Origin of the sequence: Synechococcus sp. UW179B, assembly GCF_900474245.1 — a bacterium.
GTDB lineage: Bacteria > Cyanobacteriota > Cyanobacteriia > PCC-6307 > Cyanobiaceae > Synechococcus_C.
In genome coordinates, this window is record NZ_UCNZ01000002.1 from 1 (window position 1) to 51,545 (window position 51,545).

Consider the following 51,545-nt stretch of genomic DNA (forward strand, 5'->3'; position numbering starts at 1 on the left):
GTTCAGATCAACTGAACTAGAAAGCCCCCTCTCACGAGGGGGCTTTTTTGTGCCTGGTTTTTTAAGGAATGAGCTCAGCGCAAATCAAAGCGATCGAGCTCCATAACTTTCACCCAAGCGGCTACAAAATCTCCAATAAATCGCTTCTCACCATCGTTTTGGGCGTAAACCTCTGCAATGGCGCGCAGTTGACTGTGCGATCCAAACACCAAATCAACACGGCTTGCCGTCCAGCGTTGCTCACCAGTGCTGCGATCACAACCGATGTAGCTGTCTTGTTGGTGATTGGTTGGCGTCCAAACCGTACTCATGTCGAGCAGATTGGTGAAGAAATCTGTGCTCAAAACTCCAGGTCTGTCTGTGAAGACACCTTGCTGGTTGCCGGCTGTGTTGGCGCCAAGCACGCGCAGGCCTGCCACCAGCACGGTCATCTCTGGGGCGCTGAGTGAGAGAAGTTGGGCTTTGTCTACCAGCAGCTCCTCATCGCGCATTGGTAAGTCGGCCCGTTTCCAATTTCTGAAGCCGTCAGCAAGAGGTTTCAGGGCATTAAACGATGCGTTGTCGGTTTGCTCTGGCCCAGCATCGCTTCGGCCTGGGTGAAATGGAACGGTGACCGGATGACCGCCCAAGGCAGCTGCTTTCTCGATTGCTGTGCCCCCCGCAAGCACGATCAGATCGGCGATGGATACTTGCTTGCCTGTAAGAGACAAGCGATTGAAGGACTCCTGAATGCTCTCAAGTTTTGTGATCACCCGATTGAGTGTTTCTGGGTCGTTGACCTCCCAGCTTTTTTGTGGCGAAAGCCGGATTCGACCACCATTCGCGCCGCCCCGTCGATCTGACCTACGGAAGCTAGAGGCTGAACCCCACGCCGTGGTGACCAAGTCTTGAATGCTGAGCTGCGACTTAAGGATTTGTTGCTTAAGTGAAGCGATATCAGTTGCGTCGATGAGTGGGTGACTCACTGCTGGGATTGGGTCTTGCCAAATCAGCACCTCGTTTGGCACGTCCGGTCCTAGATACAAGGAGCGAGGACCTAGATCTCGATGGGTGAGTTTGAACCAGGCTCGAGAGAACGCTTCAGCAAAAGCTGCTTGATCGTGGTGAAAGCGCCGAGCAATCGGCTCCATGATCGGGTCGTGCCGCAATGAGAGATCAGCTGTGGTCATGATCGGAGCGGAAAATTTCCCGGGCACGTGTGCATCTGGAATCATGTGTTCTGGTTTCACGTCTTTTGGCCCCCATTGCCAAGCGCCTCCAGGGCTTTTAGTGAGTTCCCATTCGTAGCCAAACATCATTTCGAAGTAGCCCTGATCCCATCGCGTGGGGTTGGGTTTCCAAGCGCCTTCGATGCCTGTTGTGATCGTGTGTTCTCCTTTACCGCTTTCGAATGGATTACTCCAACCAAGTCCTTGTGCGTTGAGATCGGCAGCTTCAGGTTCGGCACCAAGTTGATCTGCAGAGGATGCTCCGTGGCATTTCCCGAAGGTATGTCCACCGGCAACAAGCGCTACGGTTTCTTCGGGTGTCATTCCCATGCGTGAAAAGGTGTCCCGCACCTCTCTGCCTGATGCAACGGGATCTGGATTGCCATGAGGCCCTTCGGGATTCACATAGATCAGACCCATTTCCACCGCTGCAAGTGGCTGGTCGAGTGCTCCGGAGTCGTCGTGACGTTTATCCGTGAGCCACTGGGTTTCTTTACCCCAGAAAATATCTTCTTCTGGTTGCCAAATATCTGTACGTCCTCCTGCAAACCCAAAGGTACGGAACCCCATGCTCTCCAGGGCGATGTTCCCCGTGAGAATGATGAGGTCGGCCCATGAGATTTGGTTGCCGTGCTTGCGTTTGATCGGCCAAAGCAAGCGACGGGCTTTGTCAAGGTTGGTGTTGTCAGGCCAGCTGTTGAGGGGAGCAAAGCGTTGATTGCCATGACCGGCCCCGCCACGGCCATCACCAATGCGGTAAGTGCCAGCGCTGTGCCACGCCATACGGATGAACAAAGCGCCGTAATGCCCCCAGTCGGCTGGCCACCACTCTTGCGAGTCAGTCATCAGCTGGCGTAAGTCAGCTTTTAAACCATCAAAGTTGAGTTCTGAAAATTCCTGTCTGTAGTCGAAAGTATCGCCAAGCGGATTTGACGCTGGGTGGTGTTGATGCAAGATCCCGAGATCAATTTGATCGGGCCACCAATCCTGATTACTTGTGTTTCCAGCTGGAGTTGTAGCTCCTGTATGGCCGCTAAAGGGGCACTTGAGATCAGACATGGTGATTTTCTTCGCTGAGTTCCTGTTTTCTTGAGATTATGCATAAACAGGAGCTTCGCCCACACCGCTCTGACGCAGCGTTTTGGGCTCAGGAGTAAGGCCCGAAGTGTGTTGCGCAGGTCGCCCCGCACTGGGCCCCAAGCTTGACGGCGTCAGTCGTTGACCATCCTGCGGCGAGTCCTGCGGTGACTCCAGCCGCAAAGCTATCGCCGCATCCGTAGGTTTCCGAAAGGGGGCCAGGCAGAGGTTCGGCTTCAAATCGTCCTCCTGGGAAAAGGAGCCCCCCCCTCTCTCCCTCCGTGGCGATCCGCAAGCATGGCGCTGGGGCAAGGGCACCCTCTTCGATGCACTCGCCTGGATCCAGATGGCTGCCGATCAAGGCATCGAGACTGACTCCCGCCTCTTGAAGAACCGGCAAGCGAAGGCGAGGGGTTGCCGTTAAAACCTTGGCGGTTCGTGCCAGCTTCAGCCCCTGCGGATCGGTTGCAGAAACGAACACGCCAGCGCAATCGGCGAGATGCTCCCACGGCAGTGGATCAGCAGCGATCGGCGTCAGCCGCTCTCCAATCACCGTGATCGCCCGATCGCTGCTGCGATCGACCAAGCTGATGCCTCGGCGGGTGGGTTGGTCACGCCAGGCAATGATTGGGGTGACACCCAACTCGCGCAGGCGTGCTTCGCTTCGCTCGCCGATTTCATCCTTGCCAAGGGCTGTAAAGAAGGCCACTTTTTGGCCCGTTAGCCTGGCCAATTGAACAGCGACGACAGCGCCAGCACCCGCTGGCTCCTCGAGAGAGCGATGGGCACGACTGATCTGTCCAGGCGAAGGGAGCTCATTGACGGCAAGAAAGGTGACCCATTCGAGGTGCCCAACAACAGCAAGCTTGAGATCAGCTGGCAGTGATCTCATTTAGGGAATCGGCAGGACTGATTTGGCTGCATCTCGGAGGCGCACATTGATTCGACCGCCCACCTGGGTGACGTCTACCGCTCCACCGATGGTCAATTGATCTTCATCGGATGTCCCTACGAGGACAGGGCCTTCATCTACACCTTGCACTTTGACCGGGGCGGTGACTTCGTCAACAGACACTTGTCCTTGCACCTCAAGTGATCGATTTGAGTCAATCAGGACGGGTTTGGTGACGGCAACTTGGCCTTGAACGGGAAGGGCTTCAGGAGCCTCAATAGGAAGATTTTTCGAAGCTTCAATGGCGATCGAACCTTCACTTTTCACGCTTACAGGTGCTTTGAGCTCGTCAACCGTGACTCCACCGACCAGGCGGACTGGAAACGGCTGTCCTAGGGGCAGTCCGATGGGGATGGGTTGCCGGAGAATCTGAGTCGCAGCAAGAGCGACGGACCATGCCGCAATCACAACAGCGAGGGGCCATCGGCTCGCCATCGCTAGCGTGAACCAGCGCGGATCGTTGTTGTCTGGCATGCCAATCAATCTAAAAACCCATCTGGTTGTACCGGGTTTTTAAAAAAAAATTAGTGCTTGAGGTCCAGATTTTGAAAATGTCCTCGAGGTTCTACAGCTCGTAATCTTCTTCAAATTGATTGAGAAGACCTTTGTAGAGAACGAGAGTTCCTTCACTTTCTTCTGTGATGCCTTCGGCGTCGTACAGCTGGGCGAGATGGGTGCATGCGGCATGTACTTGCACAAAAGCTTCCGCGTATTCGTTTTGGATGTCTTCTTCGCGAATGTCTCGAATGAGGGCGGAAATAAACTCGACTTTCTTATGGGCCGCTTTGATTTCGGCTTCCATGTCTTTGCTGAGTTTGCGCCGCTTCCGAGCCATTGGCCTGAACTGTCAGCTCTGGATCTTAGGGCCAGGGGCTGACAGACATTGGCCGATTTGATCAGAAACAGAAGGGAAGCATTTGAGCGCTACAAGTCGCGTAGCCATCCACGAGAGGGCCGAGGCCGATCTGATGGAGGATTCCCTGACCTGTAAGTCCTTCCGTGATCACTCCGATGACGAAACCGATCATGGCGGCGCGACCATTGAAGAGCTCAACCTTCTTGAGTTGATCTTCGTGAATGGAACGAGCTGCTTTTCCTTGGAACCAGGTGTCGTTTGCAGGGGTGCGATCCATGGTGATGCGTCAATTGAAACGAACTGTAACAGAGGTTTGACGTAGGTCTGCGTAAGGGCTATGGCCTTTTCCAAATCACCGGCTTTCGTCGCTTCGGATAGAGCTCGCGGCACATCGGGCAAACAGTGCCATCGCATCCACGCGCCGTGCAGTGTTCTCGCCCATAAAAAATGATTTGCAGGTGAAGCTTGTTCCAGTGTTCAGGGGGGAAGAGGGATTTCAAATCTTTTTCGGTGCGCTCCACGCTCTCTCCACTGCTGAGTCCCCAGCGCTGCGCCAAGCGATGAATGTGAGTATCCACAGGGAAAGCCGGTACTCCGAAGGCTTGGGCCATCACCACGCTGGCGGTTTTGTGGCCGACTCCCGGTAGGGCCTCCAGTTCCTCAAAACTGCTGGGCACGGTCCCCCCGTGCACGGTGATCAAGAGCTGAGCGAGTTTGTGCACGTTGCGGGCCTTCGTTTTGGCGAGCCCGAGCTGGCGGATGTGTCCATAAATCTCTTCTTCGGTTAAAGCCGCCATGGCAGTGGGGGTGGGTCCAGCAGCAAACAGGGCTGGAGTCACTTCATTGACCTTTTTGTCAGTGCACTGTGCACTCAGGAGCACAGCGATCAACAGGCTGAAAGGGTCGCTGTGATCAAGAGGAATGGGTGGATTTGGATAGTGCTCATCCAGGCGGCAGAGCAGATGGGAAGCACGCTCTTTTCTGAGCAATGGTCATCGAGTTGGAGGACTGCCATCATGGCCGCACTGCTTTTGCGGCCATGACATCGGTTCGTCACGACGGTTCATCAGACGTCACGTCGGCCTATCAGCGTGCGATCGCTCGAGAAGAAAACGCCGTGATCCCCACTCAGCGCATCGCAGCGGTTGAGCCCCGCGTGAGCCAAGCGATCGCTGAGTCCGAAGCTGATGGAGATTCCGATCTCTACCGCCATCACAGTCGGCAGCAAACGCTCGAGGGAGCCTGAAGGCTGGGATCGTGGCCTCCATGCTGCCTGCTCAAGACAAGAGGGATTGGCTAGTCGGCAACCGGTTGAATCGCTTTTTTAAGGGTGTCCACTCCCTTCTGAATCGCTTCTTTGGGAGCTTCGATCATTCTTTTCTGTGTGTTTGACCAAATGGTGACGGCATACACAAGCGCACCTCCAAGAATTAAGGCCGCTAAAACCAAGCCAATGCCCGTGCCGCCGCCTCCTTGCTTGATCACAACAGGTTGCTGCTGATTGCCTTCAGACATAGGAGGACCTTGCTGCTTCTATCAAAGTGATCACCCCAAGGTCTTAGCGAGGTGCAGGCTCAATGTCAGGTTGCTTCAAGAAGCTTTGAAAGAAACTCCTTGGCTGAATGAATTGAATGAACGGTTGGCCTAGCGTCGAATTGAACAAGCATTTTCATAAGGAGCTGCCGTGAACACCGCCGTGAGGGGGATTCTCTACGTTTCGGTTTGGGTTGTTGTGTGGGGTGTCGCCTCATCACTCGTGGATTGGGTGTTGTTAAGCGGAGAGGTCTACGAGATGGGGTCTTTCGGTCAAGTGGCCACATTTATTGGCTACGGCGCCGCTTGTTCTGTTTTGGCAGTTCGTCTGTCTGGACGCTTTCTCAAATCAGCTGAGGATCAGGCTGACGGCTGATGGGGCTCGCGCGAAACAGCGCCTGCTGCCAAAAGGCCAGCAATGAATCCACTCGCGTGGCCAATCCAGCTCACTCCCGCGGGTGAGGCCCAGGGCAGCAATCCAGGGAGGGCGCTTCCGTAAAAAGCAACGGCAATAACGGTTAATGCAATGGCCAGCGGTCGTCGTTCGAGAAATCCGATGAGAACGAGGTAGCCAAGAAGTCCGTAGACGACTCCAGATAATCCGTGGCTGCCAACCGGCCAAAACATCCAGAGCGGAATTTCGAGAAGAATCACAGCAATCCAAACCGCCACGTAACCGCGCAGGCTTTTCAACAGCACCAGATAGCTGAGAGGCAAAAAAACGATGCTGTTGCCAATCAGGTGGCCAAGATCTCCATGGCTGAAGGGAGCGGTGAGCAGGGTCCACCAAGGCGTGCCAGGCCCCATCGCCAAATTCCAGCGTCCACCCAGCAGGAGTTGGTCGATGCCTTCCTGTAGCCAGGACAGGCCTAACAGGATCAAGGGAAGAGCAATCACTGCACTCTGAATGTCACTCCCATCACCGCCGTGATGTCTTTGTCGATCGTGCTCGTGTCATAGGAGCCATAGCTCCCCATTTTGGTGGAGTTCGGAACGGTGATTTGGAAGGTTCCTGTGTCGGCATTGGTGATGGCTCCAATGCCGGAGCCAGCCTCACCTGCGATCGCAATCGCGCGTTCTCGAGCATCGGCGGTGGCTTTGGCCAACATATCGACGCGTTTTTCAGCCAGTTTTGTGTAGGTGTAAGCCGGTGGTTGAATCGCCAACGAGACACCATCGCCAATCAAGTTGCTGATGTTGTTGGATGCCTTTCGGATTAAGGCCACATCTGAGCTGCCAACGTGAATGGACTGACGTGCCGTCCACTCTGTGTTGGTGAGCACGCCTGTCACACGGTTGCGAATGTCGTTGCGATCCATTCTTAAAACAGTGAGTTGGGTGCTGCTTTCTGGAATGCCCGCATCGCGAAGGAAGGAAAGCGTGCGCTTCAAATCAGGTTGAAGATTTTGATAGGCCTGCTGTTGGCTAAGACCGCCACCACTCACCGTTACGGTCCAATCCGCGTAGTCACTGCGCAGCCGTTCGGTGCTGGCACCGGTCACCGTCACGGTGTCTGTTGCGGTTCGAATCCCTTTAACGGCAACAGCTCCAGCCACAACAAGCCCGCAGCTCAGCACCAACATCGGCAACACCAGCGGAGGCGTTCGACGCCACAGCGAAAGCTGCTGCTGGCCTGGGGGGGATGGTTCTGGCACGGACGTTGGGCTTTCAACCATTTCAACCGATTTTTGGATTGGGACGTGTTTTTCGCAATCACAGCTGTGACTGGCTATGACCCGAGCTGAGATCCCTGATAGGTGATGGATGCCAAAAAGTGCTGAGGTGATCGTGATTGGCAGCGGGATCGGTGGCTTGTGCTGTGCTGGTCTTACCGCCCGTGCTGGAAAGGAGGTTCTGGTTCTCGAGGCCCATACTCAGCCGGGCGGCGCCGCCCATGGTTTTGAACGTCAGGGTTATCACTTCGAATCTGGTCCCTCCCTCTGGAGTGGCTTGTCACGTTGGCCAAGCAGCAACCCCCTCGCTCAGATCCTGCGTGCTTTGGATCAGCCCTTGGATGTTGTGAGTTACAAGGACTGGGATGTTTTGTTCCCGGAAGGACATCTCCGCGTTGGGGTTGGAGGGGATGGGTTTGAACGCGTGGTGGAGAGACTGCGCGGACCGGAGGCTGTGGCTGAGTGGCAGCGCTTCACCGCCGTCTTGCAGCCGATTGCAGCTGCTGCAGATGCCCTGCCATTGCTGGCGTTACCCGCATCTGTGGATGGGATTGGTCCTCTTTTGAGGCGTAGTGGGCGACTGGTTCAGCATTTGCCAGCCATCCGCCATCTCAGTGGTGCTTTTGGACCTCTCGTGGACCGTCATCTACAGGATCCATTTCTGCGTCACTGGGTGGATTTGCTCTGTTTTTTGATCAGTGGCATGCCGATGGCTGATACCAATGCAGCAGCGATGGCCACTCTGTTTGGTGAGTGGTTTGACCCAGATTCGTGCCTCGACTTTCCGCGGGGAGGGAGTGCGGCTGTGGTTGATGCACTCGTGCGTGGCTTGGAGTCTCACGGCGGCAGTTTGCGGCTCGGAGCCAACGTGCGCCAGCTGCTACTCGATGGTGATCGTGTCATTGGCGTGGAGCTCAGCAATGGCGAGACGCTTCACGCTGATGTTGTGGTGAGCAATGCGGATGCTTGGGGGACGGCGGCTCTGTTACCCGAGATGGCTGCAAAGGCTTGGGGGCAGGAACGTCTTTCGACTCCTGGTTGTCACTCTTTTCTGCACCTGCACTTGGGATTTGATGCGAGCGGTCTGGAGGATCTGCCGATCCATACCGTTTGGGTTGGTGACTGGGAACGGGGAATTAATGCTGAGCGCAATGCTGTGGTGGTGTCGATTCCATCGGTGCTTGATCCATCGATGGCGCCGGAGGGACATCACGTGCTGCATGCCTATACCCCGGCCAATGAACCCTGGTCAGAGTGGGCTGGTTTGCAGAGAGGAACAGCTGCCTATCAGGAGAAACGTGGACAACGCTGTCAGGTGTTTTGGGATGTGTTGGAACAACGTATTCCCGATCTGCGCAGTCGTTGCCAAGTGGTGATGGAGGGGACACCCCTTACCCACCGTCATTACTTATCCACACATCAAGGCAGTTATGGACCTGCGTTGTCAGCGGCGAAGGGTCTGTTCCCCGGGGTGACCACTCCCCTGCAGGGTCTGTTTCAGTGTGGTGCCAGTTGTTTCCCAGGAATTGGGATTCCACCTGTGGCTGCAAGTGGTGCGATGGCGGCCCACGCCATTACGGGACGCAAGGCTCAGAAGGAATTGCTTCGATCCCTCGAGCTGTAGGCGCTTCCGTTCTTTGATTTTGCTGAAGAGAGGTGGTTAGTCGATGCTTTTGCGCGCGACAACGGCAAAAAAGGGATCACCTTTTCCTCCTACCAGTCCCATCAAGCCACGGGCTTTGGTTTCCTCAGCAAAAACACGGATGTCGGTCCAGCCATTGGCTTGGAGCACCGTTCCGACATAGTCAAGGTGCTGCATGTCGTCGTTGTCGGTCCAAACCTGTGGCGCCTTCGTGAAAAACATCCGATTCGAGAACGCAACGATGGCTGTGCCATTGGGCCTGGTAACGCGAAGCATTTCCGCAGCAACATTTTCTGGTTGCGTCCAGTACTGCCAAGCAGCCACAGCTAGGCAGGCATCAACTGATCCATCCTTTAACGGGATGGTTGGGTCCAAGTTCATGTCTTGGACGTAGTGGCTGTCGAGCCTTGGGTTGGCGACGAGTTCCGCCTCATTCATACCGTGGCCAATCACGCGCTCGTAATGAATGTCCTCTGGCAAGTGACTCACCCATGATGAACCCAGATCAAGAACAACTGCCCCAGACGGAATGTGTTCTCGATAAAAACTGGTGAGGCGTGCTCTGAAGCCTTCGTCAAGGTGCTGGACGAAGCGTGGTTCAGAATAAAAGACCCGATCTGGCTCGCGGTCGAGCTTGAAACGCTGGTCTTCTGTTAAGACTTGAGTTGCCATTAACTCATTGTGGCGAAAGGAATGGCGTCGTTGCGAGTGCCGTTCATCGATACGAATATGTGAAGCGCACTGGCAACCAGCAAGCGGGGAGAGGGATCGTCTTGATCACTTATTCCGTCGGTGGAAGTTGTCTCCAACCGCTCGTCCAGATATCCTGATTTTTTAGCTCCGTCCAGGCGATGCGTCGTCGAATGCTTGCGTCGAGGACAGCTTCGAGTTCAACCCAGCGGTCCTGACCTTTTCCTCCCTGGAGAATCACCCGAAAGTGTCGATACCCTTCCTGAGGAAGCACGCTTGTCCAGGCTTTGGCTAGTTTCCAGGTCATCTTTTTGGAGCAAATTCGAGGGTTGATTCGTTGGCGGATGTGAAAATATTTTAGGTGTGTTTAGTGCACATTATGCTGAATAAAGTGGTTGCAATTTTTTTGTGAATTGTGGATCAAGGCCGTAGAAAATTTAATCGATTGAGGCGCCAGGCGAAGTTGGCAGGATTGGAAAGAAACGACATCGTTCGTTTGACATGGGGTTCATTATGCTTTCTTGTTTTATTCATTAGTCCCAAATGGACCAATTGGGGATGTTTAGACTGCCTCTTGATCAGATTTCGTGGCCTACACCTTAAAAGAATCCTTGCAGTCTTAGTAGTCGTTTGGCTTTGTTGTTGGTTTCGATAGGTCTGCAATGTGTTTAATAGTGCCCAGTTGATGCAGGCCTTTGAGCTTTTTGGGAATGAATCGTCTGGATATGTATTTTGCTTTTGTTAGTCGATAATTGTGAGTTTTCGGATTCCTGTTGCTTGGACCCAGTCCGCAAGGGTTTCAAGGTCTTTGCGATTGGGAAGACAGAGACATCCACTTCCTGGGTTGCAATTGTGAATTCCAAGGCCGCTTCGATCTGTTTCGAATTGGGGCTCTAAGTTAAGCCAAAGATCTGTTCCCCACGGTTCTGGTTGGCCCAGTGCATACGTGCCAATCGGTAGGGGTGCTCCGTTGCCTGGACTCCAGAGACGGTCGGCTGATTGCTTGCTGTTGTAACCGCTAACGGCTGGCCATTCAGCGAGCAGTTGTTCTCCTTTAAACAATTCAAGCGTCCAAGAGCCACTTGGCGTGAATCCTTTTGGGTCTATGCGCCTTGCCTTCAGTGAAAAGCTTTCTCCTTGTTTCACTTGAAGTAAAGCTGGAGAGGGGCCCTGTTGGCCTGGAGCTTGTGTTGGTGGTGTTTGGAATGCGACGGATTCAATTGTTTCTACGACTGGAATTTGTTTGGCTGATTGTCCAGCTTCACAGCTCAGCATCAGCAGGGGGACCGTGATGGCTAGAGCTTGAAGAGGACGAATCATGGTGGGTATTTGTACTTTTTAAGGATTGAACGGCTTGATTCATCGCCTCAAGCTGGATGCTGAATCCTTTTCCCTTTCTTACCCTTTCTTAGTGGGCAGACAAGAGTCTCTGGAATGGTTTTTGGGGATGTTTGCTGCGCTGGATGTCATCCCGTCATGATAGAAGTCTTCTCCTGAGCACTCGATTAGGAAGCCGGCAGTTGCTGATCTGAAGGACTCTATCGAGTCAGAATGGATGATTAGCCCATCCTGAGGGGCATGGGCAAGAGCGATGACGAGGCGTTTTGAAGCAGGTCGAGGTGGTGTTTTCGATCGACAGACCTTTTCGTCCGGCCCTTGCGATTGGCTGCCTTGCCTCCATGGGTTCAAGCTGTTTTTGTCTTTGTATCGGCACGAACGACGCCTGGGATGACGGTTGGCTAGGTTTATGGAGTAGCAACCGCTACCTATTGCATCGTTCACCTCGGTTTTCCGAGGCGCAGACCGACCCAGGCCAAGGAACGGGGACCTGGGTTTTCTCGGAGAACATCATGACTACTCTTCTTTACAGAGGTCAGGCCTACACAACGCCTAAGACGTCTGACGTCAAAGCATGCATTGAGCTGACTTATCGCCATGAGCACTACAACACGTGCCGTGAGCTTGTGAAGGCTGAGATGCAAGAGCATCCCACTTTGACCTATCGGGGAGTTTCTTACTCTAGATAAATTAGTTTTTATCGATTTTAGATTGTAAATTCAATCTCGCGCCCCAGCAACCAATGGTTGTTGGGGTTTTGTATGGATTGATCTCAATGGATAATTATTTGTCCCAGATGCTTTTGCAATTGGCTTTTTTATATTGTTCCTTTGCGTTTCTGTAGTTTTTAGTTTGTTCGGAGAGATCTTTGCTCGCTTGTTCGATTAGATCTTTGTCGTCTTTGCTCGAGATGACGTAGCGATTGATGCTCATTTTTGCTCCCAAATTATTCATGATTCGAGTGAGAAGTTCACACTCTGTCATCGCTTGGCTCTGCGGTGGATGCAAGCTGGAGATTGTCAGCAAGGCAATGGCTGTTAGGGATTTCATTGGTTGATCCGTTTGTCTCCCGAATGATGCTGTTTTTATGACCATTCATCTTAGTTCTCGTTTACGGTTGATTCATGCATTCTTGAGTTCTGCCCGGAGAGTTGGATGAGTGACCGAACGATTGCGATTACTGGAGCTTCTGGAAAAACAGGCTTTCGTATCGCTGAAGAGTTGATAGTGCATGGAGATCGTCCGCGTTTGTTAGTGCGATCTTCCTCGGTGATTCCCGATACCCTCATGAATGCTGATCAAGTTCGGCTCAGCTTGCAAGATCCAATCGCTTTGGACTCAGCCTTAAAGGGCGTAGATGCCCTTGTGATTGCAACGGGTGCGAGGCCTTCGATTGATTTGTTAGGGCCGATGCGGGTTGATGCATGGGGTGTGCGTGCTCAGGTGGAAAGCTGTCTGAGAGTTGGGGTGACCAGGGTGATTCTCGTGAGTTCTCTTTGTGCGGGGCGTTGGCGTCACCCCCTCAACCTGTTCGGTTTGATTCTTGTTTGGAAACGAATTGGGGAGCAGGCTCTGGAGAACAGCGGCTTGGATTGGACTGTGATCAGGCCAGGAGGTCTCAGTGAAAGAGAGGAAACCCTGGAGGAAGAAGGGGTGTATTGGTCAGTTCCCGATCAGCAGGAGAATGATTCCATCCCAAGGCGTCTGGTTGCTCGTTGTTGCTTAGAGGCCTTGAATACTCCTGCTTCGATCGGAAGGATCCTTGAGGTGACAAGCAGTGAGTCTCGACCAGTGATTAGTTTGCCCGATGCATTATTGAGTATTGATTCCTAGAGACCAGGTCTTGCTGATGTGCGATAAATCCACTATCAGGGTTTGATCTCTGGTCGTTGCAATCAAGTTAAAAAGATGGGCCGCCACCCATCTTTTTTAAAGGCCTTTGCTTTCAGCGGTAACTATTTTATGTCCAGCGAACAGGGTCTTTGGAGAAATGGTGGAGACATGAATCGGTTTCATTCCCCAGTAAGTCCCGGCTAATCGTGAGGCAGATCGCATTGAGGGGGAGTGCAAATGTGCTTCCATCTCCATCAAATGGACCTTCAACGTAGGCGCCAATCCGTTCGGCCATTAAGAAGCCTAGGAACAGCACAACCCCCGTGATGTTGCCAACTAAAGATGCCCCATCTGTCTTGAAATTCAGCAGCAGTTGAAAACCGAAGACCCAGCTAAGCATGCGAACAAAGACGTCGTAACTAGCGGGCAATGGGGTGTTTCTAATCCTTTCCAGCCCGCCGATTGCATCGACTGTGGCGTTGGCGATATTCATTAATTGTTCTCGGCCACGAGCATTGATGCTTTTGTTTTCATATAGGTTGCGAACAGCGATTGCCCTGGCCTGCCCTAATTGCCTTAATGTTGTAGTTGGCTTCATCTCCAGATTTTCCAGGAGGTAGTCTTGGAAACGCCTTAGATCTTGATGATAAAAGTTTCTCAACTGAAAATTCAGTTGCCAAACCATGGCCACTTGATAACGCACTAAGTTGCGTCCGTGTGCACTGACCAATTGTTCCTCTGGTAGGAGGCTTGTCAGGATGTCTGACCAATTGCGGCTGTGGTTAACAATGGCGCCCCATAGTTGCCGAGCTTCCCACCAGCGGCCAATCGCCTGCGTATTTCGAAAACCTATAAAGATGGAAACCGTGATTCCCATAATTGAAACGACGCTGCCACTTTGTTGCCAATTTGTAGGCACTGTGTCACTTAATATCAGAGCCCCAATAACCGCTAATAACAGCAGGTCGTAGCGCATACGCCACAGCAATAACAGCAAAACAACGAGATAGTCCCGTCGGGCTGTACGCGGTGGATCTCCGTAGGGCCCAGACTTAATTGACATGGCGTTCCCTAAGAATCGCTTTGACATAATCCCGCGGCCTTTGGCGCTTCACACGCATGATCTTATTTGGTGATTCTCAGCAATCAGACGTTGATCTTGCTGTGATTGGAGCCGGTCTTGCCGGCACTGGGTTTGCTGCCTCGCTTCGCCAACGCGGTTTTGAGGGCACAATTCTGCTGTTTGAGGCGGGTCGGGGTCCGGGTGGTCGCGCGGCGACGCGGCGCCGACGCGATGATTTGCAATGGCGGCTTGACCATGGAGCCCCTTGTTTCAGCTTTAGCCAAGCACCGCAGGGGCCTCTTGCTGACCTATGGAATCCCCTTCTGGAGCAGGGGATTGTCCAGCCCGATTGTGGGCTTGTTGTTGGGTTGAACGAGACGGGTTGTCTTGTTGATCCACCGGATCATCCCCTTCTCCAGGGCCCACGCTTTCGAGGTGTTCCAACGATGGCCTCCGTGCCAGAGGCTTTGCTGAAGCTCGCAGGTGCGAACACGCGAGGGGTGTTCGGAGAACGAATCAGCAGCCTGCGCAGAGAGAACGGTTGGTGGTGTTTTTCAGGTCAGCTGCGGGCGCGCTCTTTAGTGGTCACGGGCAATCTTTTGGCCCATCCCCGTTCCCTGGCGATGTTGGGTTGGCACGATGTCCCGTTGCGCTCAGCTGTTCCGTTAAATCTGGATCTCACCTTGGATGCTGCACTGGAGCGAATTCGTGAGATGCATGCATCGGTGCGTTGGAATTTAATGCTCGACTTCCCTTGCTTCCCTGAAGAACTTCCTAGGCAGATTTGGTTGACATCTGATGCTCAAGAAAAATTTGGGATTGAACGGATTGTTCTCCATCGTCAGCAGGACCGACGGCTGGGCTTAGTCGTGCACGGTTTAGACGACGGATCTCCCATCACGCCAGCCAGTCAGCCACGTTTGTTGTTGGAGCAGGAATCACGCCAACGGAAGGCTCTCGCTGAGCTCTTGCTGCCCTGGCCCGAGTTGGCTCAGGCACTCCCGATGGCCCGTTCTTTGGGGGTCATGCGCTGGGGAGCGTCTCAGCCCTTGGATGCTCCCCTGCCACCGTCCCTTCAATGGTGTCAACCCAGCGCTGTTGGTTTTTGTGGAGATTGGATCGCCGGCCCAGGTTTTGGGATGGCTGAAGGGGCTCTTCAAAGTGCGGTTGATCTGGCTGCTCAATGGATCTGAGTGAAGACGGATGGGACTGAGGGTGAGTCGCCGAGGAATTAATAACAACAGTTTCAGAACCGATCACCAGAGCTGGTGATCGGTTCGTTCATGCGTCAAAACAGTGCAAAGAGGATCACGCATGCGCTCGGATTATCGCCCTGTTCAGCTCCATGCCAGCGTGCATGATGACGAGCCTTGTATGTGTTTAAGTTGCACTGATCTACTCGGTCGTTTGACATTGAATGCCACACGATCTCAATCACTGTTGCTTCATCAACGCAGTCTCCAGGCTTCGAAGACGTTGTTCGTTGACCCCAAGATCTGATTCTCCCAGTCTTGACACGGAGCGTGCCTGGAGAAGAGATCTCTCCGTATCGGCATACAGCTCCAGATCGTCAACGAAGCCGAAGATCTCACTGCTGGCCGTTGCATGCAGGTAGTTCGTTCGCTGTTCAACGATTTCTGATCGTGGGGTTTGTTGGATGACGTCGGCGAGTTCGTTCAGGCTTGCGATCGGATCGTTACGCTCCCAATCGCTTCGAGCGCAGTGGGCGGGTGATTCGCAGGGACTGAGTTGACCTTGATGGATGCCGAGATCGGTGGGCATTGGCCCAACGAAATGAAATAGAGCCAGAAGAACGGAAAAAATGGTCAAGACCATAGGAAAGCTTTCTCAGCGTTGATCAAGGGTGTGTAGAAGCCGATGCTCCCGCACCTAACAGTCAATCTGCTCGGTACTGGGTGAATCCTCACGGTATGGATCCTGATCCGACGATCATGGCGTCAGTCGTGAAGCGTCCATGCACCCCAGCTGGAGTGAACAGTGGTGGCCAGTGGCCTATGTGCGCGATCTTGACCCAACCCGTCCCCAGCGATTCACCCTTCTCGAGCAAGATTTGGTGTTGTGGTGGGATGCTCCGGGTGAAAGCTGGAGGGCCTTTAAAGATGTGTGCCCTCATCGTTTAGTTCCTCTCAGTGAGGGGCGGATTAATAGCTCCGGTCAATTGGAATGCCCTTATCACGGTTGGAGTTTTGACGGGCAGGGCATCTGTCGGGCCATCCCTCAATTAGGGGCAGGAGCTCGCTCGGAATCCCAGCGAACGGCGTGTGGGAGCTTGCCCACTGCCATAGGCCAGGGATTGTTGTTTGTGTGGAGTGGGACCCCTTCAGCCGCTGACCCTGCAGCGCTTCCCTTGGTGCCTTTGCTCCAGGAGCAGGGAGATGGCTGGGCGGATGGCTGGATTGTGCAGGACACCTTCCGAGATCTGCCAATGGATGCGCTCACCCTCCTTGAGAACGTCTTGGATGTGAGTCATGTCCCTTTTACCCATCACCGCACCGTGGGTAAAAGGGAGAATGCATCACCCGTTGAGGCGGTGATCACCCGCGAGGACTCCCAAGGGTTTGAAGCGTTTTGGCAAGAAGGCCCTCGCAAGGGAAAGCTCGGTTCACAGAACACGCACTTCCGAGCTCCCCAGCTGATGTGGCATGACCTCACGGCGAAGGGTTTCGCGCGCATCTTGACGGTGGTTTACGCCGTCCCGATCAGCCGGGGAAAATGTCGATTGTTTGCTCGGTTCCCCTTTCAGTTCAAGGCTGCTCTTCCCCGAGTCTTGGTGGGCTTGCGGCCCCGCTGGTTGCAGCACATTGGCAACCACAAGGTGTTGGAAGACGATCAGGTGTTTCTGCATTGGCAAGAAAGGGTCCTTGAAACAGCAGGTGGTAGTGCTGCTGCTGAAAAAGCCTTCGTCCTCAAAACGTCTGCCGATGTGTATGTCAAGTCGCTGCATCGCTGGGTTAACGGCCAAGGAGGCGGCCCCTTCGCAGGCCGACCACTTCCGCCACGACAGGATGTGGAGGCCTTGATGGACCGATATCACAGTCATACCAAGCACTGTGCAAGTTGTTCGGTTGCTTTGCGGCGTATTCGCTCGCTACGGCCTTGGCTATGGGGTTCGCTGTGGTTGTCTGCGGTGTTGATTGGAGCGGGTCAGTTGAGTTGGCTGCTTTGGATGGGTGTAGGTCTCGCGGCCCTCAGCGGTCTTCTCCTCCGACAAACGTCGCGTTGGCAGCGTGGATTGCGCATCGGGGATGGTCAGCCGCCCCGAAATCAGCGAATCTGAAGGGGTCTGCTGGATTTGCATGATGATCAGCGTCACATCGCCTTGTCCTGAGAGCACGATCGTGGCGCTTGGGTTACGTGATTGGCCGATTTGGGGCTGCGACATCAGCACATTTCCTTGGACCTATGACCAGCGTGAAACCTGTTTGTTGTTAGAGGGGGATGTGACGGTGACGCCGGATGGTGGCGAGCCCGTCCGCTTTGGGGCAGGAGACCTCGTGGTGTTTCCAAGGGGGCTGAGCTGCACTTGGGAGGTTCACCAACCTGTCCGCAAGCATTATCAATTTGGCTAGGCGCTTCGAAAGAGAGATTCCGAAGCCAGCTTTGTTTGTTGTGGGACGACACTCAGATGTCTGAATCTGCACTCCACTGAGGGGCGCAAGGTCTCCAGCCAACCCGGACGAGTTCTCGCCAAAGTTGATCAGCCGTTTGCTGGCTCAAATGGACACGTGTCTTCAAAAGGGGAGGTTCACCTGAAAGAGGTCGCCCTGAATCCACGAAGACGTGTGGATCACGGCCCCCACTTTTTTCGTCGGGGTGGAAGCGTTTCGTGTCAGTGGAGTTTGGGTCCTGGATCCAGGCCTGGCGTGGCATGTCTTTCGAGGGCTGATGACAGAGTCATGCATCCACGCTTCAGCCTGGAAGGGGGCGTAGGGCGAACTCGGAGCCAAGATTCTATCGCTGGTACAGGTGTTCTAGTGGAGTTGTGTGTGGGCGTCAATGCCTTGCTGGTTTTTGCTGGCTACAGCTGAATCAGGCTTGCAGGATCAATCGTGGACATTTCGGTCTGGGAAGCGGGGAGTGCAACGGCATCTCTCCAAAAGGTCAAGCGAGTTCTGCTGGAGCCCGGTCCGGACGAACTGGTTTTAGAGGTCCTTCACTGCGGTCTTTGCCACAGCGACCTGTCGATGATCGACAACAGCTGGGGCATCAGCCAGTACCCGCTCGTTCCTGGCCATGAAGTTGTGGGCAGGGTCGTGTCTGTAGGACCGGGCGTGGACTCAGCCGTGATCGGGCAGATCCGTGGTTTGGGCTGGATCAGTGGCAGTTGTTTTCGCTGTCATCAATGTTTGGAGGGAACCAGCAATCTTTGTGGGTCGCTGGAGGCGACGATTGTTGGTCGCCAGGGCGGCTTTGCCAGCCACGTCAAAGCCCACCAGGATTGGACCGTGGTTCTCCCCGAAGGGTTGGATCCTGCGGTGGCAGGTCCGTTGTTTTGCGCTGGAATCACAGTTTTCGCACCGCTTGTGGATGAGCAGGTCTCGCCGATGGCCCATGTGGCGGTTGTTGGGATCGGTGGTCTCGGCCATCTGGCGCTGCAATTCGCTAGAGCCTGGGGCTGTGAGGTCACCGCGCTCACCACCGACGGCACGAAGGCGGATGAGGCCAGGAGGTTTGGGGCCCACAATGTGATGCTTTTGGAAGAGCTCCCCGCATTGCTTGGACGCTTCGATCTCATCATTAACACCGCGAATCAAGCGCTCGACTGGCCTGCCGTGATGGGATCTCTCGCCCCACGGGGCCGCTTGCATCAGCTTGGAGCCGTCTTGCAGCCCATCCAAGTGGGTGCTTTCGATTTGATCTCCTTCCGTCGGTCGATCACGGGTAGTCCCACGTCCTCACCAGGGAGTCTTCGGAAAATGATGGAGTTCTGCGTGAGGCACGACATCAAACCCCAGGTGGAGCATTTGCCCTTGGATCAAGTCAATGAAGCAATTGAGCGCTTGCATCGTGGTGATGTGCGCTACCGCTTCGTTCTTGATCAGGTGGCCTAGGGGATGGGTGAGCCAGCGCTTGGCTATCTGGTAGATGTGGCGAAATCAATCATTCAGTACAACCGGAAGAGAGGCGTTCAGTTGTTAGTTTTTCTCGCTTGGCCTGCCAAGTCGCCGCTTCGACAGCCCATGTTTTTTTGAACTCTTCGCTATTACGGGCACTGAGTTTGCAATTCAAATATTCAAATCGCCTGGATCCTGCCGCTCCTCCTATCCAGGATTGGCTTTGAGATCCGCATTTCTTTCTTACATGCTGTTTTCTGGCTTTTTTGAGGGACTCTTTCTCTGCAGCATTGATCCTGTTGAGGCTTGTTGAAAAGATCTGGCAATTGGCAAGAACAGAGCTGGGTATTGCTAGCGCTAGCAACAGCAGCGGAAAGCACAGATGTTGGGTTTTCATGCCGAATGCTGGATTCATGAAGAGGTCATTATCGCTCTGCGGCACTCGAATCACAGTCCCCAATGGCTGCTCGCTAAGGCTTGTGATCGTGTGTGTGGGCTGGAGAGGCCAGCGTCTTTTGATGTGCTCCCCAAGACAAACCCTTGTGCCTTCCTGCATGGTCCGATCAGATTAAAAAAGTTGATGGAGACCTCTCGTTGATCGTCACCTCTAAAAAAAGGGTTGATCCCAGTCAGTACCTTGTGACTGATGGTCACATTTACAAACGTATTGACATCCCTAACGCCTCCTCCAAGCAGTGGAGATTAGAAGAATTAGACATTGAAGAAGCCATCCGGTCGATGATTTCTGATTTTGGTGGTCGCAGTGATGAGACCTAATTTCGTTTCCTTGATGGGTGCTGATGCGGCACGGGTGAAGGGATTGGAAAAAGTAAAATTCAGCTGAAAAGAAGCAATAGCTCTTTGAACTATTCGATGGATGTATTTAGGGAGATCAGACGCTGATTGGTCGATTTCCACTGGATTGCACTGGAATTAATTTCCTTGGAATTCCCCTGGAATGGCCCTGGGATCGATTGGTGTGGAATCGGATTTTGTTCGGTTGTTGTTGATGTTGCAACCATGAATTGAAGGGATTTTGCTAAGGGATTTCTCTCCTTTGCCCCGCGCATGAAATTTTAAAATCTGAAGACAAGCCTAGATTTTGATTAGGGTCTAGAGCCTCAGTTTCGAACTGCTCTGTTAAGGCTCAATCCAACATGAAAGCACCAGAAGCTTTACTCGCCTATCTCCAGCAAATCCCTGGTATGGAATCAGGCGCCAAGCGTTTGGTGCTGCTGTTCACTCAGCTTGGTGATTTCGACTCGATGGAATATGCCCAAGCCCTGGTGCCTGCGCTCTCTCGTTTGGAGCGTGGAGGCATCAAGACCTTGGCCATCGCAATCGGTGATCAAGCAGGTGCTGATCGTTTCTGCGTTTTCACTGGATTTCCAAGGTCTCAGCTTCGGGTGGTTTCCGATGCGGACTTGCATCGCAGTGTTGGTCTTTCACCCGGGCTTCAGGCTGCTGGCGGCCCTTGGCCATCTCTTTTGTTGATGTGTGCGGGGATTGGCTCACCGGGCACGCTTGCGGAAGTTCTCAGGGGATACACAGGGGATCGCAGCGCACCCGCCCGCTTTGATGATTCTTCCCTGTTTCGCCTGGCTGGGGGAAGCGGATTCCAGCGTCCGTTCGAGTTGGCCACGGTTCGTCTTCGCAATATGAACGAAGTGCTGACGAAGTGGAGTACCTACGTACCCAATAACGCCCACATCACGCAGCGAGGCGGCACCTTTCTGTTGGACGAGGATGATTCCGTTCTTTATGTCCACCGAGACCAGGGCATTTTGGGCTTCTCGGAAACCATGAACCAGCCGCTCGCTTTTCTTGACCCTTGGTTGAAAAGCGAGCACTGAAATGGAAGCAGCTCAGTCGCTTCCTCCCTGGAGACCCCTATTGTCTGCGGCGCGCAAGCGGGAAGGCCGCTCACCGGGTGGTCGCTGGTTGCAGCTTGCCACTCTTGCCATGGATGGCTGCCCGCGGGTGCGAACACTTGTTTTTCGCGATTGGAGTGCGTCGGCGACGCTGGATCTGCTCACGGATGCCCGCAGCGACAAGACCCTCGAAATTCAAAGAACGCCTGAGGTGGAGTTGTGCTGGCTGTTTCGTAAGGCCCGCGAGCAGTTTCGCCTTCGTGGTTCGGCAAGACTGATCGCTCCCGGAGAGGATCCTGTCGTACTGGATCAGTCTTGGAGGCAGCTCTCACCGTCTGGGCGATCGGTCTGGGCCTGGCCTCCTCCCGGTGATCCTTTCGATGTTCAAGGGCCATGGCCTCAGGAGGTGTCAGATGACTCAGCGATGCCAGAGCATTTGCGCCTGCTGCGGATTGCGTTGCATCAGGTTGAGCAGCTCGATCTCAAGCCACACCCCCACGTGCGACGCGTGTGGACATCGGCCACCGAATGGCAAGAACAAAGGCTCAATCCTTAAGGGTCCAGAGCGCGAGTCCGCCACCTCGTCCACGAGCTGCCATCCACCCTTCAGGGTTGCGTTCGATCAGAGCGAAAAATGGCGTGCGCCTTTGGTCTGGAGTGGGCAGTGTTTTTTTGAGCAAGACAAGGGCACCCATTCGCAGGGTGAGCGAGTTGAAATGAAAGCTCAGCAGCGGGCGTTTCCCTATCAACGATCCTGGACCTTGAAATTTGAGTTCAATAGGCCCCAAGTTGACGGCATTAGAGAGACGCAACTCTTTGCCGTTGTTCTTTAAACCTGTTTCGATCTCCAGGCGAGCACCCAGGCTTCGCAGCATCCAGCTGCTGAATGGATTTGATGTTTGTGCTCCCTTGGCCCAAACCGTTTGCAGATGCCAGCAGCCCAGGAGATCAGCGCCTTCGAGGCCAGTACCTTTCAGGCGGACAGCCCTCTCCCTCGCGCTGAGAATGGCGAAATTCATGAAAGCAAGCTGGGGCAAGACAATCGTCGCATTGGAAATAAAAAGAATCTAAAGATGTATCTGTTTTTGTGTTGAGCTAGACAATTTTTATTGGATTTCCAGGGGATGTTCCTGCATCAGCTGATGGAATTCTTCGATGGGTGAGTGTTGTTATCGGAACGATTCATCAAAAATGGTAATCCTCAAATGTATCGGCGAGAGTCAATTTTTTTGTGAAAAAGTTTTGATGCCGTCTGAGGTTTACTTTTTTGAGGCCCCAGATGAGGCTCGTCTTGAAATCTGGTTGCTGAATGGTGGCGAGCCAATGCTGCACATCACAGCCGAGGCTCGGGAGTATGCCTTGCTCAGCCACCGCAGGCTGGCTGATCCTTGATCATGAAGCAATCTGAACATGGGCTATGGCCGACCTGCTCGCTGACGCTGTCGCTCTGAACTGGGAGCAGTTGGAAGCTTTGGCTCCCGCCCCTGCGGAGCGATGTGAAGGCCCTGCGAATGCCCAATCCACATTGCGCTTGTTTGGACAGCCGGAGTCAGATGTGCGGGTCACGTTGTTTCGTGATCATCACGCTTGGTGCCCCTATTGCCAGAAAGTATGGCTATGGCTTGAGTTTCGTCGAGTTCCCTATCGGATTCGTAAGGTCACCATGCGCTGCTACGGGCCAAAAGAGCCCTGGTTTACAGCCAAGGTGCCTTCAGGCATGCTTCCGGCCCTTGAGCTGGATGGACAAATCATTACAGAAAGTGATCGCATCCTGGAAGCGTTGGAGCATGCCTTTGGCGCCTTGGGCGCAGGGATGCACGACAAACGTGTGCGCCGGTTGCGCGAGCTTGAACGCCTTTTGTTTCGCGCTTGGTGTCTTTGGCTCTGCACACCGAGGCTGAACAATCGGCAGGAGGATCAAGCGCGTGAACAGTTTCAGGCGGTGGCCCGTCAAATGGAGGCGGCTCTAGCAGAAGGCGGTGGCCATTGGCTTGATCCTGATCATCCGGGTGGAGCTCATCCAGGAACGGCAGATCTGGTGTTCGTTCCTTATGTCGAGCGGATGAATGCCTCCTTGGCTTACTTCAAGGGCTTTGCCTTACGTGACGAGCATCCAGGAATCGATCGATGGTTCAACGCACTGGAGCAGCTTGCGACGTATCGCGGTACCCAAAGTGATGTTCATACCCATGCCCACGACTTACCTCCACAAATGGGTGGTTGTTGGAGCAATGGACGTCCAGAACAGCAAGCGATGGCGCTGGCGGTGGATCAAGGTGCTGGTCTTGCTGCACTCGAAACCAGCTGGACTGCTCAGATAGGCGACGACGATGTGCGGGCTTCAGACAGGGCACTGGAGAGAGTGTTGCGCCATCGTTCAGCGCTGATAGCAAGGAATCCCCTCGGTGCTGCCTTTGATCAGCCCCTGCGGGCTGCACTGACCCATTTGATCTCTGGCAAGCTTTGCCAGCCAAATGCTGATACTGCAATCGGGCTGCGTTATTTGAGAGACCGCATTTCGGTGCCGAGAGATATGCCTTTGCAGAGTGCTCGCTTGTTAAGGAAGGCCCTTGAAGCAACTGCCGCTCTGGATGGCGAGGCGCAGCCAGCCCCGCCACCTTTTGAGCATCGTTTCGATCAAGACCCCAGGCCATTTTTGAATCCCTGAGGACTTGCTTGGCCTTTGGTGATCGCGATCCGGCAGGCTGGCACGTCAAGGGAGATCACCATGTCAAGCGCTCAAGAGGCCCCAGGGGGCTCAGGTTTCGGAACTGGTAACGCTGGCGGGAGCAAGCGCAACCGCAATAGCAAGCGCAAACCTGGTCACTCCAACCATGGTCGTGAGCGTCAGCCCCTGGGTCGCGACCCAGATTTTGAAGCGATTTGTGCAAGGCAGACCCTGGGATTGGCTCTCTCCGGTCGGTTAACGGAACAGGCCGTTAAGCGGGTGCATAAAGCGTTGGCCGTGCAGCATCACCCTGATAAGGGTGGCGATCCAGATGTAATGACGCGTCTAAACAATGCTCGAGACGTTTTGCTTCAGCCTGAGATGTCAGACACCCTGGCGTCGTGACGCAGAGGTTGTTTTGCTTGATTTGCAGGCTGCTCAGTGCCAATCCAAGTCATGTTAAGGAGTAGAAATGATGGCCTCAAGGGCAACTGGAGAGGGGTTTACTTATACATTTAAGAGTGAAATTTCTGGTTCTCAGCTCAATGACTTTAAAAAGATCCAGGAGAGAATGAACCATGCGGCTATGAAGTTTGAAGGCTATCTAGGGCAGGATCTTAGTTTTTCTCCCCATCGATTACGAGATGGGTATCGTTGTACTGCGAGAGTGAAGTTCATGAGCCTTCAATGTTGTTTGGCTTGGTTGGACAGTACTGAACGGCGTAAGCTGTTGAATGAGGCAGAAACTTCACTTGACTATAAATATCATTCGCTGTTAGAGCCCCATTCTTTCGATCAGTGGCTTGATTCACGCAAAGGTATCCAAACTCCAGTTTGGAAGATCAATCTCTTGGTTTGGTTGGCTCTTTATCCTTCCGTCATGGTTTTGATCGTGAGTGGTCAGAACACACTTGGGGGCCTACCCTTGCCACTCAATATGTTGGTCAGTAATGCCATTACTGTTGCGGTAACAGGTTGGTGGTTCGTGCCGTGGTTGAGCCGATTGTATAGCGGATGGTTGCAGTCAAATAGCCGTCGCTTGAATATATTTTATACGTCTTCTATTTTTGGATTTCTTTTGCTATTTTTACTGTTTTTTACTGTTTTGTCTGATGCGTTGCAGTGATCCTTGATAGTGCTCAAAGCGAACTCTGATTCGTGTGATTTTGAGATGGCAGGAGGGGCTCCGCTGATCGATTAGGCCAACCTTATGTCTAGAGCTCATGATGATTGCTGGGTCTTGCCAGCTCTCCTGTGATCCGGATTGTGTTTTTAAACAACGCAGTTCCTAGGTTGAATGGGTTGATTGGATCGGTGGCTGTTGATTATTTGCTAGAGATTATAATGAACAAACTCTTCAGTGTTGCTGTTGATGGTATCTAGAAAATATAGAATAGGATAATGATCTCGCCCAAACGATTCAATGATTCCTGTTGACGATTAAAAGCGACTTCTAACTTTGATTTGTTTTTAATAATATTTTGTGCGAATCAAGCTCTCTTGAAATGGGAAAGAAGTCTCTGGAACGGGCCTTACAGGGATAAGTACCAGCGGATAACGGCTGCAACTTGGCCTGCAGGTCCATGACCGCTGATCAATTCACCAATGATCGCAGCCATAAAACCCAACATCGCCACACGCCCGTTGAGACGCTCAACAAAACCCAGAGATCCTTGATTCCATGGGCGTTTCGTGGTCAGACCCTCGCCGAAAGCTTCCAAAGGTTCGTACTGGAAATTTTGGCGTGACAAAGGGGCTCTAACAATTCGAAGTTGATTTTATGCAGAGATTCAGCTTCGTTTCATAGGCTTAGGACACCCTTAAGCCCGAACCCATGGATTCTGACCGTTTAAAAGCACTGTTTACGAAACCATATGGAAAACCAGCCCCAACGGAGTCCCAATGGAGAGAGTTGTATGACGAACAAGTTTGTTTTCAAGATCCAACGCAAGAGCGTCATGGCATTGATGCCTATATCGCAGCACAAGATGGATTAATGAAACGTTGCGATGACATCTATCTTGTGCCTGGTGCCATCGCCATCAATGAAAATATTGCTTTTATTGAGTGGGAAATGGGATTGAAAATTAAGGGAATTGAGTTTATTTATCCCGGTGCTTCTCGATTAGAACTCAACGCGGACGGAAAAGTTGTTAGTCATAGAGATTACTTTGATTTCGTTGGCCCTACCTTTGGTCCTGTTCCTGTACTAGGAGGGTTTGTACGCTGGCTTTACAAGCGATTTGTGGACTAATTGCTCAGAACGGTAAGGAAGAGAGCTTGATCAGCCCTGCTTCAGCGAGTAGGGGAATTATCGGAAGTCTGGGCTTGGCTCAGCTTCCAAAAGGTGAGACTTGTGACGGCGGCGCCAAATCCAAGGAAGACGGTGATCAAAGCTTCGCTTGACATGTCAACAGACTGATACAAATCTCATTATGGCGTATTCGCTCACTGACTTGCAAGTGAGTATTTATTCCTATAGCGGGCCGTTTCTGGGCCTCTTTTCGCGAGAGGCCCTACTTTTCATTACGGTATGTGGAGAAACGTAAATTCCAGTGCTGAGAACTCTCGCGACAAAACCGTTCCTCTCCGATTTTGGAATTTTGATTCTGAGAGTCTTCACTGGAACACTTCTCATCCATCATGGATATGAGAAGTTGGCAAATATCGAAAATTTTGCTGACGCATTCGTGCGTCCTCTCCACCTTCCTTTCCCCATTCTCCTTTCTTACATCGCAGCGTTTTCCGAGGTGATTGGGAGCTGGTTGTTGATTACGGGATTTCTGACGCGTTTTGGCGCCCTTGCGATCATGGGCACGATTTCGGTCGCTATCTATCACGCCATCATTACTGCTGGATTCAACATCTATCTATTGGAATTATTAGGTCTTTACTTTGCTTCGGCCGTGGCAATTCTGGCCATGGGCCCCGGACGCTTAGCCATCGATGAATTGATTGTTCGTCGCTTTAGTCCAGAGCTAGAACGTGAGCAATCCGGTTCAATCGATACAGTGATTTCCGACGGTGTCGCCTAAATTTTAGGTCCTCAAGGAAGGGTAAATCCCGACTGAAGGTGTTTGACATCGAGCATTACCCAGCTCAACCAGATCACAACGCCGATCACCCCTGACACGGCCGCAAACTTTCCGACGTTGCGGAGTAACAGCTCGGCCATACTCATTTCGCGCAAGGTTCTGTCCCAATCAGACTCCATCCTGCTTGATCAGTGTCACTTTGATGAACGTTCCTCTCGATTCCCCCACGGTCAGCCTGCTGATTGTGGGGTTTTTCTTCGCAGTTCTTCAAATCTGGTGGATTCGCTCCTTGCTGTTTAGAAACTCAGCGCGTCAAAAAGCTCTGCCCCTGAGCTCCCAACAGTTTCGAAAAGACTTGGAGCGAATATTCAAGAATGAATTCTGAGTGCTTGGGCGTGTTGTTCCCCATGATTGAGGGCGTGCCTCGTTTTGGTTGGTTTGATGGGGTGTCTTGATATTCGCGAATTGGAGTCAGATCAGATTCCAATCGTGACCGACTGGTCCCGTCGTGAGGGTTTTGCTCCAGGTCTTGGAGATATAGAGATTTATCGGCACACGGATCGTCAAGGCTTGTGGATTGCCTGGCTTGATCATGAGCCGATTGGATGCATTGCAGGCGTCCGGTATAACCCTGATTACGGATTTATTGGCCTGTATCTCGTCGTGCCCCATCAGAGAGGTCACGGGTATGGCCAACAGCTTTGGAAGCATGCTCTCGATCACCTTTCCGATCTCACCTGCATTGGATTGGAGGCAGCGCCTGCTCGAATCTTGGACTATGCGGGATGGGGATTTGAATCATCTTCGTTAACCACCCGTTGGCGTTGCTTCAACGAGGGCCACGCCGTTGACTTGAGGGGGGAACTCCCAACCGGTTTGCATGTGGTGGAGGGCAGCCATATTCCCTCAGAGGCTGTTCAGCTGTACGACGCCCAACGAGAGCCCAGTCCTAGGCCTCATTTCCTTGCTGATTGGCTTGGACATCCGTCGGGTCAAGTTCTTGCTCTCCTTGATGAGAACGGAAACTGTCATGGTTTTGGTCGCATTCGCCCATGCCTTTTGCAAGACGGTGAAGGCTGGCGCATCGGTCCCCTGCTCGCCGATTCCCCTGGGTTAGCCGTGTATCTGATTCAAAAACTTCAGCAACGCCATCCAGGGGTGCTGTTGATCGATACCCCTGGTTTCAACGTTGCTGCGAAGGGGCTCATGGCAGATCTGGGTTTTAAGACTGAGTCAGAAACCATGCGGATGTATCGAGGTGATCTGCCGAAACAGGCTTTAGATGATGTGTTTGCTCTTGCCTGTTTGGAGTTGGGTTGATTGGTACGGCACTTTGGCCTGTTCATCTTCGAACAGGCTTCATCCAATCGTTATTTCTTTGCTGCGTAGATGACGGCTCCACCTGCAACAAGCGTCAGCACGCCAGTGGTGAGCAGGAAGCCAACCAACAGAGTGAAACCAATCAAGGAGCCAAGAAGCGACATCTTCACGCGCAGAAGCTTGGACTTCATCAACATCATCATCAAGATCACGATGGTGGCTTTAAGACCAGCCACCTGGCCTGCACGGATCAGGCAAAACGGATTAAGAAGCAGCATTCCCTCGGTTACAAACGCTCTTCGATTCTGACGAGTTTGATCTCTCATCCGTGAGATCTTTGATCGATGTCTTCCCCCACGCATGCCATCAGCCCTAGATGATGGGTGTTATGTGTGGTCGTTTTGCCCTTACTGCCGATGCTCTTCAGCTCCCGGAGGTTCTACGGGAGCGGATGTCTGATGTGCATCTCGCGCGCTACGCGCCCCGGCAGCTCATACGCCCTTCTGAACCCGTGTTGGGATTGCGTCGAGAGGAGTGCAAAACCGAAGCTGCGCTCATGCTTTGGGGGTTGATCCCTTCCTGGGCGAAAGACCCCTCTAGTGGACCTAGACCCATTAATGCTCGCTCTGAGACTGTTGCTGACAAAACAAGCTTCAAAGCGGCTTGGCGCCATCGGCGATGTTTAATCCCAGCCACTGGATTTTTCGAGAAAAATTATTTTGTAAGCCGTCTTGATCAACGTTCCTTTTGGATCGCTGGATTGTGGGAACGCTGGCTTGGTTCGGATGGGAGTGAACTTGATACCTGCACGATTCTCACCACTGCGCCGAATGCTCTCATTCAACCCCTGCATGATCGAATGCCTGTGTTAATTCCGGATGGTCTGGAAGAGGCGTGGTTAGCCGTCGCTGATGGGCATGACCTAAGGGCTTTAGAACCACTCCTGATGGGTTGGGATCCTCAAGGTTGGAAGGTGGACCCCATTCAACAGCGCAGGAATGAGCCCTCTCCATCGTCCATTCAGGGCTCGCTCTTTGAGATCAACTGAACTTGGATCCACAAATTAATGCTTATCAATCAAGGTTAGTTTCCTTCAATGATTTGCAACTCAGTCTCGAATTCGTTGTTCCCTGAGGCGTCGCATGCTGTTGCGGGGCATCATTCGATTGTCCTTCAGGGAACGCAGAGGGGCGTCTCGATTCACGGTTCTTGGGTTCGAGCTGATGAGCAACATCAATGCTATTAAGCCCAGCAACGTGATTCCAGACCTGATCGGTGTGAGCATTTTTCAATCCTGCGCAGCCGTCACCACAGTCTGTTCGAGTGGTAGCAATTCATCGTCGTCATTCGCACGACTACGGACAGGAGCATTGAATCCCCGTGCTCTTGGGTTTTTGACATCAAAGGGGCCTGGAGTGCCTTTGGGAACGGCGAGGCGGAGGGCAAACGCTTGCGACCCTGGCTCAACGTCTCCAATAGACCCAACCCTTGTGCGGTTTTGAAGCACTGGCTCACCGCTTCGATCAAGAATGCGTGCATAAACATCCGTATCCACGACAGCGCGTTTGCTGGGATTCACGACTGTTCCGCTCAGCACGTAGCAGCTAGCGCCCTCTGGACTTGTGATGTTGTTGCGGGTATTTCCAAGCGCCTGTCCTGGTTGTGCCCCTGGATCATTAGCATCGCAGGGAGCTAAGGCCACGTCACTCAACCGCAGCTCTGCGGCCAGCACGGGCGTCCCGATCAGCAAACACACTGCGATCAGGATGGAAATCAAAGAGCGCCGAAGCATGGCATGGAGTGGGGGCAGCCCTTCACCATGCCGCAGTGAGGGGCTTCTTTGAGCCTTTGCTCTTGAGGTTGTCAGTCAATGTCGTGGCATGAGGCACCGTCAGAAGAGCTTTCTGGTGAAGGTTGATTGATTTTTTTGGGAACAAAGTGTCCTGGTATTGATGTCTAGGTGAGTCAATGGAAATGGCGTTGCTTTTCTTGCTGGCTTTGTTTTTTCTGCCAAGTTGACACTTGAATTCCTAATCATTGCTTCTTGCTGAATTATGTTCTTGGCTTTTGTCCTTCGTATGATTACTTGTAGGCGGAAAGATTTGTTTTTGCTGTTTTAAGCGCCTCTTCGCAAGCAGATCGATCTTCGGAGTCGATATCCCCTTGGCTTCCATTCAGTCTCGCTTCCAGGAAAGCGATTTCATCGATCCAATACTCTTTGTTTTTGTCTGACTCGTTGCTCATTTGTCGTTGACGGCTATCTTTATATTCTCTCTTCATTGAGAGAAATTTGCAAGATGCTGCCCCGTTTCCTTCGTCCATTCGATTACCACAGTTGAAAATTCTTCGTCTCTGTCGGTGAAGGAGACAGCTTTTGGCTAAGAGAAACTGCCGTCAGGACTGGTGCAATCACTCCGATCACAATGGTGTGTGCAAGGAGCTGGCGAAGCTGATTATGTTCAGTATGGCCATAATGAAACCCCTTAAGAGCGCTTGTCATGAATCGGATGTGTTCTTCTAGAAATAATATTGAGCCGAATTTTGTTGTTCTTAGAGTTTTCTGAAGGATCAGTTAAAGATGAATGAAACCTGAGACTTCTGGAATTGGACTCACTCCTTTGGTCTGTCTCTTAGTGCATGAACAAGTGGGGTTGACTCAGGACGAGTTGAATGGCTCGTCGGCTGCTATCGACGGCCAAGACGATGGCCAGTCCTCGTAGACAACGAACCAACACAGCCGAATCAAAAAGATCGAGGCGCCTTGCTGTCCATTGGGCCGCCAGTGCTGCCACACTTCCCAGCGTGAGTCCCATCCAAGGAATGCCCCGGCCCTCATGCAGAAATTGCAGGGATGCTGCGCTCGCTGAGCACAACACTGCGACTGTGCTGAGTCGAATGGCCTGATGGATCGGGACTGAAAAAGGCCCACTCATCAGCGGAACGAGCACGAGTCCTCCACCAAGGCCAAGCATGCCCGCTGTCCAGCCGGCGATGCAGCCCACACCAGCCAGCAGGGGCGCGGAGGTTTCTTCCGTTTCCAAGCAGAGTGGCTCTTTTTCCTCTTCTTTTTCCTTGTTCTCTTCCTCCCCAGCCTCTTCCTCAGCTTGTGGCGGCTCTTTGATAGAAAAGGCCAACAACACATAGACCGCTGTTTGCATTGCCAATAGCACCCATCCAGCGGCAAGGCCACCAAGCCCTCCAAATAAAAATGCTGATCCGAATCCTGCTAAGCCGATGGCTAGGGCTGATCGTGTTGGCAGGCTTCCACTTTGAAGATGCACGATTGTCCCTGCTAGAGCGGTGGGTACAATGGCAAAGCTGCTAGTGGCGAGCGCTTGATGAGGAGGCAGGTTGAGCCAGAGCAAAACCGGTGCAAAAATGAGACCACCGCCGATTCCTAACAATCCAGCCAACCCTCCTGCCAAGAGTCCCAGGCTGATCAAGAGCGGAATATCCCACCAAGGCACCACGGCATCTCTTTGCTTGCTGTTTCAGCATGCTTTGAAAGGCCATCGCAATGTGGCTTCTCAGCTCAGATGGTTACTGATGTTGTTGGCTAACCCCGATATGAACCACACAGTTGCCACTGCGGCTCAGAGAATGTTAAAAAGGTATATGGGTAGGTAAAGGATGAACCCCGCTAAGCAGCATCGAAAGCTCCATAAGCTTCAGTCTCGGGCAGAGGAGTGCCTCACACGAGGGGAGGCTCAAAAAATCTTGAAGAAAGCTGCAAAGGCACAGAGGAAACTTGAGCAGGGTCCTTCAAGTGAAAATACGACTGAATCAGAAATTCATTGACGTTTTTGTTTCGGGCTTAATAGTAATTTCGTGAGTAATTGTATGAAACTATTCTAATTTGAAAATGTTGATAGATTGGGCTTTTGTATTGTTGAAAATAATGTCTAGCTTTTATTCAGAACAGAGACATCGCTTTGATCTTTGACACCTTTTTGGGATCTAAGCCTTGTAGGTCTGTTACTTCAATGAGATTCCTTTTCATCATTTCTGCGAGAGAGAAAAGGATCGTCTCGTAGTTGAATTCCATTCTCCCTTCGATCTCGTACCTTTCAGTGCTGAGATAATCGTGGAGTGAGCAAACTGATTCCAGTGAGTTCAGGGATTGACTCTTCGTTTGGATCACACCAATTAAAACAGTCACCGCGCGCTCATTGCCTTTGTGGAAAGCTTTACGAGCGATTTCTGTTTCTGTGGAAGGCCAGTCAACTTGCGTCATGACGTGAATCAAAAGGGATGGTGTTAGCCGGAGGTTCAGGCCGTCTGACTCAATGGGGATCGTTGACGCAAACGCGGAAGATCAAACCAGGGGGTGGACGGCGATAGGTGATGTTCGCGATGATATCCAAAGTGATAGCAAGCTGCGAACGAGAGCAATGGGTGGATCGTCAAACTCCTTGGTGTCTGACGGTTGGGGTTATTTTTATTGAGGTGATGGGGAAACCAGGTTCCAACGAAAAAGAGTTGCAGAGCGCTCAGGATTAAAGGGAGGGCACAGAACACAGCAACGGATAAAACGGCTTGTTGATCCGTTGAAGGGTTGAGAATGGTGAGTGCCATCCAAAACAAAGCCAAAATCGTGAGGGCTCCGGCATTCATATACCGACTCATGAAATCCCAAAACCATCTCAAAACGGAATGATCTGGGTGGCTTTGGTAATCAGGATCGCGCTCTGTTTCTGCCTTTAGGTGATGCAGAGCATGATTGCTTTTGCAACGTCGATAACTGAGACCCGCATAAAGAATGAGTGCTACAGCTCCAATGCAATGATTGAGTTTTAATCTTTTGGGCGCAAGAATTCCATGCATGGCATCGTGGCCAATAATGAACAAACCTGTTTGAACAAAAGTTCTCAACAAAACCAGTGGAATGAGTGTTGCAAGCGGCAAAGATTCAAGATTTAATGACAGGCAAACCACAAGTGTGATGAGCCAAATCGCCGCAATTATTGCGGCGAAAATTAAACCGAGATCACGCTGCTGAACTGATTCAGCTACCACCAAGTTTCAGAAGTTCAGCTGGTGATGCCAAGAGGTCGATGGCAACAAAGTAGATCTTGTCGTTCTCATCTAGTAGGAAGCGCCAAGCAACATTCATACCAACTTCACCTCCAAACCAAGGCGTTTGAACTTGTCCAGTAACCTTGATTTGATTGAAACCGCCATCGGTGGGTTCTCCATAACCACCTTTAGGAATCAGCTTTAGATTCTGACAATCCCGTTTAAAGAATTTCAGAATCGCATCAGTGCCCACAATGGGTCTTTGGAAGGGAGGTTGGAGCGCTCCGTCCGACAAGAACAGCTTAATCAGTGCATCAAAATCATTGGAGTTAAGCAGTTCCATGTAGTCCAAAACCGTTTGGTTCAGGACCCCTGGGATAAAGACCTTTTCGCGAGCCTCTGAAGGAGTTGGATCGACGATTGGTTCAGAAACAATGGCTGAATCATCGTTGTCAGGGTCGAAACCCATATCGACAACGAAATTACGCAAAATACTGATTTGCTGTCCTTGTTCAACTTTCTTGACTGATTCAAGAACGGCGTTGGCATTGGAGGACAACTTATAACCATCGGGAATTGGCGCAACTTTCCCTTGACGCATCAGTTCGCCAAGTTCGTACCAGAATCCCAATTTCACATTGATCGACCAGAAGGCATAACGCTTTGAGATTGGAGCATCAACTTTTCCAGCTAAGTCGCACATCACGCGACTTTGCTCACTGAAGCTCATCCCTGTAATTTCATCCAAGGTTGGCTGGGCGATTGCCATTCGAGCAGCGCCAGGAGCGGCCACGGTGATCGTGCGCCCCATCTCTAAGTAGGCAAACCAGATCAAAGCGAGTTGATCTTCTGCACTCAACAGCTTGTAGCGAGCAGTAATCGCTGGAACGGCATCTGCTGTGCGTGTATCTGGAAATATTTGCGCGGCCTTATCGATCGTGAACATGGAATTACCGCACCTGAAGGTGCCGGTACTGTAACACTCTGTATCGAAAACGTCGCGCTTTGGGCGTTGATTTGGTATCTCCTACGTTATTTGCCAGCGAAGGATGCCGTCCCACAGATTAGTGGGCAACAGTCTTTGTATGACTGCAGACTCGGCTCGGTGTCCGCAGAGGTATCGCGCTTTTGGAGTGCGAGCATCCAAAGCCTTTTGGATGGTTGCCGCCACAACGTCTGCTGGAGATGCCCTTTTGAACCCCTCCTGCCAATTTTCTTCCACTTTCCTCATCATGGGAGCCCAAGCGGGGTCTTTTTGGGCTTCGGCCATGGATTTCCTCGTGAGAGTTTCGAAGCGCGTTGCAATTAAGCCGGGTTCGATGACGACGACGTTGATTCCGAATTGGTGAAGCTCGAGCCGTAAGGCATCGCTGAGCGCCTCTAAAGCAAATTTGCTTGCTCCATACCACCCTGCTCCAGGGGTAACAAATCGGCCCGCGATCGAGGAAAGATTGATGACCGTGCCTTTTCCACGCTTTCTCATTTCCGGTAAAACCAACTGAGTGAGTGCGATGAGACCGAAGACATTGACCTGAAACAGGTTTTCAGCGCTCTGAATTGGCATAGTTTCGATGGGACCAACATCTCCAAATCCAGCGTTGTTCACAAGGGCATCAAGAGCACCAAATTGTTGATGGATATGCGTCACAACGGCTTGCCTTGATTGGATGTCCGTGATGTCAAGAGTCAGCACTTCGGCCCCTAACTCACGAAGATCATTCATCGCTTCTGTGTTTCGTGCCGCAGCGATCACCTTCCAGCCTTGAAGAAGGAGCCGTTGAGCGGTGGCTTTGCCAATTCCGCTGGAGGCCCCAGTGATCAAGACAGTGCGTTGTGGCTTGGTCATCCGGGGCTGATATGGAAGAGTGCGCTCAGGCTGACAGCGATGCCATGAAACAGCTTCCAGGTCGACCACGTCCTCGATGGCAGCAACAACTTATTTCTGGTCTTGTTTTTGGTTTGGGATTGGTGCTGATGGCGGCGTTGCTACCCGTCGTCTTGCCGATTCTTTTGATTGCTGGCTTGTTGGCCGGGCTCGCGCTGATCCCGATCCTCCGTCAATTGCGCAACGAACTCGAGCAACTTGACCAGGTTCAGAAGACGTCGTCTGAGCGCATCCCCATGGATGTGACCCCTTGGCAGCAAAAATTGTGGGACAGATGGAAAGCGTCGCTGAATCGACGTTCATAGGTCGCTGTCATCGTCAGGAGTACGAACCACGGAGATGGTGCGAGCTCCGAATTCGTCGAGTGCTGCGGCCCATGCTGCCGCGTGGTCCGAGGCAAACACGGTGATCGAGCTGACACTCTCACCCGTGAGCTTGAAGAAAACTGTGAATCGCTGGGACATCGCTCTCCAGTCGATACCAAGATCACTGTGGCATTTTGAGCACGATCATCGCCTCAATCCCGGTCATCTTCGCTAGAGAAGGTGCATCAAAGCTCTAGCGGACAACATTCCCCATGCAGACCCCATCTCAGATGCGTTCGGTGACCCCAGGAGGGCCTGAAGGAGGGCTGGTCGCGATCCTTGGTCTCGTCTTAGCAGCTTTGTTGTTGCTTGCTCAGGCCTTGTTTGTGGTGCCAGCTGGTGAAGTTGCTGTTGTGACAACGCTTGGCAAAGTCAGTGGTGAATCTCGTCAGCCTGGCTTGAATGTCAAAATTCCCCTCGTTCAGCAGGTATGGCCTTTCAGTATCCGAACGCAAGTACGGCCTGAAAACTTTGCCACTCTCACGAAGGATTTGCAGGTAATTGAGGCCACGGCCACCATCAAATACGCGTTACGGGCGGATCAAGCTGGTCGTGCTTACAGCACGATTGCAAGCAGTGATCGCGATGTGTATCCAAGAATTATTCAGCCGTCCTTGTTGAAAGCACTTAAGTCTGTGTTTTCTCAATATGAGTTGGTCACCATCGCCTCTGAATGGAATGACATCTCAACGCTCGTTGAAGAGACAGTTGCCGACGAACTTGATCAATTTGATTATGTAAAGGTGCTGGGTCTTGACCTCACGGGACTGGAAATTGCCGAAGAATATCGTGCCGCGATTGAGCAGAAACAGATTGCTGAACAGCAACTTCTCAGGGCCCAAACCGAGGTGAAAATTGCTGAGCAGGAGGCTTTGCGTTACGACACCTTGAACAAAGGCCTTAACGAACGCGTTTTGTACAAACTTTTCCTTGATAAGTGGGACGGTATGACTCAGGTTGTCCCAGGTCTGCCTGGAACCAATGGTGCTATGCCTTCTGTGATCGTTGGATCGAAGAAGTAAATGACTTTGATTTAAGAGGCTCTTCGGCTGAATTTTGCCCTTTTCTGGCATTTTTAGCCGAATTGCTTTGGTTGAATCACTCTTGTCTTAACGGTTGTAGTGGTTTCTTTTTGCTGCAGGAACGCTCCCCCGGTCTTGTTCAGAGTGGGCGTTCTTGAGTTCAGTGCTCATGGCAATGGAAAAGTGGGTACGATTAAAGCAATGAACTGGTGAAGGTTTTATCAATGTTCCCAGACAGAATTTTTGGGCTTGCATTGCTGATCTTCCAACCAGTGGCCACGAGGTGAAAGCGTGAATCACCATGTTTTTCGTGGGCTATTGGTTGTGGTTCTTTTGGGTGTGCTTACCCACTGCGCATCCAAGACCCAAGTTCGCGTTCGCTACAGGGTCGTGCCTCAAGGTTCGCCTGAGCTGTTTCAGCTTCCAAAACAGAAACCTTCCACGCGTGGCCTCTTGCTCTGAATCGCGTGATCGATGTGGTTAGAACCCAGGTTTGTTCCTGTTAGGAAATATTTGATGCTGCCTATTCGGAAATTTTGCTAGCTGAAAGCGTCGTTTAATGAGTGTTTCAGCGCATTTGTTCAATTGCTGACTGTTTCCCTCTGAACTTTTGATCCGATGTTCAAGCTATTTCCCTGGCAGGACACCATCTTTCCACTCACAATCATTGAGCTGTGTGACAGCAGGCTCACCCTATCCACGAACGGTCGTTCCAGTCACTTAGAAGAGTCTTGACCTGTATTGAGCATCGTCCATGCAGAACAGTTTTAGCAGGGAACTGGCACGTTCACTCGTGGTCATGCTCTTAGAAATGCAAGCTGAGATACGTGAGTTTTCCTATCAAATGGACCTTGAAGAACAGCGCTTTCAAAAAGCTCAGGCACGATCTGGATCCACGGGTAGCCCTTTGAGTGTGAGTGCTAATTGACGGGCAGCAAGCAACCCTGGATACAAATATCTGGCTCTTTTTTTATTTTGAAAGAGGCCGTTGAGCAAGGCCAAAAGAGGATCGCTTGGTTTGAGCTGGCTGCAGAGAATTGAAATGGCTTCGCTCCCGTGCCAAATTTGATCTCCATCCATCAATACGGCTCCCTCACTTAAATTGAATCCCCGTCTACGTAAATCGTTGCGGAGATCATGTTCAAGTCTTCCGTCCCGGATCAGCAGATCTGGAATGCCTCCTTCTAGTTCGCTGCGCAATGCAAATGCTTTGCAGAAAGGACAGCCACCGTCGTAGACGAGCGTCTTCAGAAACCCCTCCAGCCGTTCGTTCGGTAAGTTGATGTCATTGACAATAATTTAGATGGCGGACAAGGAGCTACTCAAGGAAGTCGGGCAGGAGTTGTGGGGTTCTGTCAAGAAGCTGCGCCCGGGTTTGCCTCGTGAGTCTCGATTGGAGCTCACCCTCAAGGCCTTGATGGTGATTGGTGATCTTTCTGATCAGCTTCAGGCTGCGGTGGTTGTGGGTCTTATTGCAGAGCAAGAACCTCCTGAGAACGAACCTGAGGGCAAAGATGTCACCACCAGCGCTGATAGCGAACCCGAGGTGGATCAGACCCCCGATGGTCGACGCGTCGTGCGTCGTCGATCACGTGCTGCAGGGTAACCAGCTAGGACATTTCGATTCCCTGCATGACAGGGGGGATACATCAGCTCCAAGACACGTCAGAACCAGTCCTGACGTGTCTCCACCTTGGTCACAGGATGGGTTAGTTCAGCAAGGCCTTGCCTCGGCTGTGAATGCTGCGTGCGTATTCCGTCCATGCTCCTTGTCCCCAGTAACGAAAGCAGCTTGTTTCCAGTAAAAGCAGATGAAGCAGCGCGTTTCGGTAACTTTCCCCCGTTGTGATCGATGGATCTTTTGCTATTTGCTGGTCGAAGCGTTGATGAAAGTCTGCGCTGAGTTGATTCATCGGTTCCAAGACGTTGTCGTAGCCCTCAACCCAACTGAGGTTGTTAGTCCAAGAGGCCCCCTCCATCGAGAAGTCGCTGTTATTGGCTTTGAGTTCATCGATTGCTGCGTTTACGTTTTCACGCGTCGAACAGCTGCCCACCTTCTCCCATAGCTGGTGCTGCTTCACGGCTTGTACTTCGGGGAAATCGGAGGCCGTAACTCCTTCCTGTTCAAGAAGTTCAAGCCATTCACTTCCGTTGATCGCCACCGTTTGGGCTTGTTCGTTGTCGGTTGGGTTGCGATTGGATGCTTTGCGGTGCGCTTGAAGGAATGCCTCAGGGAATTCATTCATCATCACCCCCCCGTTTTCGCCATCAGCGATTTGGGTCACCAAGGATGGAACCTGTCTGTTTCCAAGCGGTTGTTTCCCAAGGGTGAGAGCCTCGTAATACGGCTGCATTTGGCCCACGAGCTTTGTGTCTGAGCCTTGTGTCTTGATTAAGACTGTGATCCTTGCAATGTCTCCTGTTGAGCTGCGTGCAACCAGTTGGTTGGGGAGATATCTCTGTGCATGGGAAAGAGGGGATCCATCCGGGTTTTCGACGCTGTGTTCTTGAACCATTAACCAGCTGTAGCCGCATTCATTGAGGGCTTGAATGAAGGCATGAAGGGTGTCTGGGTGATTGGGAAGATGCATTTCCGGTGGTGAAAACCCTTTCACCCTCTTGAGTGCCTCTTCCCCAAAGAGATCAACAAACTGGTGTTGCCAGGCACTGATCTGAAGCTTGAGATCCGGAATCGGTGTTGATGGAGCCACCGCATGGCTCCAGAACGTACCCAGCCATTCCACGTGGCGTTGCATCTCCAGATCACAGGCGAGATAGCGGAGTGCCCCCGTGATGTCTTCACGGCCCATCTGGTGAACTCCCCAAAGGAGGTTTCCGGAATAATCGAGCATGATTCTTGGATTGCATCCCTCGCTGATCAGCTGCGGAATGAGATCAGCCATCCGTCGGTAGCACTGCGCGAAGGGTTCCGCGTTGTGGTTGTCTCCTTCTCCCTGGTTCTCGACCATGTATTGCAAATGGGAAACAAGTTCTCCGCTTTTGCCGGCGGGAATCGTTGGCTGATGCATGTGCAGAGCACAGGCAAAAGCTGAGCTGATCCCCTGAAGTCTCAAATTGGTGTCTTGGAGCCAGACGGGCTCGCGGTTCTGCAAAAGGGAATGCAGATCGGCTTCGCGGCCGGCGATCGCTGGAGATTGGGAATGGGTCATGACTTGATTCGTACTCCAGCGAGCCTTCGACGTCAGCTCACGACCGATTTCATGTCTTGTTGAGGTTCTTGGGATTCGCTGGTAATCGATCCCTTTGTGCATTGGTTTCGTGATTCACTACACGGAGAAAAGGGCATGGGACACCTGTTTTGAGCGCTCTCCAGTCCTTTTTGGAGCACTTGCAACGCGATGGTCGTTTGCAAAGCCGTGTTCAATCGGCAATGACAGCTGCTGAGGTTGCGATGATCGCTCAGGAGCTTGGCTACCCCGTGTCAGGAAGTGAGCTGCTTTTGCTATCAGGTAAGTCTCTGAGAGGGATGCGGGTGGTTCGTATTGATCATCCTGGTGAATACCCACACCGTTACTGAGGCAAGCTTCTGAGTAGAAACACTGATGTGTTGAGGAGATGGCATGCGCCATAACGAAAGAGCCCATTGGGAAGGGCTCAGATCAAGCTTGATGAATGCGTCTCGTGGGCCGTGGCCGGGGGGTCACGGTCTTTTTATTGGTCTGTTGCCTCTCTGATGGATGCGTTTTATTCCTGGTCAAAATTTCCTTTGAATGTGCTGAAATCTTGAAAAATGGCGGTTGTTTGTCTTTATCACCACATGAATCATCCGTGATCCCGAAGACTTCTGATCAATGTGAGTGGTTTGCACCATGTTTTGCAGGTTGGGTGCATAAGTTGAGTACATACGAAAGTTCATTGATGTACAGAATTCAGGAGCTGAGCCCTTCCGGTTGGATGGATCACGGATCCAGAACAACAGAAATAGAGGCTTTTTGGGCTGCGCATGCTCTCAGCCAGCAGGAAGGACAATCCGCGAGAGTCCTCAACCCCTTGGATGAGATGGTTTGCATCATGAACCGAGCTGGTTCGACTGCGATTCAAACTGATCACGAGTTGGTGGCTTAACCGATGGCTTATTTCAGTCACTACAAACATTTCACGATTCGCTACAAGATGTCTGATGGCAGCAAGCAGGAGGCTTGCTTCTATGCATCCGATGCTTGGGAAGCTCGCATCCTTGCCATGGAGTTTTACGAACACATTCGGCGATGGCCTAACAGCATTGACCTGATCCATGAGGTGGGTTGCCGCTTCTGATCACTCACTGCCGAATCTTCCATTAAGTCAAGAAATCGCAAGGAATGGGGTCAGAGGCTTGAACTGGCTCCAAGATTGACTTCATGACATTGACTCACTGTCCTCTTTGTATCGGCTTAGCGCTGCTCTCAGCGATTCGAACCACGGCTCATCTGGTGATGATGGTTCAGCTTGAGCGTCGAACGGCAGAAAAGTTTGAGCATCCAGCAAGTGTGCTTGGAACGGTATTTGAACTCTGAACTGGTTGATAGATGATGCGCACACGATGAGCACTTGCTCAGTGGTGTGCGTCCTAGAGACTCTTGTGGCGCAAGGCCCCATGGAGCTTGTTTGAACTGAGGCGTCTCGAGGCTTGGCTGTTGCTTCGGGCCTATTCGTCTTGGCATGCGGATTGATGAAGTCTTTTAGGATCCTCGGATTCTGAGAACCTGTCACACACTAAAAAATTAGAACAAGGATCAATAAAAGGTGAATTAAAAATCCAATACAAATTTTTAGGCTGCTTTTGCCAGGCTTTTTTATGGAAATTACTATCAATAAAGGATGAGAATTAAAATGAGGTCTTTTAGGGGAGGGAGTACCAGTCAGTAGTCACACCTAACTGGAAATCACACTGTCCTTGTCCTTGAATATCAACGGAACCAACTTGGTCGTCTCGTGGATCGTATCTTTGGAGGATGCAAGCTTGGACAAGCGATGGATCACTTATTGGCGATGACCCAGGCAGTGGCGACCCGTTGCTTTAAGTAGAGATCCGCAAGGTGTCTGGCTAGCTGTTGCAGTTCCGCCACGTCGGTGGTGGAGTCAATTTGACGCTTGATGGATTCGGTTTCGAACTGCTGGGAAAGAGTGGCTTCCATGGAAGTGACTAAAGATGACACCACCTTAAAAATTCTTCATGAAGACTGCGGGCCACAGTTGGCCGACGGAGGCGCCAAGATGTAACGAAATCGTTACAAACCCCCATGACCGTCGGCGAACTCGTGCTCGAAACCCTTTCCACCGGAGTGATTACGGAAGATGAGGTCACTTGGCTCACTGATCATCTTCAGACCTTTTCAAGGCCTGAAGAAGCAGCTGCGCTTCGTCTAGGTCGTCTTATGGATGAAGGACAAGTCAACCTCGGATGCCGTGTCTCCAAGCGCTGGTTGCATCACCGTGAGGTCCTTGTGGATTGGATCGAACCTCTGGGACGCCATAGCTGAGTGATCTTTCGAGAGACTCCTTTGTCAGGTTCATGAAGGCCTGGACAGAGTGATCACTTCGACTTGAATTGAGTGATTGTTTTTATTGGTTGTCTGTCAAAGCTCCAACATAGGCTTTACTGTTGTTCTGAATTCTTTTGCATTAGTTTTGGCAGTTGAGGCTTTTCGGGCTTTGAAGGATGCTTACTCAGCAATATTCAGGCTGCAAAGCTTTTTGATTAGGTCGTTTTGTTTATTCCATAAACTTTTTGCTAACTTTCAAGCTTCAATCGAGGCTTCGCTGGATTTTATAATTAAAATGCCTTTATCTGAGATCTGAACGATATGCTCGGAAAATTGCGTCTAGCGAATAGGCTTGAGTTATCAGTGGGAATTGGTTTCACCCTGATTGGTTTTTTTGTTGGCTCACTTTTGATTAGAAACACGTTAAATAATAAAATCAATCTGGAATCGCCCCAAGAAGTGAGTGAGCCTGCTCCCAAGCCTTATGTGAGTGAAGTTTTGCCTAGTCGTGAGACTCCTAATGCAGCAGAGGCGCAAGAAAAAGATCTTAACCAAACACAAAATAAGAATCTACCCGCTGCTCCCTCCGCTTCCAACGATGAATTCAGTCGTTTGTCTCAGGAAGAGAAGAATTGCGTGATTTGGAAAAATGCATATCCTGAAGCTGCTTATAAGCTTAAGAAAGGGGATGCATGCTATTGATTTGCATGCCCATAGTTTTTATGCATGTTTCTATACTCTGATGACCTGAGTGAAAGGTCATGCCTGCCTGTTTCTCTTGTGATTCGTGCTGCGCTAAGCGTTGGATTGCTTAGCTCACTCGTTGCTCCTGAGTTCTCAGCATTTCATAGGCTTTCCACAAGCCATCCACTTCTGAGCATGTCAATTCCTTGTTACAAACTCGATATTTCCCATTCCCAACGGCATCAATGGTGGAACCTTTGGATGTAGCGCAGATTCTGCTGAGAAAGGTCACTGGAATGACTCAGTTACCTTTGGTCTAGATCAGGATCTAGGCATTGCGCTCGTTTTTTCGCCGTTCCTTTTCAGATCGAAATAGATTTCCGCGGAGAATAAAGACTTATGCGTTGACCGACTGCATGGCGTCGATGTGCGCAACACATCCCAAGATGTCCAGATCGTTTGGTTGCATTTAAATTTAGTCCTCAAAAATTTCTTTGCACATAGTTTTAAGGCAATATTTTCTGCTTTCTGTCTTATTCCATTTGAATTTGTTTTGCTTGATCCATTGAATTGATGATCTGAAGCCTCACACTACAGTCCATGACTACTTATTATGGTGAAAAAGCCAAACTCAATGAAAGCAGTTTTCAATGGTTGCGTTCTTGCCGAAAGCGACGATATTGTTTATGTGGATGGGAATCCCTATTTTCCTCGTGAAGCGATGCATGCTGAATATTTTCGCGATTCTCGACACACGACGGTGTGTGGATGGAAAGGGAAAGCACGCTACTGGGACCTCATTGTTGGCGACCGTGTGATGACTAATGTGGCTTGGAGTTATGAAACACCAAAGCCTGACGCTGAGTCGATTCGTTATAGATTTGCTTTTTATTCCGGCAAGGACATCATTGTTTCATAATTCATTTAAAATATCCCCTAGCCCTCTTAGAATGAATGGCTGATTACTATTCATCGCTAATAGCACCTAAATAGATTTAGTTTTTTTTATTCTCAATCTTTCACGGCTTTCTGTTGATGGCGTATGATTAGAATATTGATGATTTTAAGTACATGGTAGATAAATCATCTGAAGCTTTGCGGTCAACCTCTGATGGCTTAGATGCTAAATCTTCTTCGTATCGTATTGTTCGCGATGATCTTCAAGAAGATTCGATCACGAAGTTGCGATTTGCTAATTACGATGACGCCTATGATGAATTAGAACGTTTTTATGGAGATCTTTGTTGCTCTGATGAGCGGGTTGAATACTCAATCGTTTCGATCTGACCTGATCTTCTTGCCTCGTTTGAGCTTTGGCTTCTTCATCGTCTTGGTTTGATGCGCTAGATCGCTGTCATATTTTATTGTGACGGCTGGTTGTAGATCTTCGAAAATCTGTTCGGCGTGTTTTTGCTTTTAAAGCTTTACACAATGTAGTCACAATCTTGAGTGAATCGAAACTCATGCACTCTTAGGGTGTGTTGTCCCTATGCTTTGCACATCACAACTCAATGTGATGTAAATGGCCGGGTGATGGGGATTACTTGGTTGCAGGCCGCTCATGTGTTGAGCGGTTTTTTTGTGGTGTCACGTATCTCTCTTGCCCTCGTTCAATGCTTTGAGCCAATTTATAGAGCTTCAATGTTGTCTCCTGTGTATGAATGAACAGGGGTTTGACATGAATTCAACTGGCTTTTCTTTTCTGTACTGGCTATAGTCTGTTCTATTGTTTTTGTTTTTGTGAATCCCACTAAAGTTTTGCGTGTAATCGTTATTGTTGCTTCTCTGGGATTAGCTATTTTGGCGTTCCAGCTCACGAGTGGATTGAACGATTCTGATTCTTCTAATGAGCTGCAAGAGGCTATGCCTGCTCTTCAACAATAATGCGTCGATTTACGCAGCTAGTGATTCGAAAATAGCTGCTTTTTGCATGCATCGAGTGTGATTGTATATCTTACGTTGTGCTTGTCGTCCACAACTCTATAAATTTTGCCAGTGGCCATACATTTTGTCCGAGCATCAACAAATGCTTTGAACTCAGTTTCTCTGGTTACTTCTGCTGTCCAGCTTTCATCAGAAAGGTGCTCAATCGTGTACATCTACATCTAACCGTTATCGATATGTTGGCCTCTCGCGGGACAAAAGCGTGTGATCTACTGATTAACCTTGGGATCAGAAATAAATTCCGAATAAATCAAATGCATTTCTGTATTTTTTATTTAATTTCACTTAAATCGCCGCGGGCTTGTGCGAAGAGCTTGAAGTGGTGGCCTGGATCTGGTGATGCATTTATTTTGAACTTTCCGTTGGCTCAAGGCACCGAGTTTGTCGCTCAAAGGCTTGTGCCTGACTCATCTTGTTGAGCAGCTTATGGATGTCATGGGCAGAAAGCTCTCCATTCGATGCCCACTTCATCGATGACAATTCGTATTTTTGAAGAGGTGTGGGCATCGACCAGTACAATAGGTAATTGAGCTTACGTTGGATCTTGAAATCGAAACGGGCTCAATCTCTCTTCTGCCCTTCAGAAATTCTGTAATTCGTTGTTTGCTTGACGGGCTTTCCCCTGATCCGATGGTTTTTCGTGGATTTCTTTTCTGTGTGACTCTGACGGCTTGCCGGGGCTGTGGAGGTATTGGCGTAAAGGTGCGCTGATCTATCTATTGCGCAGCAGGAGCTCAAGGGAGCATGATAAAGAAAATCTGTAGTTATCTCTCGTGGCTCACGGACCCTGTTGCCCCCTCCATCAATCCACCCTCGATTCACCCGACTATTGGACTGATCCAGCTTTGATGCCATCGGCACTCCCAGCCTCTTCCTCGGAATGGCGACGTTGGGAAATTGAGAGTCGGAACCGTCACGCGAAGTGGGCGGTCCGTCATGGCCAATGACCCCGACACCCGAGCACGCCTAGGCCTTGTTGGCTTTGGCGCGTCTCTCGCACGATGCATTCAGCAGCTATCGGAGCTTTGTGATGGGGGTGATTGGCTGTGTATGGAGGCTTTGGTGCAACATTCTTTGAATGATGCTTATTGATGGGTTGAAAAGTCTTGCACCTGCAAGGATTTAATGGTTAGCCGTGTTGTTGATGCAAGCTTCAATGCTTGACTTCCACTCCTTGCCTTCCAATGTGCCCTATCAGTTCACTCGATAAGGCAGACTGTATCTAGGTCTAGGATCCAAGCATGGCAACAGCAGAAGAGAAGCGCACCATTACGAAGAAGCGCCTTCAGGAACTCCGCAATATGTGTCGCGAACACTACAACGTTCTGATTGAAGAGGGCACCATGCCAGATGCCGCTGATGTTCGTGTGACCAATCAGAAGCTTGAGGAGTTGATGGAGCTCCTTGATGGAAAAATTAAATGGGATAATGCTTGATTATTGCTTTTTATCGTTCAATTTCTAGTTGTTCTGTTTTTGATATTTTTTTAATGTAGTTCGCAAACAAAAAGAGGTGTGTAAAGCCTCCTTTTGTTTGCTGAGACTAATCAATCTTCGGTATCTTCACTGCCTTCGGGGATAAGACGGATTTGCTTTCGACCTAGCTTGATGGTGAAATTGTCGCCAGGGCTCAGTTCAAGCATTGCTGTATAGGCTTTCCCGATTAAGAGATTTCCATTGCCTTGCACTTTGGCGATGTAGCTGAGCTTGCGTCCGCCTTTGCCAATTCCCCCTGCTCCGCCTCCGAGATCAATACCTTTGGCGTTCAGAAGAGCCTCATAAAATGCAGTGAAATTTACACGATCACTTCCGTCTTTCTTCTTCGAGACGTAGCCACACTGAGTGGCTAAATCGGTCTTTGATACATCGCCAAGATCTTTGACCTTAGCGAGCAGGTCTGCACCAGTGAGCATTTGGGAATAAGCCTCAACAAACTATTACTAACAGCGCATCCTCATCTACGTCAACACTTTGGATTGATTTGATTCTTCTTTGTGTATTTCTGGCCTGTGGCTTGTCATTTCAGATGTCTTTTGTGCTTCTCGTTTTCTAGGTTTTGCTTTTCCTGTCGATGTTGTTGCTTCGCTTCTTCGACCTCTGTGCGCTTCCCTCAGGATTTGTTTGGTAGCGGTTAGCTGGTCCGCGGACCTCTAGGCCTCTACCTGGTCCTGGTCTCAGCTTGCCGACGGATCAACATCATGCAATTGGGACAACACGCGTGCGGCTAGTCCCCTTGAGATCCTTCGTTCAATCAACAGGTTGCAAACCCAAGTAAAGAGGGGGGGGTTGGCTGGGTTTGAGGTCAGTCGGTCTTGCAAGAGCATCAGCTCTGGTTTCGTTTTGATTCCTCGTAAGGCATCAATCAGCATGTCTTCGCCTGTTGTGGCTTGAACCGTGCGTTGAGCTGTGCTGGTCATCTGCCAAAGGCATGTGTTCTCTTGTTCTGGCACGTCTTGCGGTGACTTTGCAAGGCTTTTCCCTACTGATCAGCCAGCTTTTCAAGGGAATTAGCCGTTCGATACAACTGGTGTGATGCCTGCGGGCTGATTCCGTCAATGGAACTCGCGGAATAGATGCTTCCATCCCAAGCCAGATACTGAATCCCCTTGTCTTCGCTCCACATCCAACCGAGAACATTAATGAATGCACTGCCATCTCTAATGGCGTGGACGTTGGAGAAGGCTTGAAACTCGCTGGGAATGTTCATTGCGATTTTGATTATTGGCATGCTCGTCGTTTGTAGCTTGGCAACGGATGTCTAGAAGAACCACATCCGTTGCAAGCTGTCTTCACGCTTTCCTTAGCGATTGCCTTTCCATCGCAGCATGCTGATCCAGATCGCGAACAGCGTTCCAACGGGGATCACGATCACGAGGAGCTGAGCGATCACCAATTGTCGTACCTCTGGATCCATGGTGTCCGCTCTTCGTGATGAGTTCCTCGCTTTTAGTTGTTTTGATTGACTGGAACGATGGTCATTCCGATGGGAGCTATCGCAATCACAGCGAGTTTGATGTGCTGAATCCCGAAGGGGATCCCAATGATGGAGACGAAGCAGGCCAGTGCTGAGGTGAGATGGCCGATTGCCAGCCACCAGCCAGCCACTAAAAACCAAATCACATTTCCGATGAGACCCATCGGTCCGGTGCCTAAATCAACGCGCCCATTGAGCTCTCGTCGATTGATGGCTTCAAACCCAAAGGGCCATAGAGCAAATTTACCAATTACAAAACACGAGCGACTCCAAGGCAGGCCCACGATGCTGATGGCAGAGAGAAGACCCGCCAACCACCAGCCCAAGGCCATGGGCAGGCCACCAAGAATGACCCAAAGAATATTGAGAATTGATTTGACCATGCACGTATTCTTACCAAATCCCAGGAATTAAGCGAAAACTTGTAGATTTGTAATCCGAAAAATCCTGATATTTGATTTTCATTGATGTCTCTTTGTCGCGTATGCGTTGTAAGTATAAAAGAAAAACTGAGAGTGGCACTAAGAATGCCCAAAGGGAACCTGCTATCACACTAAAACTTAGGTAGCGCATCAAGTCTCCTGTGTAATTGATATGGCGTACACCACTCCAAATTCCTGTACGAACCAAACCCGTTCCGCTTTCTTTCGCTGTTGTTTTTTGGATGTCAGCAGCCGTGTTGATCAGGCTTCCGAAGTAAAAAAGTGGAATTGCCGTTGCCGTAGCTGCGATGGAAAGCTCTGTTGAGTTTGTAAAGGCTAAAAATGCTGGTAGTGAATAAAAAACTCCAACAATCACCAGTGCACCAACAAATCCAGGGAAATCAACTTTTTCTGTGAAAATCTGCTTGCGACGCTCTGGATAAATCCTTTGCTCTATAAGCCACCATAAGCAATAGCTAATGTGCATACACGCGTATAGGATTTGCCGTTGACCCTCGATACCAAATAGCCCTATCAAACTAAGAATCAAAAGGATCGTGACCGCTTTTGCCCAATTGATTGCAGTTAATTGTGATGTCATCGTTGATGCATTGTTATTTTCTTAGCAGTTTCAACACAACGAAAGCCGTGCAGATGGCGAGGATCCACCAAAGCCAGGTTGAGCTCGTAACGATGGCAATGGCAATCCCTATGACCAAGAAGATCAAAAATTGATTGAGGGTCATGGGCCACAGGTATGGAATCCCATTCTGAATGGGGTTTAGCCCCTCTTCAATCAGTGATGGACGCTTCGGGTCGATCCTGGCCCGGGAAGTGCACGACCAGAAGGTCTTCGCCGGTGATGGAACCGTTGGCGTCTAGGAGTTCGGGATGGGTTGTTAACAAACCTGTCCGGTCTGTCCGGCGTCTTGAATTGGCAGGGGCCGTAGAGCTAGAGCTCAAGCGCATCATTCGAAAGGCTTGGACCAACAGGAAGACGAAGACGCTTCCATAAACCAAGGGAAAAAGTGCAGACAGCATGTGGCAAATCCCTGTTATTAAGAAATATTAACGGGTTTGTTGTTGATTCGCGTTTCTGAATCAGCTGGAAACCGGAAGCTTCGTTGGTTTTGCTCGTGCTTTGGGCCAGCTTTGGGTCATGACGATCTCCCTTCAACTTGCCGTTGCTCGATGCACCGCTCGCGGTCTGATCAATGGAACGGCTGCTGCCGATTACAGCGAGGTCATCACCCTCCACCGAATGATGCAGCTTGAGGGTGAAACGGCTCTTGCCGCAGGCTTGTTAGCGCTGGCGCGCTCTTTGAATCCATCTGAGGCTATGCGTGATGTCTCTGCCCACAGACGACATCCCTCGGCGTAAGGGAATGCTCGATGCCTTTCTAATGACTGATGGAGTGATTGTTTGAAGGGTTTGATGGGTGTAATAACCAGCTTTGGAGTTGGCTCACACACTCGGACGTTGATTCATAGGGAAGAACGTTGCGTCCATGAATGCTTGCGCTCACAGCAGTTGGCATCTGCTGCGCATAGGTTTGGATGCGTTCTTGTGCGTCATCCCATTGCTTGGAACGGCCGATTCCGGTGGCCTCTTGCCCGAACAACAGCCACACAGGTTGGTTGATTTTCTGCCACTGACTGATCCAGTTGCGTCTCCAAAAACCAGCCAAAAAAGAAAATGTTGCCCAACGCGTACTCATGTTGGCTGCTTCTTGTTCCAACGTGTCGAGCCATTCGTCGTCAACGTCTTTGTTGTTGGCAAATAAATTATTGACGGAAAACGATTTTAAAAAGGCTCGACGGCGTGCGTAGCGATAAAACAAAAAGCCGATTGGGCCCTGAAACAGCAATCTCCAGATCCATTGAGATTGTGTTTGCGGAAAGGGTTCCTCAAGAATGCGCCAACTCGGTGGGCTGATCGCAACCAGGCCAGCGACGAGTTCCGGTGCGGACTTGGCTACAGCCAAGGCAATGGGGAGAGAGGCTCCTTGTGAGACCAGGACCGTTGGTGTGTTGGTTTGGTCTCTTAGAAGATCGACCAGTGGGGCCGCCCAATCTTCGGGGTCAAGCTGTTGATTTGGATGCTCGTGTTCCCCGCATCCGAGTAGGTCTGGAGCTAGCAAGGTCGTCGTGTCGTCAGAGGCTTGCCAACACCTGATGAAACGATCCCAAAACCGACTGGATAAACCAACCCCAATGGGATGAATGAGAAGCAAGCGTGATGAGCTCAAGACCCCACACCGCAGGCAATACGAGCACCACCTCCACCTAGGGGAGGCGTGTCCGCATAGGTGTCTCCCCCTGCATGGACCACCAGAGCCCGTCCGCGCAGGTCGGAGGCCTTGAGCCGTGGTGCCACCACGCTTGTGGTGGTGTTGCCATCTCGGTCCACCACTAATCGGCTGAGGTCACCGCGATGGCCATTCCCGAAAGGTCCGAGATGGGTGTCGGTTTGATCTGGATCCCAATGTCCCAGTGCTGCAAGGCCTGCGACGGAGTCTCCTTCTGCGTTGGTTTGTGCAGCGCACTGATCGCCAGCATGCAAGTGGAACCCATGCTCGCCCTCACTCAGTCCACTGAGTTCAGGAATAATCACCAATCCTTGATCCGTGTCTCGTGCACTAATCGTGCCGATGGATTCGCCGATTCCCTCACTGGTGATGCTGTTGATCGTGATTTCAATCGTGCTGGCTTGCACGGTTGCAGGCATCAGCAATGCCAAGCACAGAGCCAGGAGTGCACCAAGTCGGTACATGGGGTGTTTACAGATGCATTCATTTTGTCTGGACGACGGCTCTAACTGTTAAAGCGCCTGAGCTTCGGCAAGGGAGCGGCCTTTCCAGGTCCAGCCCTTTCCCGTCAAGCTCTTCCAAACGGATGTGGGTGCGATCAGCCCGATAATGAGGCCGCCAATGCCCATGAGCCACCAATGGCGTAAGGGCACCGAAAATCGGGCTCGTGTCCAGAGGCGAACGCTGAGTTGCATCAGGATTGCGATCAATCCGAGACCAGCATCACCGAGCCAAAGACTTTGATCATGATTGCTCAGACACGCCATCGTCAGGCTGGTCGGCAGGAGTAGCCATGGCAGCGTGAACATCAACAGCACCACGCCGCCAGCTCCTAAGGATTTGCTGATGCTGCGATCCAGACCAAGGAACCAGTTTTTGCTCCAGCCTTCCCAAAGAGCCTCGAAATTGGCGTACATCTGTAGGTCGACGGCATCAATTCCAAGCACGTATCGCAGGCGAAACCCCCCCTCCTTAATCAGCCGCGCCAAAGCCAGATCTTCGACAACTTCCCCCGCGAGGGCCCTGTGGCCGCCGATGGCGTTGTAGCTATCCCTTCGGAACAACATGAAGGGTCCTGCCGCAAAGGCCACCGTTGAATCAGGATCGTTGGCTTCGAGGATCGGAAACCCAAGCCCTAGCAAGCTCGCCATGATGGGTTGAACCATCCATTCGGTGAGACATCCACAGGTCAAGCGTGGAGCAAGGCTGAAGAGATCGGCCTTCTCCTGGATGCTCTGGTGGAGTGCTCGACGGATGGCATCGGGTGCCAGGCTGACATCGGCGTCGATGAACAGCACCCATGTGCTTTGGACCTGCTCCATGGCTTGGCTGCAACCCCAGTTCTTTCCTACCCAACGCTCTCCCTTGGGTCGTGGGCCAGCTTGGAGAACGGCTGCATTGGGTTGATCAGAACCGGCGAAAGCACGGATGGTCTGTTCCGCAATGTTGACCGTGTTGTCGCTCGACTGATCGTCGACAACAATCACCTCCCAGTGAGAGCAAGGCTTATCAGACTTCAGTACGTGCGTCAGACAACCGTCAATATTGAGCGCTTCGTTGAAGGCTGGGATCACAACGGTGAGACTGGTCTTGCTGATGTCCTGA

Annotated in this window: 71 protein-coding genes (1 of these 71 running past the window's edge); 30 read left to right on the forward strand and 41 right to left on the reverse strand. The window is 51.3% G+C overall.

The genetic code is table 11. From position 1 onward, the window contains the following. Nucleotides 1-74: 74 nt before the first annotated feature. The 6 genes from katG to nth all read right to left on the reverse strand — a co-directional run bounded on the left by katG (nucleotide 75) and on the right by nth (nucleotide 5,082). A complete protein-coding gene (gene katG, locus DXY38_RS00855; RefSeq protein WP_115070084.1) occupies nucleotides 75-2,267 on the reverse strand; it encodes a catalase/peroxidase HPI in 2,193 nt (730 codons plus the stop codon). 88 nt (nucleotides 2,268-2,355) lie between these two features. Then, nucleotides 2,356-3,177 (reverse strand): PfkB family carbohydrate kinase, encoded by an 822-nt coding sequence (locus tag DXY38_RS00860; RefSeq protein ID WP_115070085.1) that lies wholly within the window; start codon nucleotides 3,175-3,177, stop codon nucleotides 2,356-2,358. Continuing rightward, entirely contained in the window at nucleotides 3,178-3,711 is a 534-nt protein-coding gene (locus DXY38_RS00865) for a hypothetical protein (RefSeq protein WP_115070086.1), read from the reverse strand. Between the two features lie 91 nt (nucleotides 3,712-3,802). Next, nucleotides 3,803-4,072 (reverse strand): hypothetical protein, encoded by a 270-nt coding sequence (locus DXY38_RS00870; protein WP_006853204.1) that lies wholly within the window; start codon nucleotides 4,070-4,072, stop codon nucleotides 3,803-3,805. Nucleotides 4,073-4,133: 61 nt separating this feature from the next. Beyond that, nucleotides 4,134-4,370, reverse strand: coding sequence for a high light inducible protein (locus tag DXY38_RS00875; protein WP_006853203.1), 237 nt, complete (start codon nucleotides 4,368-4,370; stop codon nucleotides 4,134-4,136). A gap of 58 nt (nucleotides 4,371-4,428) precedes the next feature. Further along, nucleotides 4,429-5,082: an endonuclease III gene (gene nth, locus DXY38_RS00880; RefSeq protein ID WP_115070087.1), complete on the reverse strand. Its 654-nt coding sequence runs from the start codon at nucleotides 5,080-5,082 to the stop codon at nucleotides 4,429-4,431. Here nth and DXY38_RS00885 point away from each other — a divergent pair. Next, nucleotides 5,082-5,339 carry a hypothetical protein gene (locus DXY38_RS00885; RefSeq protein ID WP_244278952.1) on the forward strand — a complete coding sequence of 86 codons (258 nt, stop codon included), beginning with the start codon at nucleotides 5,082-5,084 and terminating at the stop codon, nucleotides 5,337-5,339. The two genes, nth and DXY38_RS00885, sit on opposite strands and share 1 nt — an antisense overlap. A 50-nt stretch (nucleotides 5,340-5,389) precedes the next feature. Here DXY38_RS00885 and DXY38_RS00890 read toward each other — a convergent pair whose 3' ends face one another. Next, nucleotides 5,390-5,608: a hypothetical protein gene (locus DXY38_RS00890; RefSeq protein ID WP_006853200.1), complete on the reverse strand. Its 219-nt coding sequence runs from the start codon at nucleotides 5,606-5,608 to the stop codon at nucleotides 5,390-5,392. Between the two features lie 169 nt (nucleotides 5,609-5,777). Here DXY38_RS00890 and DXY38_RS00895 point away from each other — a divergent pair, with 169 nt between their 5' ends. Next, the gene (locus DXY38_RS00895) at nucleotides 5,778-6,002 is read left to right on the forward strand and encodes a hypothetical protein (protein ID WP_006853199.1); all 225 of its coding nucleotides are present in this window, start codon (nucleotides 5,778-5,780) and stop codon (nucleotides 6,000-6,002) included. Here DXY38_RS00895 and DXY38_RS00900 read toward each other — a convergent pair. Further along, nucleotides 5,987-6,523 (reverse strand): rhomboid family intramembrane serine protease, encoded by a 537-nt coding sequence (locus DXY38_RS00900; protein ID WP_115070088.1) that lies wholly within the window; start codon nucleotides 6,521-6,523, stop codon nucleotides 5,987-5,989. The two genes, DXY38_RS00895 and DXY38_RS00900, sit on opposite strands and share 16 nt — an antisense overlap. After that, the gene (locus DXY38_RS00905; protein ID WP_170952819.1) at nucleotides 6,520-7,209 is read right to left on the reverse strand and encodes an SIMPL domain-containing protein; all 690 of its coding nucleotides are present in this window, start codon (nucleotides 7,207-7,209) and stop codon (nucleotides 6,520-6,522) included. Before DXY38_RS00905 ends, DXY38_RS00900 begins: the two co-directional genes overlap by 4 nt. Before the next feature lie 181 nt (nucleotides 7,210-7,390). Between DXY38_RS00905 and DXY38_RS00910 the strand changes: the two genes are divergently transcribed. Beyond that, entirely contained in the window at nucleotides 7,391-8,923 is a 1,533-nt protein-coding gene (locus DXY38_RS00910; protein WP_115070090.1) for an NAD(P)/FAD-dependent oxidoreductase, read from the forward strand. Nucleotides 8,924-8,959: 36 nt separating this feature from the next. Here DXY38_RS00910 and DXY38_RS00915 read toward each other — a convergent pair whose 3' ends face one another. The 3 genes from DXY38_RS00915 to DXY38_RS00925 form a co-directional block, all read right to left on the reverse strand. Then, nucleotides 8,960-9,613 carry a class I SAM-dependent methyltransferase gene (locus DXY38_RS00915; protein ID WP_115070091.1) on the reverse strand — a complete coding sequence of 218 codons (654 nt, stop codon included), beginning with the start codon at nucleotides 9,611-9,613 and terminating at the stop codon, nucleotides 8,960-8,962. Between the two features lie 109 nt (nucleotides 9,614-9,722). Then, nucleotides 9,723-9,938: a TIGR02450 family Trp-rich protein gene (locus DXY38_RS00920; protein WP_115070092.1), complete on the reverse strand. Its 216-nt coding sequence runs from the start codon at nucleotides 9,936-9,938 to the stop codon at nucleotides 9,723-9,725. Between the two features lie 434 nt (nucleotides 9,939-10,372). Further along, nucleotides 10,373-10,951, reverse strand: a complete 579-nt coding sequence (locus DXY38_RS00925) for a L,D-transpeptidase (protein WP_115070093.1) — start codon at nucleotides 10,949-10,951, stop codon at nucleotides 10,373-10,375. Nucleotides 10,952-11,235: 284 nt separating this feature from the next. Between DXY38_RS00925 and DXY38_RS13915 the strand changes: the two genes are divergently transcribed. Then, entirely contained in the window at nucleotides 11,236-11,658 is a 423-nt protein-coding gene (locus DXY38_RS13915; protein WP_244278953.1) for a DUF4278 domain-containing protein, read from the forward strand. 94 nt (nucleotides 11,659-11,752) lie between these two features. Here the strand turns inward: DXY38_RS13915 and DXY38_RS00935 are convergent, their stop codons facing one another. Continuing rightward, nucleotides 11,753-12,019, reverse strand: coding sequence for a hypothetical protein (locus tag DXY38_RS00935; RefSeq protein ID WP_115070094.1), 267 nt, complete (start codon nucleotides 12,017-12,019; stop codon nucleotides 11,753-11,755). Nucleotides 12,020-12,124: 105 nt separating this feature from the next. On the opposite strand from DXY38_RS00935, the gene DXY38_RS00940 reads away from it, so the two are divergent. Continuing rightward, complete coding sequence (locus tag DXY38_RS00940) at nucleotides 12,125-12,802, forward strand: SDR family oxidoreductase (protein WP_115070095.1); 678 nt, start codon at nucleotides 12,125-12,127, stop codon at nucleotides 12,800-12,802. A 127-nt stretch (nucleotides 12,803-12,929) separates the two neighbouring features. Here DXY38_RS00940 and DXY38_RS00945 read toward each other — a convergent pair whose 3' ends face one another. Beyond that, nucleotides 12,930-13,778, reverse strand: a complete 849-nt coding sequence (locus tag DXY38_RS00945; RefSeq protein WP_244278954.1) for a bestrophin family ion channel — start codon at nucleotides 13,776-13,778, stop codon at nucleotides 12,930-12,932. Nucleotides 13,779-13,921: 143 nt separating this feature from the next. Here DXY38_RS00945 and DXY38_RS00950 point away from each other — a divergent pair, with 143 nt between their 5' ends. Then, nucleotides 13,922-15,058 (forward strand): NAD(P)-binding protein, encoded by a 1,137-nt coding sequence (locus DXY38_RS00950; RefSeq protein ID WP_115070096.1) that lies wholly within the window; start codon nucleotides 13,922-13,924, stop codon nucleotides 15,056-15,058. 241 nt (nucleotides 15,059-15,299) lie between these two features. Here DXY38_RS00950 and DXY38_RS00955 read toward each other — a convergent pair whose 3' ends face one another. Then, the gene (locus DXY38_RS00955) at nucleotides 15,300-15,701 is read right to left on the reverse strand and encodes a DUF1499 domain-containing protein (RefSeq protein WP_115070097.1); all 402 of its coding nucleotides are present in this window, start codon (nucleotides 15,699-15,701) and stop codon (nucleotides 15,300-15,302) included. A 139-nt stretch (nucleotides 15,702-15,840) separates the two neighbouring features. Here DXY38_RS00955 and DXY38_RS00960 point away from each other — a divergent pair, with 139 nt between their 5' ends. Both DXY38_RS00960 and DXY38_RS00965 read left to right on the forward strand, forming a co-directional pair. Further along, nucleotides 15,841-17,163: a Rieske 2Fe-2S domain-containing protein gene (locus DXY38_RS00960; RefSeq protein WP_115070098.1), complete on the forward strand. Its 1,323-nt coding sequence runs from the start codon at nucleotides 15,841-15,843 to the stop codon at nucleotides 17,161-17,163. A 19-nt stretch (nucleotides 17,164-17,182) separates the two neighbouring features. After that, entirely contained in the window at nucleotides 17,183-17,455 is a 273-nt protein-coding gene (locus tag DXY38_RS00965; protein WP_038013815.1) for a cupin domain-containing protein, read from the forward strand. A gap of 52 nt (nucleotides 17,456-17,507) precedes the next feature. Here DXY38_RS00965 and DXY38_RS00970 read toward each other — a convergent pair whose 3' ends face one another. Then, entirely contained in the window at nucleotides 17,508-17,756 is a 249-nt protein-coding gene (locus DXY38_RS00970; protein WP_006853181.1) for a DUF1651 domain-containing protein, read from the reverse strand. 179 nt (nucleotides 17,757-17,935) lie between these two features. Between DXY38_RS00970 and DXY38_RS00975 the strand changes: the two genes are divergently transcribed. After that, on the forward strand, nucleotides 17,936-18,937 hold the full coding sequence (locus DXY38_RS00975) for an NAD(P)-dependent alcohol dehydrogenase (protein WP_115070100.1): 1,002 nt from the start codon (nucleotides 17,936-17,938) through the stop codon (nucleotides 18,935-18,937). Nucleotides 18,938-18,986: 49 nt separating this feature from the next. Here the strand turns inward: DXY38_RS00975 and DXY38_RS13435 are convergent, their stop codons facing one another. Then, nucleotides 18,987-19,496: a hypothetical protein gene (locus DXY38_RS13435; protein WP_170952811.1), complete on the reverse strand. Its 510-nt coding sequence runs from the start codon at nucleotides 19,494-19,496 to the stop codon at nucleotides 18,987-18,989. A gap of 38 nt (nucleotides 19,497-19,534) precedes the next feature. On the opposite strand from DXY38_RS13435, the gene DXY38_RS00980 reads away from it, so the two are divergent. The 3 genes from DXY38_RS00980 to DXY38_RS00990 all read left to right on the forward strand — a co-directional run bounded on the left by DXY38_RS00980 (nucleotide 19,535) and on the right by DXY38_RS00990 (nucleotide 21,367). Further along, on the forward strand, nucleotides 19,535-19,717 hold the full coding sequence (locus DXY38_RS00980; RefSeq protein WP_244278955.1) for a hypothetical protein: 183 nt from the start codon (nucleotides 19,535-19,537) through the stop codon (nucleotides 19,715-19,717). 380 nt (nucleotides 19,718-20,097) lie between these two features. Continuing rightward, entirely contained in the window at nucleotides 20,098-20,793 is a 696-nt protein-coding gene (locus DXY38_RS00985) for an AhpC/TSA family protein (protein WP_115070101.1), read from the forward strand. Between the two features lies 1 nt (nucleotide 20,794). After that, the gene (locus DXY38_RS00990; protein ID WP_115070102.1) at nucleotides 20,795-21,367 is read left to right on the forward strand and encodes a pyridoxamine 5'-phosphate oxidase family protein; all 573 of its coding nucleotides are present in this window, start codon (nucleotides 20,795-20,797) and stop codon (nucleotides 21,365-21,367) included. Here the strand turns inward: DXY38_RS00990 and DXY38_RS00995 are convergent. Beyond that, entirely contained in the window at nucleotides 21,357-21,830 is a 474-nt protein-coding gene (locus DXY38_RS00995) for a hypothetical protein (RefSeq protein WP_115070227.1), read from the reverse strand. The two genes, DXY38_RS00990 and DXY38_RS00995, sit on opposite strands and share 11 nt — an antisense overlap. Nucleotides 21,831-21,966: 136 nt before the next feature. Here DXY38_RS00995 and DXY38_RS01000 point away from each other — a divergent pair, with 136 nt between their 5' ends. The 4 genes from DXY38_RS01000 to DXY38_RS01015 all read left to right on the forward strand — a co-directional run bounded on the left by DXY38_RS01000 (nucleotide 21,967) and on the right by DXY38_RS01015 (nucleotide 24,605). Next, entirely contained in the window at nucleotides 21,967-22,203 is a 237-nt protein-coding gene (locus tag DXY38_RS01000; RefSeq protein WP_115070103.1) for a DUF1830 domain-containing protein, read from the forward strand. Nucleotides 22,204-22,228: 25 nt separating this feature from the next. Further along, nucleotides 22,229-23,479: a glutathione S-transferase family protein gene (locus tag DXY38_RS01005; protein ID WP_115070104.1), complete on the forward strand. Its 1,251-nt coding sequence runs from the start codon at nucleotides 22,229-22,231 to the stop codon at nucleotides 23,477-23,479. Between the two features lie 60 nt (nucleotides 23,480-23,539). Beyond that, complete coding sequence (locus tag DXY38_RS01010) at nucleotides 23,540-23,884, forward strand: molecular chaperone DnaJ (protein ID WP_115070228.1); 345 nt, start codon at nucleotides 23,540-23,542, stop codon at nucleotides 23,882-23,884. Between the two features lie 70 nt (nucleotides 23,885-23,954). Beyond that, nucleotides 23,955-24,605 carry a hypothetical protein gene (locus tag DXY38_RS01015; RefSeq protein WP_115070229.1) on the forward strand — a complete coding sequence of 217 codons (651 nt, stop codon included), beginning with the start codon at nucleotides 23,955-23,957 and terminating at the stop codon, nucleotides 24,603-24,605. A gap of 406 nt (nucleotides 24,606-25,011) precedes the next feature. Here the strand turns inward: DXY38_RS01015 and DXY38_RS01020 are convergent, their stop codons facing one another. Then, the gene (locus DXY38_RS01020; RefSeq protein WP_038013374.1) at nucleotides 25,012-25,230 is read right to left on the reverse strand and encodes a chlorophyll a/b-binding protein; all 219 of its coding nucleotides are present in this window, start codon (nucleotides 25,228-25,230) and stop codon (nucleotides 25,012-25,014) included. An 83-nt stretch (nucleotides 25,231-25,313) separates the two neighbouring features. Between DXY38_RS01020 and DXY38_RS01025 the strand changes: the two genes are divergently transcribed. Together DXY38_RS01025 and DXY38_RS01030 are read left to right on the forward strand one after the other, a co-directional pair. Further along, complete coding sequence (locus DXY38_RS01025; protein WP_115070105.1) at nucleotides 25,314-25,733, forward strand: nuclear transport factor 2 family protein; 420 nt, start codon at nucleotides 25,314-25,316, stop codon at nucleotides 25,731-25,733. A 301-nt stretch (nucleotides 25,734-26,034) separates the two neighbouring features. Beyond that, complete coding sequence (locus DXY38_RS01030; protein WP_115070106.1) at nucleotides 26,035-26,514, forward strand: DoxX family protein; 480 nt, start codon at nucleotides 26,035-26,037, stop codon at nucleotides 26,512-26,514. Between the two features lie 11 nt (nucleotides 26,515-26,525). On the opposite strand, the gene DXY38_RS13570 is transcribed toward DXY38_RS01030, so the two are convergent. Continuing rightward, nucleotides 26,526-26,693 carry a hypothetical protein gene (locus tag DXY38_RS13570; protein ID WP_170952812.1) on the reverse strand — a complete coding sequence of 56 codons (168 nt, stop codon included), beginning with the start codon at nucleotides 26,691-26,693 and terminating at the stop codon, nucleotides 26,526-26,528. 262 nt (nucleotides 26,694-26,955) lie between these two features. On the opposite strand from DXY38_RS13570, the gene DXY38_RS01040 reads away from it, so the two are divergent. Then, nucleotides 26,956-27,834 (forward strand): GNAT family N-acetyltransferase, encoded by an 879-nt coding sequence (locus DXY38_RS01040; RefSeq protein WP_006853164.1) that lies wholly within the window; start codon nucleotides 26,956-26,958, stop codon nucleotides 27,832-27,834. Nucleotides 27,835-27,884: 50 nt separating this feature from the next. Here DXY38_RS01040 and DXY38_RS01045 read toward each other — a convergent pair whose 3' ends face one another. After that, nucleotides 27,885-28,112: a hypothetical protein gene (locus tag DXY38_RS01045; RefSeq protein WP_115070108.1), complete on the reverse strand. Its 228-nt coding sequence runs from the start codon at nucleotides 28,110-28,112 to the stop codon at nucleotides 27,885-27,887. A gap of 110 nt (nucleotides 28,113-28,222) precedes the next feature. Between DXY38_RS01045 and DXY38_RS01050 the strand changes: the two genes are divergently transcribed. After that, a complete protein-coding gene (locus DXY38_RS01050) occupies nucleotides 28,223-28,882 on the forward strand; it encodes an SOS response-associated peptidase (RefSeq protein WP_115070109.1) in 660 nt (219 codons plus the stop codon). Nucleotides 28,883-29,122: 240 nt separating this feature from the next. Here the strand turns inward: DXY38_RS01050 and DXY38_RS01055 are convergent, their stop codons facing one another. The 7 genes from DXY38_RS01055 to DXY38_RS01085 all read right to left on the reverse strand — a co-directional run bounded on the left by DXY38_RS01055 (nucleotide 29,123) and on the right by DXY38_RS01085 (nucleotide 34,696). Beyond that, nucleotides 29,123-29,626 carry a hypothetical protein gene (locus DXY38_RS01055; RefSeq protein ID WP_115070110.1) on the reverse strand — a complete coding sequence of 168 codons (504 nt, stop codon included), beginning with the start codon at nucleotides 29,624-29,626 and terminating at the stop codon, nucleotides 29,123-29,125. 290 nt (nucleotides 29,627-29,916) lie between these two features. Continuing rightward, complete coding sequence (locus DXY38_RS01060; RefSeq protein ID WP_244278956.1) at nucleotides 29,917-30,156, reverse strand: hypothetical protein; 240 nt, start codon at nucleotides 30,154-30,156, stop codon at nucleotides 29,917-29,919. A 308-nt stretch (nucleotides 30,157-30,464) separates the two neighbouring features. After that, a complete protein-coding gene (locus tag DXY38_RS01065; RefSeq protein WP_115070111.1) occupies nucleotides 30,465-31,304 on the reverse strand; it encodes a sulfite exporter TauE/SafE family protein in 840 nt (279 codons plus the stop codon). 443 nt (nucleotides 31,305-31,747) lie between these two features. After that, the gene (locus DXY38_RS01070; protein WP_115070112.1) at nucleotides 31,748-32,068 is read right to left on the reverse strand and encodes a hypothetical protein; all 321 of its coding nucleotides are present in this window, start codon (nucleotides 32,066-32,068) and stop codon (nucleotides 31,748-31,750) included. Nucleotides 32,069-32,103: 35 nt separating this feature from the next. Further along, nucleotides 32,104-32,850 (reverse strand): fatty acid desaturase, encoded by a 747-nt coding sequence (locus tag DXY38_RS01075; protein WP_115070231.1) that lies wholly within the window; start codon nucleotides 32,848-32,850, stop codon nucleotides 32,104-32,106. Next, a complete protein-coding gene (locus tag DXY38_RS01080) occupies nucleotides 32,840-33,796 on the reverse strand; it encodes an orange carotenoid protein N-terminal domain-containing protein (RefSeq protein WP_115070113.1) in 957 nt (318 codons plus the stop codon). The genes DXY38_RS01075 and DXY38_RS01080 overlap by 11 nt, the downstream gene beginning before the upstream one ends. An 81-nt stretch (nucleotides 33,797-33,877) precedes the next feature. After that, nucleotides 33,878-34,696 carry an SDR family NAD(P)-dependent oxidoreductase gene (locus DXY38_RS01085; protein WP_115070114.1) on the reverse strand — a complete coding sequence of 273 codons (819 nt, stop codon included), beginning with the start codon at nucleotides 34,694-34,696 and terminating at the stop codon, nucleotides 33,878-33,880. An 11-nt stretch (nucleotides 34,697-34,707) separates the two neighbouring features. Between DXY38_RS01085 and DXY38_RS01090 the strand changes: the two genes are divergently transcribed. Continuing rightward, nucleotides 34,708-35,040, forward strand: a complete 333-nt coding sequence (locus DXY38_RS01090) for a hypothetical protein (RefSeq protein WP_115070115.1) — start codon at nucleotides 34,708-34,710, stop codon at nucleotides 35,038-35,040. Here the strand turns inward: DXY38_RS01090 and DXY38_RS13575 are convergent. Continuing rightward, nucleotides 35,035-35,199: a hypothetical protein gene (locus tag DXY38_RS13575; protein WP_006853153.1), complete on the reverse strand. Its 165-nt coding sequence runs from the start codon at nucleotides 35,197-35,199 to the stop codon at nucleotides 35,035-35,037. The genes DXY38_RS01090 and DXY38_RS13575 overlap by 6 nt on opposite strands. Nucleotides 35,200-35,312: 113 nt before the next feature. On the opposite strand from DXY38_RS13575, the gene DXY38_RS01095 reads away from it, so the two are divergent. Further along, nucleotides 35,313-36,122, forward strand: coding sequence for a prohibitin family protein (locus DXY38_RS01095; protein WP_371410974.1), 810 nt, complete (start codon nucleotides 35,313-35,315; stop codon nucleotides 36,120-36,122). Nucleotides 36,123-36,998: 876 nt separating this feature from the next. Here DXY38_RS01095 and DXY38_RS01100 read toward each other — a convergent pair. Beyond that, nucleotides 36,999-37,322 (reverse strand): hypothetical protein, encoded by a 324-nt coding sequence (locus tag DXY38_RS01100; RefSeq protein WP_244278958.1) that lies wholly within the window; start codon nucleotides 37,320-37,322, stop codon nucleotides 36,999-37,001. Between the two features lie 103 nt (nucleotides 37,323-37,425). Between DXY38_RS01100 and DXY38_RS01105 the strand changes: the two genes are divergently transcribed. Then, nucleotides 37,426-37,728 (forward strand): TIGR03894 family protein, encoded by a 303-nt coding sequence (locus tag DXY38_RS01105; protein WP_115070118.1) that lies wholly within the window; start codon nucleotides 37,426-37,428, stop codon nucleotides 37,726-37,728. A 103-nt stretch (nucleotides 37,729-37,831) separates the two neighbouring features. On the opposite strand, the gene DXY38_RS01110 is transcribed toward DXY38_RS01105, so the two are convergent. Then, entirely contained in the window at nucleotides 37,832-39,292 is a 1,461-nt protein-coding gene (locus DXY38_RS01110) for a glycosyl hydrolase family 57 (protein WP_115070119.1), read from the reverse strand. A gap of 149 nt (nucleotides 39,293-39,441) precedes the next feature. Here DXY38_RS01110 and DXY38_RS01115 point away from each other — a divergent pair, with 149 nt between their 5' ends. Next, on the forward strand, nucleotides 39,442-39,660 hold the full coding sequence (locus DXY38_RS01115) for a Nif11-like leader peptide family natural product precursor (protein ID WP_038013808.1): 219 nt from the start codon (nucleotides 39,442-39,444) through the stop codon (nucleotides 39,658-39,660). A gap of 551 nt (nucleotides 39,661-40,211) precedes the next feature. Next, nucleotides 40,212-40,400, forward strand: a complete 189-nt coding sequence (locus DXY38_RS01125; protein ID WP_006853144.1) for a hypothetical protein — start codon at nucleotides 40,212-40,214, stop codon at nucleotides 40,398-40,400. Between the two features lie 701 nt (nucleotides 40,401-41,101). Here the strand turns inward: DXY38_RS01125 and DXY38_RS13585 are convergent. Further along, on the reverse strand, nucleotides 41,102-41,260 hold the full coding sequence (locus DXY38_RS13585; protein WP_006853141.1) for a hypothetical protein: 159 nt from the start codon (nucleotides 41,258-41,260) through the stop codon (nucleotides 41,102-41,104). 105 nt (nucleotides 41,261-41,365) lie between these two features. On the opposite strand from DXY38_RS13585, the gene DXY38_RS01130 reads away from it, so the two are divergent. The 4 genes from DXY38_RS01130 to DXY38_RS01160 all read left to right on the forward strand — a co-directional run bounded on the left by DXY38_RS01130 (nucleotide 41,366) and on the right by DXY38_RS01160 (nucleotide 45,672). Continuing rightward, a complete protein-coding gene (locus tag DXY38_RS01130) occupies nucleotides 41,366-41,605 on the forward strand; it encodes a hypothetical protein (RefSeq protein ID WP_006853140.1) in 240 nt (79 codons plus the stop codon). A 366-nt stretch (nucleotides 41,606-41,971) separates the two neighbouring features. Next, nucleotides 41,972-42,310, forward strand: a complete 339-nt coding sequence (locus DXY38_RS01140; protein ID WP_136987998.1) for a hypothetical protein — start codon at nucleotides 41,972-41,974, stop codon at nucleotides 42,308-42,310. A gap of 616 nt (nucleotides 42,311-42,926) precedes the next feature. Continuing rightward, nucleotides 42,927-43,211, forward strand: a complete 285-nt coding sequence (locus DXY38_RS01145) for a DUF427 domain-containing protein (protein WP_115070232.1) — start codon at nucleotides 42,927-42,929, stop codon at nucleotides 43,209-43,211. 2,266 nt (nucleotides 43,212-45,477) lie between these two features. Next, nucleotides 45,478-45,672: a hypothetical protein gene (locus DXY38_RS01160; RefSeq protein ID WP_006853133.1), complete on the forward strand. Its 195-nt coding sequence runs from the start codon at nucleotides 45,478-45,480 to the stop codon at nucleotides 45,670-45,672. Between the two features lie 110 nt (nucleotides 45,673-45,782). On the opposite strand, the gene DXY38_RS01165 is transcribed toward DXY38_RS01160, so the two are convergent. The 6 genes from DXY38_RS01165 to DXY38_RS01190 all read right to left on the reverse strand — a co-directional run bounded on the left by DXY38_RS01165 (nucleotide 45,783) and on the right by DXY38_RS01190 (nucleotide 48,672). Further along, the gene (locus tag DXY38_RS01165) at nucleotides 45,783-46,148 is read right to left on the reverse strand and encodes an AbrB family transcriptional regulator (RefSeq protein ID WP_115070124.1); all 366 of its coding nucleotides are present in this window, start codon (nucleotides 46,146-46,148) and stop codon (nucleotides 45,783-45,785) included. A gap of 261 nt (nucleotides 46,149-46,409) precedes the next feature. Beyond that, nucleotides 46,410-46,652, reverse strand: a complete 243-nt coding sequence (locus tag DXY38_RS01170) for a hypothetical protein (protein WP_038013802.1) — start codon at nucleotides 46,650-46,652, stop codon at nucleotides 46,410-46,412. A 62-nt stretch (nucleotides 46,653-46,714) separates the two neighbouring features. Further along, entirely contained in the window at nucleotides 46,715-46,942 is a 228-nt protein-coding gene (locus tag DXY38_RS01175) for a hypothetical protein (protein ID WP_038013368.1), read from the reverse strand. A gap of 239 nt (nucleotides 46,943-47,181) precedes the next feature. Next, nucleotides 47,182-47,592: a YccF domain-containing protein gene (locus DXY38_RS01180; RefSeq protein ID WP_006853128.1), complete on the reverse strand. Its 411-nt coding sequence runs from the start codon at nucleotides 47,590-47,592 to the stop codon at nucleotides 47,182-47,184. Between the two features lie 10 nt (nucleotides 47,593-47,602). After that, a complete protein-coding gene (locus DXY38_RS01185; RefSeq protein WP_115070125.1) occupies nucleotides 47,603-48,232 on the reverse strand; it encodes an isoprenylcysteine carboxylmethyltransferase family protein in 630 nt (209 codons plus the stop codon). Between the two features lie 191 nt (nucleotides 48,233-48,423). Further along, nucleotides 48,424-48,672, reverse strand: a complete 249-nt coding sequence (locus DXY38_RS01190; RefSeq protein WP_115070126.1) for a DUF2973 domain-containing protein — start codon at nucleotides 48,670-48,672, stop codon at nucleotides 48,424-48,426. A 118-nt stretch (nucleotides 48,673-48,790) separates the two neighbouring features. On the opposite strand from DXY38_RS01190, the gene DXY38_RS01195 reads away from it, so the two are divergent. Continuing rightward, on the forward strand, nucleotides 48,791-49,012 hold the full coding sequence (locus DXY38_RS01195) for a hypothetical protein (RefSeq protein WP_006853124.1): 222 nt from the start codon (nucleotides 48,791-48,793) through the stop codon (nucleotides 49,010-49,012). Nucleotides 49,013-49,031: 19 nt separating this feature from the next. Here the strand turns inward: DXY38_RS01195 and DXY38_RS01200 are convergent, their stop codons facing one another. The 3 genes in view from DXY38_RS01200 to DXY38_RS01210 are tightly spaced (at most 48 nt apart) and all read right to left on the reverse strand, a layout consistent with a single transcriptional unit that may run on beyond the window. Then, nucleotides 49,032-49,880 (reverse strand): alpha/beta fold hydrolase, encoded by an 849-nt coding sequence (locus DXY38_RS01200; protein ID WP_244278960.1) that lies wholly within the window; start codon nucleotides 49,878-49,880, stop codon nucleotides 49,032-49,034. Continuing rightward, nucleotides 49,877-50,404 carry a superoxide dismutase family protein gene (sodC, locus tag DXY38_RS01205; protein ID WP_115070128.1) on the reverse strand — a complete coding sequence of 176 codons (528 nt, stop codon included), beginning with the start codon at nucleotides 50,402-50,404 and terminating at the stop codon, nucleotides 49,877-49,879. Before sodC ends, DXY38_RS01200 begins: the two co-directional genes overlap by 4 nt. Nucleotides 50,405-50,452: 48 nt before the next feature. Beyond that, nucleotides 50,453-51,545: the 3' portion of a glycosyltransferase family 2 protein gene (locus tag DXY38_RS01210; protein WP_115070129.1), read on the reverse strand. It continues 116 nt past the right edge of the window; only the last 1,093 of its 1,209 coding nucleotides appear in the window; its start codon lies beyond the right edge, outside the window — the gene reads right to left on this strand; its stop codon occupies nucleotides 50,453-50,455.

Coding starts and splice junctions, on each gene's coding strand:
- katG (WP_115070084.1), bottom strand. CDS start 2,267: ATGTCTGATCTCAAGTGCCCCTTTAGCGGCCATACAGGAGCTACAACT.
- DXY38_RS00860 (WP_115070085.1), bottom strand. CDS start 3,177: ATGAGATCACTGCCAGCTGATCTCAAGCTTGCTGTTGTTGGGCACCTC.
- DXY38_RS00865 (WP_115070086.1), bottom strand. CDS start 3,711: ATGCCAGACAACAACGATCCGCGCTGGTTCACGCTAGCGATGGCGAGC.
- DXY38_RS00870 (WP_006853204.1), bottom strand. CDS start 4,072: ATGGCTCGGAAGCGGCGCAAACTCAGCAAAGACATGGAAGCCGAAATC.
- DXY38_RS00875 (WP_006853203.1), bottom strand. CDS start 4,370: ATGGATCGCACCCCTGCAAACGACACCTGGTTCCAAGGAAAAGCAGCT.
- DXY38_RS00885 (WP_244278952.1), top strand. CDS start 5,082: ATGGTCATCGAGTTGGAGGACTGCCATCATGGCCGCACTGCTTTTGCG.
- DXY38_RS00890 (WP_006853200.1), bottom strand. CDS start 5,608: ATGTCTGAAGGCAATCAGCAGCAACCTGTTGTGATCAAGCAAGGAGGC.
- DXY38_RS00905 (WP_170952819.1), bottom strand. CDS start 7,209: ATGTTGGTGCTGAGCTGCGGGCTTGTTGTGGCTGGAGCTGTTGCCGTT.
- DXY38_RS00910 (WP_115070090.1), top strand. CDS start 7,391: ATGCCAAAAAGTGCTGAGGTGATCGTGATTGGCAGCGGGATCGGTGGC.
- DXY38_RS00915 (WP_115070091.1), bottom strand. CDS start 9,613: ATGGCAACTCAAGTCTTAACAGAAGACCAGCGTTTCAAGCTCGACCGC.
- DXY38_RS00920 (WP_115070092.1), bottom strand. CDS start 9,938: ATGACCTGGAAACTAGCCAAAGCCTGGACAAGCGTGCTTCCTCAGGAA.
- DXY38_RS00925 (WP_115070093.1), bottom strand. CDS start 10,951: ATGATTCGTCCTCTTCAAGCTCTAGCCATCACGGTCCCCCTGCTGATG.
- DXY38_RS00935 (WP_115070094.1), bottom strand. CDS start 12,019: ATGAAATCCCTAACAGCCATTGCCTTGCTGACAATCTCCAGCTTGCAT.
- DXY38_RS00940 (WP_115070095.1), top strand. CDS start 12,125: ATGAGTGACCGAACGATTGCGATTACTGGAGCTTCTGGAAAAACAGGC.
- DXY38_RS00945 (WP_244278954.1), bottom strand. CDS start 13,778: ATGCGCTACGACCTGCTGTTATTAGCGGTTATTGGGGCTCTGATATTA.
- DXY38_RS00950 (WP_115070096.1), top strand. CDS start 13,922: ATGATCTTATTTGGTGATTCTCAGCAATCAGACGTTGATCTTGCTGTG.
- DXY38_RS00955 (WP_115070097.1), bottom strand. CDS start 15,701: ATGGTCTTGACCATTTTTTCCGTTCTTCTGGCTCTATTTCATTTCGTT.
- DXY38_RS00960 (WP_115070098.1), top strand. CDS start 15,841: ATGCACCCCAGCTGGAGTGAACAGTGGTGGCCAGTGGCCTATGTGCGC.
- DXY38_RS00965 (WP_038013815.1), top strand. CDS start 17,183: ATGATGATCAGCGTCACATCGCCTTGTCCTGAGAGCACGATCGTGGCG.
- DXY38_RS00970 (WP_006853181.1), bottom strand. CDS start 17,756: ATGCCACGCCAGGCCTGGATCCAGGACCCAAACTCCACTGACACGAAA.
- DXY38_RS13435 (WP_170952811.1), bottom strand. CDS start 19,496: ATGCAGGAAGGCACAAGGGTTTGTCTTGGGGAGCACATCAAAAGACGC.
- DXY38_RS00985 (WP_115070101.1), top strand. CDS start 20,098: ATGAAAGCACCAGAAGCTTTACTCGCCTATCTCCAGCAAATCCCTGGT.
- DXY38_RS00990 (WP_115070102.1), top strand. CDS start 20,795: ATGGAAGCAGCTCAGTCGCTTCCTCCCTGGAGACCCCTATTGTCTGCG.
- DXY38_RS00995 (WP_115070227.1), bottom strand. CDS start 21,830: ATGAATTTCGCCATTCTCAGCGCGAGGGAGAGGGCTGTCCGCCTGAAA.
- DXY38_RS01000 (WP_115070103.1), top strand. CDS start 21,967: ATGGGTGAGTGTTGTTATCGGAACGATTCATCAAAAATGGTAATCCTC.
- DXY38_RS01005 (WP_115070104.1), top strand. CDS start 22,229: ATGGCCGACCTGCTCGCTGACGCTGTCGCTCTGAACTGGGAGCAGTTG.
- DXY38_RS01010 (WP_115070228.1), top strand. CDS start 23,540: ATGTCAAGCGCTCAAGAGGCCCCAGGGGGCTCAGGTTTCGGAACTGGT.
- DXY38_RS01015 (WP_115070229.1), top strand. CDS start 23,955: ATGGCCTCAAGGGCAACTGGAGAGGGGTTTACTTATACATTTAAGAGT.
- DXY38_RS01025 (WP_115070105.1), top strand. CDS start 25,314: ATGGATTCTGACCGTTTAAAAGCACTGTTTACGAAACCATATGGAAAA.
- DXY38_RS13570 (WP_170952812.1), bottom strand. CDS start 26,693: ATGGAGTCTGATTGGGACAGAACCTTGCGCGAAATGAGTATGGCCGAG.
- DXY38_RS01040 (WP_006853164.1), top strand. CDS start 26,956: ATGGGGTGTCTTGATATTCGCGAATTGGAGTCAGATCAGATTCCAATC.
- DXY38_RS01045 (WP_115070108.1), bottom strand. CDS start 28,112: ATGCTGCTTCTTAATCCGTTTTGCCTGATCCGTGCAGGCCAGGTGGCT.
- DXY38_RS01050 (WP_115070109.1), top strand. CDS start 28,223: ATGTGTGGTCGTTTTGCCCTTACTGCCGATGCTCTTCAGCTCCCGGAG.
- DXY38_RS01055 (WP_115070110.1), bottom strand. CDS start 29,626: ATGCTTCGGCGCTCTTTGATTTCCATCCTGATCGCAGTGTGTTTGCTG.
- DXY38_RS01060 (WP_244278956.1), bottom strand. CDS start 30,156: ATGGACGAAGGAAACGGGGCAGCATCTTGCAAATTTCTCTCAATGAAG.
- DXY38_RS01070 (WP_115070112.1), bottom strand. CDS start 32,068: ATGACGCAAGTTGACTGGCCTTCCACAGAAACAGAAATCGCTCGTAAA.
- DXY38_RS01080 (WP_115070113.1), bottom strand. CDS start 33,796: ATGTTCACGATCGATAAGGCCGCGCAAATATTTCCAGATACACGCACA.
- DXY38_RS01085 (WP_115070114.1), bottom strand. CDS start 34,696: ATGACCAAGCCACAACGCACTGTCTTGATCACTGGGGCCTCCAGCGGA.
- DXY38_RS01090 (WP_115070115.1), top strand. CDS start 34,708: ATGGAAGAGTGCGCTCAGGCTGACAGCGATGCCATGAAACAGCTTCCA.
- DXY38_RS13575 (WP_006853153.1), bottom strand. CDS start 35,199: ATGTCCCAGCGATTCACAGTTTTCTTCAAGCTCACGGGTGAGAGTGTC.
- DXY38_RS01095 (WP_371410974.1), top strand. CDS start 35,313: ATGCAGACCCCATCTCAGATGCGTTCGGTGACCCCAGGAGGGCCTGAA.
- DXY38_RS01105 (WP_115070118.1), top strand. CDS start 37,426: ATGGCGGACAAGGAGCTACTCAAGGAAGTCGGGCAGGAGTTGTGGGGT.
- DXY38_RS01110 (WP_115070119.1), bottom strand. CDS start 39,292: ATGACCCATTCCCAATCTCCAGCGATCGCCGGCCGCGAAGCCGATCTG.
- DXY38_RS01125 (WP_006853144.1), top strand. CDS start 40,212: ATGGCTTATTTCAGTCACTACAAACATTTCACGATTCGCTACAAGATG.
- DXY38_RS13585 (WP_006853141.1), bottom strand. CDS start 41,260: ATGGAAGCCACTCTTTCCCAGCAGTTCGAAACCGAATCCATCAAGCGT.
- DXY38_RS01130 (WP_006853140.1), top strand. CDS start 41,366: ATGACCGTCGGCGAACTCGTGCTCGAAACCCTTTCCACCGGAGTGATT.
- DXY38_RS01145 (WP_115070232.1), top strand. CDS start 42,927: ATGAAAGCAGTTTTCAATGGTTGCGTTCTTGCCGAAAGCGACGATATT.
- DXY38_RS01160 (WP_006853133.1), top strand. CDS start 45,478: ATGGCAACAGCAGAAGAGAAGCGCACCATTACGAAGAAGCGCCTTCAG.
- DXY38_RS01165 (WP_115070124.1), bottom strand. CDS start 46,148: ATGCTCACTGGTGCAGACCTGCTCGCTAAGGTCAAAGATCTTGGCGAT.
- DXY38_RS01170 (WP_038013802.1), bottom strand. CDS start 46,652: ATGACCAGCACAGCTCAACGCACGGTTCAAGCCACAACAGGCGAAGAC.
- DXY38_RS01175 (WP_038013368.1), bottom strand. CDS start 46,942: ATGAACATTCCCAGCGAGTTTCAAGCCTTCTCCAACGTCCACGCCATT.
- DXY38_RS01180 (WP_006853128.1), bottom strand. CDS start 47,592: ATGGTCAAATCAATTCTCAATATTCTTTGGGTCATTCTTGGTGGCCTG.
- DXY38_RS01185 (WP_115070125.1), bottom strand. CDS start 48,232: ATGACATCACAATTAACTGCAATCAATTGGGCAAAAGCGGTCACGATC.
- DXY38_RS01190 (WP_115070126.1), bottom strand. CDS start 48,672: ATGCTGTCTGCACTTTTTCCCTTGGTTTATGGAAGCGTCTTCGTCTTC.
- DXY38_RS01195 (WP_006853124.1), top strand. CDS start 48,791: ATGACGATCTCCCTTCAACTTGCCGTTGCTCGATGCACCGCTCGCGGT.
- sodC (WP_115070128.1), bottom strand. CDS start 50,404: ATGTACCGACTTGGTGCACTCCTGGCTCTGTGCTTGGCATTGCTGATG.